We start from the raw sequence: 56,943 nt of genomic DNA, 5'->3' as shown, positions 1-56,943 counted from the left end.
GGCGGCATAGGCGCTTGGGCCGGGACACTCCGGCCTTCTCGACGAATGAGACTGGTTGCGTCTGTTTTCCCTCTTCCCGACATATCGGCAAGGTGGCGAAAAAGCCCCGTGGCATGAAGCCTGCGGGCACGACAGCGCAGCCGTGTGGACGATGACGTCCGCCCGCCTTGTCGTTTCATGACAATTTTCGACGGCAGGTTGCGCCCTGCCGCCATGGATGTTTGCGGCCAGAAGCCGCATGAAAGAAGAATATTTTGACCAATGAAAACACTTTGACCGGTGAGAACACTGGGGAACTGACCGGTTTCGCCGCACTTGGAATTAGCGGTACACTGCTCAAGGCCACCCATGGCGCCGGCTTTACCGATCCCAAGCCGATTCAGGCGCAGGCTATCCCGCCGCAGCTCGAAGGCCGCGACATTTTCGGCATCGCCCAGACCGGCTCGGGCAAGACCGCGGCGTTCGCGCTGCCGATCCTGTCGAAGATCATCGCGCTTGGCACCAAGCGTCGGCCGAAGACGGCTCGTGCGCTGATCCTGGCGCCGACGCGCGAGCTCGCCGTCCAGATCGAGGACACCATCAAGATTCTCGCCAAGGGCGCGCATGTCTCGACCGCGCTGGTGCTTGGCGGCGTCTCGCGCTTCAGCCAGGTCAAGAAGGTTGCACCCGGCGTCGATATCCTGATCGCCACGCCTGGCCGGCTGACCGATCTGGTGCGTGAGGGCGACCTCGTACTTGCCGACACCAAATGGCTGGTGCTCGACGAAGGCGACCGCATGCTCGACATGGGCTTCATCAACGACGTCAAGCGCATCGCCAGGGCAACAGCGCCGGACCGTCAGACGGTGCTGTTCTCGGCGACCATGCCGGCCGAAATCGCCGAGCTGGCGAAAGGCTTGCTGAAGAACCCGATCCGCGTCGAGGTCGCCCCCCACAGCACTGCGGCCGCGGAGATCGTGCAGGGCGTCGTCTTTGCCCGCACCAAGCAGAAACGTCAGGTGTTGTCGGCGATGCTCGCCGACGAGGCGATGAAGTCCGTTATCATCTTTTCGCGCACCAAGCATGGTGCCGACAGGGTGACCAAGGACCTCGAGCGAGACGGCTTCAAGGCCGCCGTTATCCACGGCAACAAGTCGCAGAATGCCCGCCAGAAGGCGCTCAACGATTTCCGCGAAGGCTCGGTGCGAATTCTCGTGGCGACCGACATTGCAGCACGCGGCATCGATGTGCCCGGCATTAGCCATGTGGTGAATTTCGATCTGCCGGACGAGGCGGAGAGCTATGTCCACCGCATCGGCCGCACCGGCCGTAACGGCATGGATGGCATCGCCATCACGCTTTGCGACCCTTCGGAAAACGCCAAGCTGCGCCAGGTCGAGCGTATCATCCGCACCAAGCTGCCGATCGTTGCCGATCATCTCGGCAGCCCCGATCCGCAGCGCAATCCGGCCGAGAAGAACGAGCGCAGCTTCGAGCCGGCCAGCGATCGCAACGACCACAACGGCCGTCGCGACGGCAGGCGTCCCGGCGGCGCCAACAACGGCTTCGCCAAGAAGCGTTTCGGCGGCGACAAGCCGGCCTTTGCGGGCGACCGCAAGCCGGAAGGCGCCAAGCCCTTCAAGGGCAACAACAAGCGCCGCTTCGGCGGCAAGCGGCCGGCTGCACGGGCGGCATAACCTGACCGTTTTGCGTCCGGCCAAGCCTGGCTTGGTTACTCACGATTGAAAAGGGCGACCGGAGTGATGCTTCGGTCGCCCTTTGCTTGAGGCCTTTGGTTTACTTCACCACCGCCTCGACCCACACGACAATCCGCTGCGCGAGGGAAGCCGTGGTCGATGGCGCGAGCGCGTCGCCGGCAATGACGTGGCGCCCCAGCGACCCGCAAACACGATCCGTCGCCGCGTCACCGATCCTATTCGACCGGTGGCTTGCGGTCGAAATTCAGCGGCCGCGCATTCCAGCGGGTGACCGTGATGATCACCCATCGGCAGAACGGCCTCGGCAGCATCCTGAGCAGCTTCAGCGTCCAGCTCAGGCGGCGTGGGAATGTGACTTCGAAGCCGCCGCATTCGATGCCTTGCGCGATACGGCGCGAGGCCAGGTTGACCGGCATCAAGCCCGGCATCGGCAGGAAGTTCTTCTCAGTCAGCCGCGTGTCGACAAAGCCCGGATTAATCACCTGGATGCGGACGTTCATCTTGTCGAAATCGTATTTCAGCGACTCGGCCAGGATATTGACTGCCGCCTTGGTGCCGCCGTAAGCGGCGGTAGTGGGCCAGCCGAAATAGGCGGTGACCGAACCGATCAGCACGACATGGCCGCGCGAGCGTACGCGCATGCGTTCGATGACCGGCACCAGGCCATTGATGATGCCGAAATAATTGACTTCGAAAGACCGACGGAAATTGCGCGCGACAAGATCCTCGCCCGGCGTTGCGATATAGCTTCCCGCGTTGAACACTGCCAACACGATCGGACCGAGATTTTTCTCGATCGCTGCAACCGTCTCTGCCATGCGTTTTTCGTCGGTCACGTCGCAAGGAAAGGCTGCGACACGCCCCGACATCTGCGCCGTTTCGACGATGAGCGTATCGATCGGATGGTCATCGGGCGCAGTCACCGCGATGACATAGCCCTGAGCGGCAAGATCCTTGGCCAGCGAACGGCCGATACCGCTGCTGCCGCCCGTAATCCAGGCGACGCCATGCTTCGGATTGGCCCGATAGAGTGTCATGCTGCGCCCCGCCGGCTCTACTTAACCTGCGCTCTACCGGTGAAGAAATCGAATGAAAAGAGTGCTTTTCGGTACATCGTTGAAATGAATACCGGCTGGACGCCCCTGGGTGCAGGAATTGCAGTGTGCGAATGCGACTGGACAAGGCAAATTCTTGCCTTGAAACCGAAGCTTCGGGTTTCTAGGGTTTCGCCGCACCCACAAAGGAATCTCCATGCCCCGTTCTGTGATCGACGTGATCGGCAACACGCCCCTGATCCGCCTCAACAAGGCCTCGGAAGCAACCGGCTGCGAGATCCTGGGCAAGGCCGAATTCATGAATCCCGGGCAGTCGGTCAAGGACCGCGCCGGACTGTTTATCATCCGCGATGCGGAGCAGCGCGGGTTGCTGCGGCCCGGCGGCGTCATCGTCGAGGGGACGGCCGGAAATACCGGCATCGGCTTGACACTGGTTGCCAAGGCGCTCGGCTACCGCACGGTGATCGTCATTCCCGACACCCAGAGCCAGGAGAAGAAGGATACAATCAAACTGCTCGGCGCCGAGCTGATCGAAGTGCCCGCCGTGCCTTACAAGAACCCGAACAACTACGTGAAGCTGTCGGGCCGGCTGGCCGAGCAGATGGCGAAGACCGAGCCGAACGGCGCGATCTGGGCCAACCAGTTCGACAATGTCGCCAACCGTGACGGCCATATCCGCACTACGGCCGAAGAAATCTGGAACCAGACCGACGGCAAGGTGGATGGTTTCGTGTCGGCGGTCGGTTCCGGCGGCACTCTGGCAGGCGTCGGTTTCGGGCTGAAGGCCAAGAACAGCCAAGTCAAGATAGCGCTGGCCGATCCGCTGGGGGCTGCGCTCTATTCCTTCTACACCAGCGGCGAGCTGAAATCCGAGGGCAGTTCGATCACCGAAGGCATCGGGCAGGGGCGGATCACCGCCAATCTCCAAGGCTTTACACCCGATTTTGCCTTCCAGATCCCCGACGAGGACGCACTGCCGATCATATTCGACCTGATCCAGGAGGAGGGGCTTTGCGTTGGCGGTTCGACCGGCATCAACATTGCCGGCGCCGTTCGCCTGGCGCGCGAGCTAGGCCCCGGCCACACCATCGTGACCATGCTTTGCGACTACGGCACGCGCTACCAGTCGAAGCTGTTCAATCCTGAATTCCTGCGCGAGAAGAAGCTGCCGGTGCCGGGGTGGATGGAGCAACAGAGCACGATTTCGGTACCGTTCGAAAGGGTTGCGTGATGGTGCACAAGACCGAAGCGCTGTTTCGTGACGACGCCTATTTGGGGACGACCGACGCCACCGTCGTCGCAGTCAACGATCGCGGCGGCATCATTCTGGACCGGACGGTGTTTTACGCCACATCGGGCGGGCAGCCGGGCGACACCGGCAGCCTCGAACGTGCCGACGGCACCGGCATTGCGATTATCGCTACGATCACCGGCGAAACCAAGGACGAGATCATCCATGTGCCGGCGCTGGAGCAGGCAGTTCCAAAGGTGGGCGAGCGCATGCGGCTCGCCATCGACTGGCCGCGGCGGCAGTTGCTGATGCGCATGCATTCTGCCTGCCACCTGCTTACCGTCGTCTGCCCGTTCCCGATCACCGGCGCCGCGGTTTCCGAGGACGACAGCCGTATCGATTTCGATATCCCGGACGCCGGCTTTACTAAGGAAGACGTGACGGCCAGACTGATGGAGTTGGTGCGGGCCGACCACCCGATCTTCACCCGGCTCATTTCCGACGAGGAACTGGCATCCAATCCGGGCCTGGTGAAATCCAAGAATGTGCGGCCTCCGGCTGGCACGGGAAAGATCCGATTGGTCTGCATCGGCGAGAACGCCTCGATCGACAGCCAGCCTTGCGGCGGCACCCATGTAAAGAGCACCGGCGAAATCGGCGAGATCCATATCGGCAAGATCGAGAAGAAGGGCCGCGAGAACCGGCGCTTCCGCATTCGCTTTGGTCCTATGCCGCCAGCCTGATATAGGACTGCGACAGGCGGGACAGGAGAGAAAAGATGGCCGACGACAGTCCTTTCACCATCGATGCCGATTGGTTGCAGAAGCGGCTCGGCAAGCCCGGCCTGACGATTGTCGACGCATCTTGGTATCTGCCGGCACAAAAGCGCGACGCGCGCGCCGAGTATGACGCAGCGCATATTCCAGGCGCCCGCTTCCTTGACCAGGATGCGGTTTCGGACCCCGACGCGGCTCTGCCGCACACGCTGCCGTCGCCGCAGCATTTCGCGCAATATGTCGGCGCGATGGGTATTTCGGCCGATGACACGATTGTTGTCTATGACGGGCCAGGGTTCTTTTCTGCACCGCGCGTCTGGTGGTTGTTTCGCGTCATGGGCGTATTCCAGGTCTATATTCTCGACGGCGGCTTCGACCGTTGGAAAGCCGCCGGACGGCCGGTGACGGCGGAGCCGACGAAGATCGCGCCTTGCGTGTTTTATGCCAACTTTGATGCCGCCCGCGTCGCCAGCCTTGCCGACATGCGCCGGATCGTCGAGACGGGGGAGAGCCAGATCGCCGACGCGCGCTCGCCTGGCCGTTTTGCCGGCACCGAGCCGGAGCCGCGCCCCGGCATCCGGTCCGGTCATATGCCGGGCGCGCACAACGTGCCGTTTTCGACGCTTTCGGAAAACGGCGAATTGTTGCCAAAGGACAGGCTACGCAACGTGATCGAAGGAGCGGGCATCGACCTGTCGAAGCCGGTCGTCACCTCCTGCGGCTCGGGCGTCACCGCGGCAGCCATCACGCTGGCTTTGGAGACGCTTGGCCATACCGACAACAGGCTTTATGACGGTTCGTGGACCGAATGGGGCGGGCTTTCCGACACGCCCGTCGTGACGGGCAAGGACTGACGGGAATGGAAGACGGATCGCTGGAAGACATCGACGTCACCGTGACGTTTCTCGAAATGCATGTGCCGCCTGCCTATTCGCCCCCTCTGCCGTACAACCGCCAGATCGCGCTGCTCAAGACCAAAGACATTCCGCTGCATTTCTACCGCTATTTGATGGATCGGGTCGGCCGCAAATGGCACTGGGTCAATGTGCTGAGGCTGAGCGACGAGGAGCTTGCGGCGGGCATTCACCGCGAGGACCGCGACATCAGGGTGCTTTATCTGGATGGTGCGCCGGCCGGCTTCTTCGACCTCAAACCGCATTTGCCGGAGGAAGTGGAACTCGCTTATTTCGGAATGATGGAGCACGCGACCGGGCAGGGCATCGGCCGCTGGTTCCTCGGTGCGGCAATCGCCGCGGCGTGGTCGCACGGGCCAAGGCGGATAACCGTGCAAACCTGTACCCTCGATCACCCGGCAGCACTGCCGCTTTATCAAAAACTCGGCTTTACGCCAGTCGCGCAAAAAAAAGAGGTCGTACATCCGATGTCTTTCGCCGAGCGCGCGGCCAGCGTCATGCGGCCCTGATTTCAGGCCCGTTCATCCAGGCTTCAGCTTGTCGTTGCCACGCCCAGGGTCTGGATCAACACTCAAAGGTGTGCCCGACTTGTATGAGCCTGGCACTTTCCATATCGCTGTCGTCTAAAAACCGATGGTGATGGAGGATCGCACGATGACAATACGGGTGGTAATGGCCGGCGCGACGGGCTGGGTCGGCAAGGCGCTGGTTCCGGCGATCGGGGCGCAAGGCGACATGGCGCTGGCCGGGGCCGTGTCACGTAGCGGCGCTGGGCAGGATTCCGGTCTGCTGGTTGGCATGCCGGCTAATGGTATTGTCGTTTCGGCTTCGCTGGCCGAGGCGCTGGAGGCGCCGTCGGACGTACTGGTCGACTTCACCAAGCCGCATGTCGTGAAAGACCATGTGCTGCTCGCCATCGACAAGGGACGGCACGCTGTGATCGGCACATCGGGACTGGGTGCTGCCGACTATGCCGACATCGATGCCGCGGCGCGCGCCAACGGCGTCGGCGTCGTTGCCGCCGGCAACTTTTCCATCACCGCCACGCTGATGAAGCGGTTTGCACTTATGGCGGCAAAATACGTGCCGGATGTCGAGGTCATCGATTATGCCAGTGCAAAGAAGCCCGACGCGCCCTCCGGTACCGCACGGGAGCTTGCTGAGGCGCTGGCCGACATCCGCAAGGCCTCAACGGCAAAGCCGGTTTCCGAGGTCTCTGGCGTGCCGGCTACACGCGGGGGTGCGGTCGGCGCAGGCGAGGGGGTGCAAGTGCACGCGCTTCGCCTGCCGTCCTACATCCTGTCCTGCGAGGCGCTGTTCGGCCTGCCAGACGAGCGGCTGACCATCCGCCATGACGCCGGCTCGTCCGCGGCACCCTATGTGGCGGGCACGCTGCTCGCCATCAGACGGGTACAGCAGATCAAGGGTCTGGTTCGCGGTCTCGACGCGCTGATGGACTGATCCATTTCGGCAGGAATCGGGTGGGAAGCTCTGTCTTGCGAGCATAATTTCCGGTCAACGACACCGGAGATTTTGCCATGACGATAAGATTCAAGGCCTTGCCAACCGACGCGGTCCGGGCACTTCAGCGCGGCGGGGCGGATGCTTATGGCCTGAAGCCAGAGCGGCAGATTTCGGACGGCGACGGCGTGCCTTGCCGTCATTGCTTGAAGAATGTTGCTGCGGGGGAACCCTATCTTGTTCTGGCCTATCGGCCTTTTTCGGAGCTGCAGCCTTATGCCGAAACCGGGCCGATCTTTCTGCATGCGGAAGAATGCGAACGCGCTGCCGAGGTTGAGTTGCTTCCCGAAATGCTCGAAAGCAGCGATTACATCGTGCGCGGTTATGGCAACGACGACCGTATTGTTTACGGTAGCGGCGGCGTCATTCCGACCGACGCCATTGCCGCACGGGCAGAGACGTTGTTCAAACGCGACGACATTGCCTACGTCCACATCCGCTCGGCCCGCAACAATTGCTATCAGTGCCGGATCGACCGCGCGTAACCGAACAGGCTGCACCGGCTTGGGCCTGTCGCACTCCCGTCGCATACAAGCGGTAGAAAGAGACTGTCGATCGATTTGCCGACCGCGGATGAACCGGCGGAAATCTCGATAACCGAGGAAGCGGGGCTTTGGCTCCGCTTTTTTGTGCCTGCATTGTTCGCAAAACAAAAAACCCGCCGGGATTAGCCGGCGGGCTTGAACGATTTGCCTGGAGGGCCTTAGTTGAACTTATACTTCGCACCGATACGGACGGTGTGGAAAGAAGGAGTGGTGGTGAGGACATCGCTCGGCCCTCCAAACTCCTCCAGAATATCCTTCTCGGCAAACTGCGAATAACGATATTCGAGACCGACAGTTACGTTGTTGGTCACGGCCGCTTCCAAACCACCACCGACCGAGAAGCCGCTCGAGCCCCAATCGATGATGTCGCCGATGGGTGAAGATGCGTTCAGATCGAAATGTTGCCAGCTGTAACCGCCAAGCACATAGGCGAGGGTTGATTCGTTGACCTTCAAACCGACCCGGCCCAGCACATCGAAACCATAGTCGGTGTCCAGATTAATGGACCCGCCGGGCACTTCCAGCTCCGAGGTCATGCCGGAGTAGCGAGCATCAACCATAACGCCGGCAACCCAGCTGCCGAAGTCATGATCGTAGCCGGCGTTCAATTCGCCAAACACGCCTTCGCCGCCGATACCGTTGAACTCCAGGTCGCCAAGCGGCGGAACATTGATCTGATGCACCGACGCACCCGCGCCGCCCGCACCGCCGATATAGAAGCCGGTCCAGTTGTAGGTAGGTGCCTCAAAGGAAGAGACACCGCCATTCTGGGCGCCAAAACGATAATTGGCTGCTACCTGGAACGTGTGACGCGATGTATCGAGGTTGATTGCACCATCCGGTACACCGAACTCGGAAAGGACATCATCGTTGGTGCTGAATTGCGTAAAACGATATTCGGTTTTGATGGTCCAGTTGCTGTTGATGGCCGTCTCGACGCCGGCTCCGACGAAGTAGCCGCTCTGGTCCCAGTCGAAGTCAAAACCTGCGCTCGTGTCAAATTTGTATTTCTGCCAGGAATAGCCACCAAGGACGTAGCCCAAGGTGTTTGGCGTGAAGAGGTAGCCTGCCCGCAAGCCAGCGTCGAAACCATAGGTCTCTTTGACCGATGCGTCGAATCCAGCAACGTCGAGGGAGGTTTCGATGTTGCCGGCATGAGCGTCCAGAAGTCCGCCGATCAGGAACCGCGGCGCCACCATATAGTCGTACCCAACGGTGAGTTCACCGTATAGGCCTTCGCCACCAATGCCGTTGAACGACACCCCAGGAATGAAATCGCTGCTCAACTCGTGGACGTTCGCCCCGGCGCCAATGCCAAAGCCGACGTAGATGCCACTCCAGTTGAAGCCCGCCGTCTCCACGACCGGTTCGACCACGTCGGCGGCATGAGAGACCGACCCAAGCGCCAGAACAGAAACTGCGCCGAGAAGAAGAGATTTCGTGAATTTTCTGCTGATCATTACCCTGCCCCTGGTGAACCCTGCATCTACGTAGCATCGGCTCATTGTGGCGGCTGTAACAAAAAAGCCACAGAAAGAGCACATTGCATCAAACGGGCACCAGATGCAGGCAAAACCGGCTGTAGACCGAGAAAATTGCCTGTGAACAAGCAGCAGCCGACAGCATCGGCGACTCATCAGGAACAAACGGTTGGAAATCAGGCCGCGAGAACGGCCTTTGGCTCGACCAGTTCGTAACCGAGCGCCTCGGCCACCGCGCGATTCGTTATCTTGCCCTTGTGGACGTTAAGCCCGTTGCGCAGATGGTGGTCGTCTACCAGCGCCTTGAGGCCCTTGTCGGCGAGCTGCAGGCCATAGTGCAGCGTCGCATTGTTGAGCGCGTGGGCCGAGGTGACCGGCACCGCACCCGGCATGTTGGCGACGCAATAATGGATGATGCCGTCGACTTCATAGGTCGGCTCGGCATGGGTGGTGGCGTGCGATGTCTCGAAACAGCCGCCCTGGTCGATGGCGACGTCGACCAGCACGGCGCCTTTCTTCATGCCCGACAGCATTTCGCGCGTCACCAGCTTGGGCGCTGCTGCCCCCGGGATCAGCACGGCGCCGACGACTATGTCAGCCGAAAAACATTCTTCCTCCAGCGCCTCGACGGTCGAGTAGCGGGTGTGAACGCGGCCGCCAAAGATGTCGTCGAGCTGACGCAGGCGCGGGATCGAGCGGTCGATGATAGTGACGTCGGCGCCGAGGCCGGCCGCCATCCGTGCGGCATGCAGGCCGACAACGCCGCCGCCGAGCACGGTGACCTTGCCGGGGAGCACGCCGGGCACGCCGCCAAGTAGCACGCCGCGGCCGCCATTGGCCTTTTGCAGCGCCGTGGCGCCCGCCTGGATCGACAGGCGGCCGGCAACTTCCGACATCGGCGCCAAGAGCGGCAGGCCGCCGCGCTCGTCGGTGACCGTCTCGTAAGCGATCGCGGTCACACCGGAGGCCAACAGACCCTTGGTTTGCTCCGGATCCGGGGCAAGATGTAGATAGGTATAGAGGATCTGGCCGTCGCGGAGCTGAACCCACTCGTTGGGCTGCGGCTCCTTGACCTTCACGATCATGTCGGACTTGGCAAACACGTCGGCTGCCGTCTTGGCGATCGTGGCGCCGGCAGCGCGATACGCGTTGTCATCGGCGCCGATGCCTGCACCGGCGCCGGTCTCGACCAGCACCTCATGGCCATGCGCGACATACTCGCGGACCGAGCCCGGTGTCAGGCCGACGCGGTATTCGTGATTCTTGATTTCCCGGGGGCAGCCGACGCGCATCTTTTTTCTCCTGATCCGGCCCTTGGGGCTCGTTCCCTGTCTAGAGATAGTGAACCACGAATCGCTCGATAAGTGTTTGCGAATGCGCTTGCCTGAGAGGCGACTCTTCGATAATCGTTGCGCAAAACATTGCAATTGTCGCAGGAACTCGCAAAAATGCCGCTCGACAGGATTGATATCGCCATTCTTGAGACGTTGCAGAAGGATGGGCGGATACCCAATGCAGCGCTCGCCGAGAAGGTCGGCCTATCGCAGTCGGCCTGTTCGCGGCGGCTGGACAATCTGGAGAAATCCGGAACCATCCGCGGCTATCACGCCCGGCTGTCCAACGCTGCACTTGGGCACCAGATGACGGCGATCGTGCATATATCGCTGTCCGGGCAATTCGAGAAGACGTTGTCGGATTTCGAGGCAGCGATAAAGCGCTGCCCGAACGTCCTATCCTGCCATTTGATGTCGGGCGAGTATGACTACATCCTGCGCATAGCGGCAAAGGATCTCGTCGACTACGAACGTATCCACAAGGAGTGGCTGTCGGCAATGCCGCATGTGACGAAGATCAATTCGTCCTTTGCCTTGCGCGAAATCGTCGATCGCACGGCCGTGGGAATGAAACCTGAACTCGCCTAGTTGTTGACTGCCTCGGTCACCACACAGTCCATCGGAATGTCGTGCGGCTGCGGGTAGATGGTGACGATGCGCTGCAGTTCGTAGCCGACGCCGATGACCAGCGGTTTGAAGGGCATCGCGGCAAGCGTACGATCGAAGAAGCCGCCGCCATAGCCCAGGCGAAACTGCTCAGGGTCGATGCCGACAATCGGCGAAATGACGATGTCGGGTAACACCGGATCGCCGTCAGCCGGTATCGGGATATTCCAGACGCCCTTCTCCAGCCGGTCTCCGTGGGTATAGGCGCGAAAGACAAGCGGCCGGTCTTTCTCGACGACGACGGGCAACGCCGTGCGCCCGCCCCGCGCGTTGACGGTTTCCATCCACGGGCGCAGGTCCGGCTCGCCACGAAACGGCCAATAGAGGCTGACCACGCGGCCGGCGACGTCACCGATCACCGCGTCGAGCCCTTCGGCAATGCGCTGCGACATGGCTGCGCGCGTGTCGGCTGAAACGGCAAGGCGGGATGCGATCAATCGCTGGCGCTCGGCCTTGCGCCAGCGCCTTACGTCGGTCCAGTCGGATAGCGGCGCTTGGAACTCCGGGTCGAGCTCGTGCATAAAACAAGGCGGCGAGGCGTACTGCGCTGAGCCTTCATCTTCATCCCTAGCCATGCTTCACCTGCAATATACAGTTCCAACCAAGTCGTATCCTGGACGCAGGCTATATCTGGGAACGAGTCTGCAGCATGCGTATTCACGACATCAAGGGACGACTCCCAGTTAGTTACAGCGCAGGCATTGCTGCACTGCACAACGACACCTACATCAGCCTTGGCGAGAGGGATGAGTGAGATGAACACAGCCAACCATCGCGTCGTCGTCGTGGGCGCCGGATTCGGCGGTCTCGAATTCACCCGCGCACTTGCCGGCGCGCCGGTGCGCATCACCATGATCGACAGGCGTAATCATCACCTCTTTCAGCCACTGCTCTACCAGGTGGCGACGACGGCGCTGGCCACCTCCGAAGTGGCCTGGCCGATCCGCCATCTCCTGCGCAAGCGCGATGATGTGACGACGCTGCTCGCCACCGTTACCGGCATCGACCGCACCGGCAAGCGCGTGCTGCTGCAGGACGGCGGCACGGTCGCTTACGACACGCTTGTGCTGGCCACCGGCGCGCGGCACGCCTATTTCGGCCATGACGAATGGGAACCGTTCGCCCCGGGCCTGAAGACGCTGGAGGACGCCACCACCATTCGACGGCGTATTCTTTTGGCTTTCGAGCGGGCCGAACGGGAAACCGATCCCGCCAAGCGTCAGGCATTGCTGACGTTGGCGATCGTCGGCGGCGGGCCGACCGGCGTGGAACTGGCCGGCACCATTGCTGAGCTGGCGCACGACACGCTGCGCGGCGAGTTCCGCAACATCGACCCGCGGCAGACGCGTGTGGTGCTGATTGAGGCCGGCGACCGCATTCTCTCCAATTTCGCTCCCGAACTCTCCGGTTATGCAACGAAGGCGCTCGAACGGCTCGGCGTGACCGTCGAACTCGGCCGGGCGGTTACGCGCTGCGATGCCGAGGGTGTCGTCTTCGGCGACACACACTTGCCGGCCAGGACAATCCTGTGGGCGGCGGGCGTCGCCGCTTCGCCGGCCGCCGAATGGCTCGGCGCGGCAGCGGACCGCGCGGGCAGGGTGCTTGTCGAGCCCGACCTGAGTGTGCCGGGAAACCCGGAGATTTTCGTCATCGGTGACGCAGCGCACGTCCTGCGGCCGGATGGCCGGCTGGTGCCGGGCGTCGCGCCCGCCGCCAAGCAGCAGGGACGGCACGTCGCCGCGACGATCAAGGCAAGGCTTGCCGGTGACGCGACACCGCGTCCTTTCAGCTACAGGCATGACGGCGATCTGGCGACGATCGGCAAGCGCGCCGCGGCCATCGATTTCGGCTGGATCAAGCTCACCGGCCGGCTTGCCTGGTGGCTGTGGGGCCTGGCGCATATCTACTTCCTGATCGGCTTTCGTAACCGGCTTGCGGTTTCCCTGAGCTGGCTATGGATCTACTTCACCGGTCAGCGCAGCGCGCGGTTGATCACCCAGGGCGACGACGATAAGGGCTGATTGTTCGCTGCCGGGCATTCATCGGCGCGTCACCTCCTCTTGATGGAATCGGCTTCTGGACTCGGCTGGATTTCGGCGCGAAGCTTTGCTTCGGGCAGGACTTGTCACGTCGTGGAAGAAAGAGAAAAACGAATGTCCCAACTGCGCCACCTCGTCTCACGCCGCGATTTCCTCGCCGGCGTTGCCGCCAGCGGAGCGCTGATCATGCTGCACCCGTTCTCCGCCCGGGCACAAGCCAATCAGGCGCATCTGAGGATTATGGAGACGACCGACATCCACGTGAATGTGCTGCCTTACGATTACTACGCCGACAAAGCCAACGACACGATGGGGCTGTCGCGAACGGCATCGTTGATTGAAGCCGTGCGCAAGGAAGCAACCAACGCGATGCTGGTCGATAATGGCGACCTTCTACAAGGCAACCCGATGGGCGACTACATCGCCTACGAGAGAGGGATGAAGGATGGCGATCTGCATCCGGTCATGAAGGGCATGAACCTGCTCGGCTACGAATGCTCGACGCTCGGCAACCACGAGTTCAACTATGGCCTGTCGTTCATGGACAAGGTGCTGGCCGGTGCCAATTTCCCGTTCGTCTGCGCGAACCTGATCCGCGGCACCGAACTCGCCGCGAACCCGCGCGACGACAAGCTCTATCTCAAGCCGTATGTCATCCTCGACAGGAAGATCAAAGACGGATCGGGCGCCGAGCAACCGATCAGGATCGGCATCATTGGCTTCGTGCCGCCGCAGATCATGGTCTGGGACCTGAAAAATCTCGAAGGCAGTGTCAAGATGCGCGACATCGTCGAGGCGGCCAAGGCGTGGGTGCCGCAAATGAAGGAAGAAGGCGCCGACATCGTTATTGCGCTCTCCCATTCCGGCATCGACGTGAAGCAAAGCGACATGATGGAGAATGCCTCCGTCTTCGTGGCAGGTGTCGAAGGCATCGATGCGGTGTTCACCGGCCACCAGCACCTCGTCTTCCCTGGCAAGAAGGACTTTCAGTTGCTGGAAGCCGTCGATCCGGCGAAAGGCACGCTGCAAGGCAAGCCCGCCGTTATGGCCGGCTTCTGGGGCTCGCATATGGGGCTGATCGATCTGTTGCTGGAGCGCGACGGATCGACATGGAAAATCGTCTCGGCGACCTCTGAGGCCAGGCCGATCTTTGAGCGGGTCGACAAGACGAACAAGCCGACCGTCGCGGACGACCAGCGCATCGTCGACGCGCTCAAACAGGATCACGAGGCGACGCTCGCCTATGTGCGCCGGCCTGTCGGCAAACCTCGGCGCCGCTCTATTCCTATTTTGCGCTGGTCGCCGACGATCCATCGGTCCAGATCGTCAGTCAGGCGCAGACCTGGTACTTGAAGGACATCCTGAAGAACACCGAGTGGAAGGATATGCCGCTGCTGTCGGCGGCGGCACCGTTCAAGGCGGGTGGGCGCAACGGCGCCGACTATTACACCGACGTGCCGGTGGGCGATATCGCCATCAAGAGCGTCGCCGACCTCTACCTCTATCCAAACACGGTGCGCGCCGTCGAAATCACCGGAGCGGAGGTGAAGGAATGGCTGGAAATGTCGGCCGGCATCTTCAACCGGATCGAACCGGGCAAAGCCGACCAGGCGCTCATCAACACTGACTTCCCATCCTATAATTTCGACGTGATCGACGGCGTCACCTACAAAATCGATCTGTCGCAGCCACCGAAATATGATTCGAAGGGCGGGCTGGTGAATGCTGGCTCGAACCGCATTATTGACTTGATGTTCAACGGCAAACCAATTGATCCCAAGCGGAAATTCGTCGTCGCCACCAACAACTACCGAGCCGGCGGCGGAGGCAATTTCCCGCAGATCAATGCCTCGAAGATCATCTACGAAGCGCCCGACACCAACCGCGATGTGATCGTGCGTTATATCGTCAGCAAAGGCACCATCAATCCGTCGGCGGACGCCAACTGGTCGTTTGCGCCACTACCGGGAACCAGCGTCGTATTCCAGACCGGCGCCAGGGCAAAGGATTTCATTGCGCAAGTGACGTCGCTGAAGATCGAGCCGGCGGGCGAGGGCGAAGCAGGGTTTGCCAAGTACCGCATCACTCTCTAGGTGAGGATTTGAGCGTCGACTCGAAACTGTCTCAGCGCTAAGATACTGTCCGGTATGGCAAACCTTTTTCCAGCAGATGGCCTTGTCACCCACGTGGTGCGAAACGCCGCTTGACGGCAGGCATGACCAGATCCAGTGCGTCCGTCGAAATCCCACCGGAATAATCGTCCGGCAGTTGGTCGATCGAGGCTGGGTCGTCGAGGCCTTGTGAAAAGCCGCCGCCGGAATAGGGACCGAGCAGGTAGACATGGCTGCCGACACCGTCCATACGGTCGAGAAAACGGTCCGGCCAGCCCCACATCCACTTTGCGATATTGACGGGGATGAGCAAAGTGCCCTGGCGGCAGGCATCAGGAACGTAGCCGCTCCAGCCGAGCGCAGTGTAGCGAAGAATGCAGCGCGTCAGGGATGCGCGGCTCAGCGTGTGCGTATCCGGCAATGCTGCCTTGACCGCGTCCATAGGCCTGTCGCCGCCATAGACCGTCAGATTGGCGCGCTCGGCCGGCGTCAATGTGGCGAGCCAGGCAGCCAGCATCTCGCCTTCCTTGGGATCGTTGCTTTTGACGTTGATGTTGAAGCGCCGGTTCGGGAAGCGCTGCAAGACTTCATCCAGCGACGGCATCATGCCGACACCCTTGCCGCGAAACGGAAAGGTCTTGCCGCCATCGGCAGTGTAGCCATAACCAATATCGAGCGTCTTCAATTCGGACATTGCATGGCTGCGCGTTTCACCCTTGCCGTCGGTGCGACAATCCAGCGTCCAATCGTGGAAGACGGCGAACTTGCCGTCCGTGGTAGGATGGACATCAAGTTCGAGCGCGTCCGCACCGAGCGCGAAGGCGGCTTCCATCGACGGTATCGTGTTCTCGAGGAAGGAATGGCGCGGCGTCAGCATGCGAGCGGCCGTGCATGTTTCCGATCCGAGGTTCGTACGGTCGAAATCCTGAGCCAGGCCGCGATGCGCAAGCACCGAAGGGGTGCCGGCCGGCCGGCTCGAAAGCAGCGAGGTGTTGTTGAGCCAGATGCCGCCCGCAGCGACAAGAATTGCAACGAGGGAGATCGTCCGTCTGCGCATGATATGATTCCCATTGGCCGTTATGGCCGCATCCTGCGTCACGATCGGACTTTTGACGGCCGGGCAGATCAAACGGCCGCTAAAGATTCCCGGGGAGGGTCCCCAGCAGCGTTGGAATCGTTATGGTTGCAGCCGTCCATATGCGCTAGTTTTAGTCATGCGTTATGTCATCGTCATCACGACCGTCACCTTTTTCCTGATCTGGGACGGCATTTACAACCAAGGCCGCTACCTCGACAGGACGGTCAGGGAGGTGACCCGCATCGTGCACTATGTAACCAGCATGGTGTAGTTTCTCTTCGCTGCTACGGTTCGCAGACGCGACAAACCTGCCGATTGACGGCACGCTGCCGCTGACACAAAAGAACGCCGGTCCAACGGTCGAGGAGGCTGGGTTGATCCGGCATATCGTTTTCTTCAGCGCACGGCATAAAGCGGATGTCGAGGCAGTGCGCACGGGCCTCCTGGCGCTTGGCAAGATACCTCATTCGCGTCATTTCGAGGTAACGCTCAACACCAAGGTCGACCCGCTCTCGGATGAGATCGATGTGGTCGTCTACGCCGAGTTCGAGGACGAAGCGGCGCTCGCCGCCTACAAGGCGCATCCGCTCTATGCAGAGACGACCAGCCGGGTCAAACCGCTACGCGAATTGCGTTATTCGGCCGACATCGTTGCAAGTTGACGAGCCGCCGTCCCCTAGGCGCTGATAATGGTCTTGCCGCTGAGGCGTCGGCCAAGCCCTTGAACCATTTTCAGGAATGAGGCACACCGCGCGGGACATGACCGAGAACACCTCCGCAAGGCCTCATCCGCTCGATCACCTGGTGCTGCCGACCGCGAGCCTCGATATTGCGCGGGCGCGCTTGACCCTGCTTGGCTTTACTGTTGCGCCGACAGGTATCCACCCTTTCGGAACGAAAAACTGCTGTGTCTTCCACACCGACGGCACCTATCTCGAGCCGCTCGTGGTCGCCGACAGACAGGCCGTGGCAAAGGCGATCGCGAACCGCAATGTCTTTGTCGCGCGTGATCGCACCTATCGCGAAGAAAACGGCGATGAAGGATTTTCTGCCGTGGCGCTGGGCACCGAAAGCGCCGCCGCGGACCACGCGCGTTACATGGAAGCCGGTCTGTCGGCGGGGGACGCGCTAAGCTTTTCGCGCGCCTTCACCGATGCGACGGGAAAGAGCGACACCGCATCGTTCAAACTGGCCTTCGCGGCTACAGGCAAGGCAACGGACGCTTTTCTCTTCGCCTGCGAGCGGATCAATGCGCCGAACGTCGACCGCACTGCGTTGCAGGGCCACGCTAATGGCGCAACCGGCATTGTCGAAGTCGTAGCAGTCACTGGCGAACCTTTCGAACAAGGCCGCTTGATTTCGATCGCAGCCGGAATCGAGGCGCAGGGCGGCACTGTCTATGAGCTGCCGAATGCCGTAGTGACCATTCTGGATCCTGCAGCCTATTCGGCACGCTTCGGCATTCCCGCCGGCGCGCCATCTGAACTCCGCTTTGCCGGGATCGTCTTTTCGATTGGGCACGCCGACGCCGTCGCCAAGCTGCTTGCAGCCAATTCCGTCGAACATCACACGCGCGGCAGTGATATCATCGTGCCGCCCGCGCCAGGGCAGGGCGCCGCCTTTATTTTCCGGGAGATCGCATGAACAAGCTCAATCCACTGATGCCGAACTCTTCCGTTGCGGTCGGCAAAGTCATTTTCGGCAACAGCGCGCCCTTATCGCTGATCGCCGGTCCATGTCAGCTGGAAGCGCGGCAGCACGCTTTCGACATGGCCGGTGCGCTAAAGGAATTGACTGAAAGGCTCGGCATTGGGCTCGTCTACAAGACCAGCTACGACAAGGCCAACCGCACCTCGCTTGGCGGCACGCGCGGCGCGGGACTTGAAGCGGCAATGCCGATCTTCGACGACTTGCGCAAGAATTTTGCGCTGCCGATCCTGACCGACGTCCACACTGAGGAACAATGCGCGATCGTCGCTCCGCATGCCGATATCCTGCAGATTCCTGCCTTCCTCAGCCGACAGACCGATTTGCTGATTGCTGCGGCAAGAACCGGCAAGGTGGTCAATGTGAAGAAGGGCCAATTCCTCGCGCCGTGGGACATGAAGAACGTCGTCGCCAAGATCATCGGCTCCGGCAACGCCAATGTCTTGGTGACCGAGCGCGGCGCATCCTTTGGTTACAACACCCTGGTGTCCGACATGCGGGCGCTGCCGATCATGGCCGAGATCGGCGCGCCGGTGATTTTCGATGCCACCCATTCCGTGCAGCAGCCGGGTGGGCAGGGCGGTTCGTCTGGAGGCGACCGGCGCTTTGTCGAGACGCTGGCGCGCGCGGCCGTCGCGGTTGGCGTCGCCGGCGTCTTCATCGAGACGCACCAGGACCCCGACAACGCGCCTTCCGACGGTCCCAACATGGTGCCGCTAAAGGATCTTCCCGCATTGCTTGAACGGCTGATGGCCTTCGATCGCATCGCCAAGAGCGTGGGTTGAACCAGCAGTTGCGCCACAGCAGCGTCGTCAAGAAAACTTTGAAGAATTTCGAACCCGCCTGGAACCTTAGCCCGCGGCCCTCATTGTCAAAATCTAATGTCAACGACGACGAGGAGAACACCATGACGACCCAGACGGGACACACCGAAGCCATCGCCGCTTCGCGGGTTATCGGCACATCGGTCTACAACACGGAAGGCACTCATATCGGCGACATCGAGGACGTTATGCTCGACAAATTGTCGAACGGAATCATGTTTGCCGTGATCGGTTTTGGCGGATTTCTCGGCATTGGCGAGAAATACCACGCCATTCCGTGGGCGAGCCTTGATTATGACGAGAACAAGGGTGGCTATGTCGTGCCGTTCACCAAAGACCAGCTGATGGCCGCTCCTTCTTACTCGATCAACGAGCTGACCGGCGCCGACGGCGAGGCCGCACGTGACGCCTCATACAACTACTACAACGTCGAGCCTTACTGGCATTGACCTTACTGGCACTGACTAAGTCTCCTGGAATCAAAAAGGCCCCCGGGAAATCGGGGGCCTTTCGATGTGGCGGGTTGCTACTGCGCAATCTGCAGGGCCGGCAAAGGCGACGATCCCTGCGGGGGTTGCTGATTGTCGCACGACGTCAGGAACGCAGCCGCGATCAGGAACAAACTCACAATACCGCTCAACTGGGACATGGCGAAACTCCTCCTGTTTCGCCCCGCGCGACAACAGCCATAAACCAGAAACCGGCATGCGGCCTATGACAAATGATGACAGTGTTTTGTGCTTCGTGAGTCCCAAGAGCGGCAATGGGCGCAGGGCAATATTTGCAACTGCCCCGATTGCGTTTTGCGGCGCTTTGGCTAAGAGGTGCGCGACGCTTCAATCGATCAATCGGGGACATCGCAATGACGGCCATCATCGACATTGTCGGGCGTGAAATCCTGGACAGCCGCGGAAATCCGACCGTCGAGGTCGACGTCGTGCTCGAAGACGGTTCGATGGGTCGCGCCGCGGTGCCGTCCGGTGCCTCTACCGGCGCGCATGAGGCGGTCGAACTGCGCGATGGCGGCCCCCGCTATCTCGGCAAAGGCGTGCTCACGGCGGTCGAGGCGGTGAACGGCGAGTTGTTCGAGGCGATCGGCGGCATGGAGGCAGAGAATCAGATCCATATCGACCAGACCATGATCGAGCTCGATGGTACGGCCAACAAGAGCCGGCTCGGCGCCAACGCCGTCCTCGGCGTGTCGCTGGCGGTGGCCAAGGCCGCGGCCGAAGCGGCCGACCTGCCGCTCTACCGTTATGTCGGCGGTACCAAGGCCCATGTGCTGCCGGTGCCTATGATGAATATCATCAATGGCGGCGCGCATGCCGACAACCCGATCGATTTCCAGGAATTCATGATCCTGCCGATCGGCGCGCCGACGCTGCGCGACGGCGTGCGCTGGGGCTCGGAGATCTTTCATACGCTGCGAAAGAAGCTGAAGGACGCCGGCCATAACACCAATGTCGGTGACGAGGGCGGCTTTGCTCCCAACCTGAAGAGCGCGCCGGCCGCGCTCGACTTCATCATGGAATCGATCGAGCAGGCTGGCTTCAAGCCTGGCGAGGAGGTTGCGCTAGGCCTCGACTGCGCGGCGACCGAATTTTTCAAGGATGGTAACTACGTCTATGAAGGCGAGAGGAAAACCCGCGACCCGAAGGCACAGGCCAGATATCTGGCCAAACTTGCTGCCGACTACCCGATCATCACCATTGAGGACGGCCTGGCGGAGGATGACTGGGACGGTTGGAAAATGCTGACCGATCTCATCGGCAAGCAAACGCAGCTGGTTGGCGACGATCTGTTCGTCACCAACACGGCGCGGCTGCGCGACGGCATCCGCATGGGTGTCGCCAATTCGATCCTGGTCAAGGTCAACCAGATCGGCTCGCTTACCGAAACGCTCGACGCCGTAGAGACCGCGCACAAGGCCGGCTATACCGCAGTGATGTCGCACCGCTCGGGCGAGACCGAGGATGCGACCATCGCCGACCTCGCCGTTGCCACCAATTGCGGGCAGATCAAGACGGGCTCGCTGTCGCGCTCGGATCGCATGGCCAAGTACAACCAGCTCATCCGCATTGAGGAGGAGCTCGGCAAGCAGGCGCAATATGCCGGCAAGTCGATCGTGAAAAGCTGATTTCGAGAGAAAATCCGTGGCGGCGAGGGCGGGGACATTCCCGCCCTTTTTTGCTTCCTGGCTCTGAATCCAACAGGCTGTAACCGTCCATTAAGCACAATCGGGCGACAAAGGCGGCGTAGAGGATTCGGACCATGTGGACACGCCAGCACAAGCAAAGAAACACCGGCCGGCTGATCATCCCCTCGCTCTGCGTGGTGTTCCTGACTTATTTCGGCTTCCATGCCTATCATGGCGAGTTCGGGATATATTCCAAGTATCAGCTCGAAGCCGAGACTGCCGAATTGCAGGGCAGGCTCAATGCCGTCAGGACGCGCCGGATCGATCTCGAGCGCCGCGTTCAGCTGATGCATGAGGGCACGCTGGAGAAGGACATGCTGGACGAGCAGGCGCGCAAGGCGCTTAATCTGTCCCACGCCGACGAGATCACCATTATGTTGCCGGTCGCAAGATAATCTGATTTCAGTTAATCGGCGATATTTGCAATGATTTTAATTGCTTAGATGCATGACAGCCATGCGTTTTCGGCATGGCGAAAGCCTTCCCTGCATGTTAGCCTGCCTCAAATCGGTGGGAGAACTGATCTCCCTCGCTGTCCGCCAAGAGACGCCAACAGGGAGTGATGCATGGCCACCGCCACCAGAAAAGCGCCTGCCAAATCCAAATCAGACGGCAAGATGCCGGGCCTTTCCACCCCGAAGCCTGTTGAATTCACCAAAAACCAGGAGCTTGCCGCCTACCGGCACATGCTGCTCATCCGCCGCTTCGAGGAAAAGGCCGGCCAGCTTTACGGCATGGGCTTCATCGGCGGTTTCTGCCACCTCTACATCGGCCAGGAAGCGGTCGTTACCGGCATGAAGATGGCGCTGATCGATGGCGACCAGATGATCACCGCCTATCGCGACCATGGTCATATGCTGGCCATGGAGTTGTCACCGCGCGGCGTCATGGCCGAACTGACCGGGCGCCGTAGCGGCCTGTCGAGAGGCAAGGGCGGCTCCATGCACATGTTCTCCAAGGAGAAGCATTTTTACGGCGGCCACGGCATCGTCGGCGCGCAAGTGTCGCTCGGCACCGGCATTGCCTTCGCCAACCGCTATCGCGGCAACAACAATGTGACGCTGACCTATTTCGGCGATGGCGCAGCGAACCAGGGCCAGGTCTACGAAAGCTTCAACATGGCCTCGCTGTGGAAGCTTCCGGTGATCTACATCATCGAGAACAACCGCTACGCCATGGGCACCTCGGTCTCGCGCTCTTCGGCCGAGACGGATTTCTCGCACCGCGGCGCCTCCTTCAAGATTCCAGGCATCCAGGTCGACGGCATGGATGTGCGCGCCGTTAAGGCCGCCGGCGACCTCGCCGCCGAATGGTGCCGCGCAGGCAACGGGCCGCTCATTCTTGAAATGCAGACCTATCGTTACCGCGGCCATTCGATGTCGGATCCGGCAAAATACCGCTCCAAGGAAGAAGTGCAGAAAATGCGCTCCGAACGTGACCCGATCGAGCAGGTCAAGGCGCGGCTGCTCGACAAGAAATGGGCAAGCGAGGACGAACTCAAGGCCATCGACAAGGAAGTCCGCGACGTCGTCGCCGACGCCGCAGAATTTGCCCAGAACGACGCGGAGCCGGATCCGTCCGAGCTCTGGACCGACATCGTACTTTAACGAGAGGGCAAGGACATGCCGATCGAAATTCTCATGCCCGCCCTCTCGCCGACCATGGAAGAGGGTAATGTTTCCAAGTGGTTGAAGAAAGAGGGCGACAAGGTCGTAGCCGGTGACGCCATTGCCGAGATTGAGACCGACAAGGCAACGATGGAAGTCGAAGCCGTGGACGACGGCACGCTTGCCAAGATCGTGGTTCCTGCCGGCACCGAGGGTGTCAAAGTCAACACACTGATCGCTGTGCTGGCCGTCGATGGCGAAGACGTCGACGAGGCAGGCGAAGGTATCGGCGAGGAGGCCATTGAGTCGCAAGCGGAAGCGCCCGCGGCTGCTCCGCCCCCCGCGGCTGCTCCGGCCAAGAGCGAAGCTGCAGCACCTGTTGCCGCCGCACCCAAGCTGGAAATTGCCGCCGATCCCGACGTCCCGGCCGGCACCGAAATGGTCTCGACCACGGTACGTGAAGCCTTGCGCGATGCAATGGCGGAGGAAATGCGCCGCGACGGCGATGTCTTTGTCATGGGCGAGGAGGTTGCCGAGTACCAGGGCGCCTACAAGATCACGCAAGGCCTGTTGCAGGAATTCGGTCCGCGGCGCGTGGTCGACACGCCGATCACCGAGCACGGCTTTGCCGGCGTTGGTGTTGGCGCGGCGATGGCCGGCTTGAAGCCGATCGTCGAATTCATGACCTTCAACTTCGCCATGCAGGCGATCGACCAGATCATCAATTCTGCCGCCAAGACGCTCTACATGTCTGGCGGCCAGATGGGTGCCCCGATCGTCTTTCGCGGCCCGAACGGCGCGGCTGCCCGCGTCGCCGCGCAGCATTCGCAATGCTATGCCGCCTGGTACAGCCATATTCCCGGCCTGAAGGTGGTGATGCCTTATACCGCCGCCGACGCCAAGGGTCTGCTTAAGGCGGCGATCCGCGACCCGAACCCGGTTATCTTCCTCGAGAACGAAATCCTTTACGGCCACTCCTTCGACGTGCCGAAGATGGACGATTTCGTGCTGCCGATCGGCAAGGCGCGCATTCACAAATCCGGCAAGGACGTGACCATCGTCTCGTTCGGCATCGGCATGACCTACGCGATTAAGGCCGAGGCGGAGTTGCGTGGCATGGGCATCGATGCCGAGATAATCGACTTGCGCACCATCCGCCCGCTCGACTTCGACACGATCATCGCTTCGGTCAAAAAGACCAATCGCCTGGTGGTGGTCGAGGAAGGCTTTCCGCAGAACTCGGTCGGCGACCATATCGCCAATCAGGTCTCGCAGCGCGCCTTCGATTTCCTCGACGCACCGGTCATCACCATTGCCGGCAAGGACGTGCCGATGCCCTATGCGGCGAACCTCGAAAAGCTGGCGCTGCCCAATGTCGGCGAGGTCGTCGAGGCGGTCAAAGCCGTGACGTATCGCTGAGCAGGGCGGAGGACAAAATGCCTATCAACATCACCATGCCGGCGCTGTCGCCCACAATGGAGGAGGGCAACCTTTCCAAGTGGCTGGTCAAGGAGGGCGACAAGGTTTCGCCCGGCGACGTGATCGCCGAGATCGAAACGGACAAAGCAACGATGGAAGTCGAAGCCGTCGACGAAGGCACGGTTGCCAAGCTGGTGGTTCCGGCCGGCACTGAAGGCGTCAAGGTCAATGCGCTGATCGCGGTGCTGGCGGCTGAGGGGGAGGATGCGGCGGCCGCCGCGAAAAGCGGTGACGGCGCTGCGCCGGCAAAGGCTGAGGCTCCGAAAGCGGACGCCTCCAAAGCTGAAACACCAAAGCCCGAAGCGCTGAAGCAGGAGCCTGCCGCACCTGCAGCTAAGGCGGAAGCAGCGCCGGCCGCCAACGGCCATGCAAACGGTGAGCGCATCTTCGCGTCGCCGCTGGCCCGGCGCATTGCCAGCGAAGCCGGTATAGATGTCGCGGCGCTGACCGGCTCCGGCCCTCACGGCCGCGTGGTAAAGGCCGACGTCGATGCCGCGATTTCCAGTGGCGGCGCCAAGGCGGCACCAGCAAAAGCGGCCCCCGCTGGTGCTGCGGCGCCTGCCGCCGCAGCACCCAAGGCGATGCCGGACGAGCAGGTGCTCAAACTGTTTGCCGAAGGCTCCTACGAGCTGATCCCGCACGACAATATGCGCAAGACCATTGCGCGGCGGCTGGTCGAGGCCAAGACCACCATTCCGCATTTCTATCTGACGCTCGACTGCGAACTCGATGCACTTCTGGCCCTGCGCACACAGATCAATGCGGCCGCCCCGATGAAGAAGACCGAGAAGGGCGAAACGCCGGCCTACAAGCTGTCGGTCAACGACATGGTCATCAAGGCTCTGGCCATGGCGCTGATGGCGGTTCCGGACGCCAATGCGTCGTGGACAGAAAACGCCATGATCAAGCACAAGCACGCCGATGTCGGCGTTGCCGTGTCGATCCCCGGCGGCCTGATCACCCCCATCATCCGGCGTGCTGACGAAAAGACGATGTCCGTCATCTCCAACGAGATGAAGGATCTTGCCGGCCGCGCCCGCAGCCGCAAGCTGAAGCCGGAAGAATATCAGGGCGGTACCACGGCGTTGTCCAATCTCGGCATGTTCGGCGTCAAGGATTTTTCTGCCGTCATCAACCCGCCGCATGCGACGATCCTGGCGGTCGGCGCCGGCGAGCAACGCGCGGTGGTGAAGAACGGCGAGATCAAGATCGCAACAATCATGTCGGTGACGCTGTCGACCGATCACCGCGCAGTCGACGGTGCGCTCGGCGCCGAGTTGCTCGTCGCCTTCAAACGCATGATCGAAAATCCGATGGGCATGCTGGTCTAAGCAGGGAACAGGGCGGTGCGGAAATTCTACACCAGCCTTTTCGCCTCCATCCAATCCGGCTCGTAAACGATTATCGTACATTGGCTGTTCGGGCGGTAGCGATTGCGGATAGGTCTTTGTTGGAGCGGGGAAAACGCATGAAAACGGTCCTCTGCTATGGCGATTCGCTGACCTGGGGCTATGACGCGGCAGGCCTTGGCCGGCACCCGCTGGAAGATCGCTGGCCGAGCGTGCTGCAGGCAGCATTGGGCAGCGGCGTCGAGGTCATCGCCGAAGGCCTGAATGGCCGAACCACAGCCTTCGACGATCACTTGGCCGGGGCGGACCGCAATGGCGCAAGGCTGTTGCCAACAATCCTGACGACGCACGCACCGATCGACTTGATCATTATTATGCTCGGCGCCAACGATATGAAGCCGTGGATTCACGGCAATCCGGTCGCGGCCAAGCAAGGCATGCAACGCCTGATCGATATCGTGCGCGGTCACGATTACCCGTTCAATTGGCCGGCGCCGCAGATCCTGATCGTCGCGCCGCCCGTAGTCAGCCGCACGGAAAACGCCGAGTTCAAGGAAATGTTCGCCGGCGGCGATGACGCGTCAAAGCGGCTGGCGCCGCAATATTCCGCCCTTGCCGACGAGGCCGGCTGTGGCTTCTTCGATGCCGGCACGGTGGCCAAAACCACGCCGCTCGACGGCGTCCATCTCGATGCCGAAAACACGCGGAACGTCGGGCAAGCGCTGGCGCCGCTCGTGCGCCTCATGTTGGAATTGTGAAGGAGAAAGCCGTGGCTGAGAACTACGACGTCATCATCATCGGCTCCGGCCCCGGCGGCTATGTCACTGCAGTGCGTTCGGCGCAGCTTGGCTTCAAGACGGCGATCGTCGAGCGCGAGCACTTGGGTGGCATCTGCCTGAACTGGGGTTGCATTCCGACCAAGGCGCTGCTGCGCTCCGCCGAGATCATGCACTATTCGGATCATCTGAAGGACTACGGCCTGAAGATCGACGGCAAGGTCAGCGTCGACACAGCCGCCGTCGTCGATCGGTCACGAAAGGTCTCGCTGCGGCTCAACGGCGGCGTCGGCTTCCTGATGAAGAAGAACAAGGTCGACGTCATCTGGGGCGAAGCCAAGCTGACCAAACCTGGCGAGATCGTTGTGTCGAAATCGTCGAAGAAGCCGATGGAGCCGCAGCCGCCGGCGCCCAAGGGCGTCAAGGGCGAGGGCACCTATAGCGCCAAACACATCATTCTGGCGACCGGCGCCAGGCCGCGCGCGCTGCCCGGCATCGAGCCTGACGGCAAGTTGATCTGGACCTATTTCGAGGCGATGGTGCCGAAAGAGATGCCAAAATCGCTGCTGGTGATGGGCTCGGGCGCCATCGGCATCGAGTTCGCCTCATTCTACCGCACCATGGGCGCAGAGGTGACGGTGGTCGAACTGCTGCCGGCTGTGATGCCGGTCGAGGACGCCGAGGTCTCGAAATTCGCGCAGAAGCAGTTCGAGAAGCAGGGCATGAAGATCATCCTCGAAGCCAAGGTGACAAAAGTCGAGAAGGGCACTAACTCGGTCACGGCGCATGTCGAGATGAAGGACGGCAAGGTCGAGAAGATCACCGCCGACCGTATGATCTCGGCCGTCGGCGTACAGGGCAATATCGAGAATCTCGGGCTCGAGGCGCTCGGCGTGAAGACCGAACGCGGTTGCGTCGTCGTCGATGGCTACGGCAAGACCAACGTGCCCGGCATCTATGCCATCGGTGACGTCGCCGGACCGCCGATGCTCGCCCACAAGGCCGAGCACGAGGGCGTGGTCTGTGTGGAAAAGATCGCCAATTTCCCCGGCGTGCATGCCACCGACAAGCTGAAGATCCCAGGCTGCACCTATTGCAATCCGCAAGTCGCCTCGGTCGGACTGACAGAAGCCAAAGCGAAAGCCGACGGAAAGGACATCCGTGTCGGCCGCTTTCAGTTCGCGGCAAACGGCAAAGCGATTGCGCTCGGCGAGGACCAAGGCTTCGTCAAGACCATTTTCGACAAGAAGACCGGCCAGTTGCTGGGTGCCCACATGGTCGGCGCAGAAGTAACCGAACTGATCCAAGGCTTCGTCGTGGCGATGAATCTGGAGACCACCGAGGAAGAGCTGATGCACACGATCTTCCCGCACCCGACGCTGTCAGAGATGATGAAGGAGAGTGTACTCGACGCCTATGGTCGCGCACTGAATGCATGATAAATTGGTTGGGCGAGTCTCACAGGGAAGACACAAAGGAACTCGACGGCAGAGCAATTCGTTTCGCAGGCATCATCCATCATACAAGGAGAGGGCATATGGAAATGAACGGCGTGGGCTGGGTTGCAGCCATCATCATCGGTGGCCTGGCGGGATGGCTCGCCGAGATGGTCATGAAGAGCAATACCGGCATCCTCATGAACATCGTTCTCGGCATTGTCGGCGCAATCGTGTTGAACGCCATCTTGCAGGCCCTGAACATCGGCATCTTCGGCGTCGGCTGGATCGCCTATCTGATCACCGGCTTCATCGGCGCGTGCATTCTGATTGCGGTCGGACGACTGGTGCGCCGCTAACCTCTGTCGGCACTTGCTATGCGAAAAAGGCCACCGCGGCATGCGTGATCGCGGCCTTTTTCTTTTCGCCGAAAAGTCCTAGATGACGTGGGTAGAGCGAGCGCTGGACAGGCGCTTGCCAATGAGCCGGGTTTCACATGGTCACCGTCCTTGACACGATTGCCAATGCGCCGCGCCTGCGGCATCCCGAAAAGGCGCACAAGCCGGATCAGGACGTACTGCGCAAGCCTGACTGGATCCGCGTCAAGGCGCCGATGTCGAAAGGCTATGCTGAGACGCGCGAAATCGTGAAGTCTCACAAGCTGGTGACGGTTTGCGAAGAGGCGGGCTGCCCCAATATCGGCGAGTGCTGGGAGAAGAAGCACGCCACCTTCATGATCATGGGCGAGATCTGCACGCGGGCCTGCGCCTTTTGCAATGTCGCCACCGGCATCCCGACCGCACTCGATCCCGACGAGCCGGCGCGTGTCGCGCATGCGGTCAAGCAGATGGGCTTGAGCCATGTCGTCATCACCTCCGTCGATCGCGACGATCTCGCCGATGGCGGGGCCCAGCATTTTGCCGATGTCATCCGTGCGATCAGGGCAGCAACCCCGTTGACGACGATCGAAATCCTGACGCCCGATTTCCTGCGCAAGGACGGTGCGCTGGAGATCGTCGTGGCGGCCAAGCCGGATGTTTTCAACCATAATCTCGAGACCGTGCCGTCTAACTATCTGACGGTTCGGCCGGGCGCGCGCTATTTCCACTCGATCAGGCTCTTGCAGCGGGTCAAGGAGCTTGACCCCTCGATCTTCACCAAGTCCGGCATCATGGTTGGCCTTGGCGAGGAGCGGAACGAAATCCTGCAACTAATGGACGATCTGCGTTCGGCCAATGTCGATTTCATGACCATCGGCCAATATCTGCAGCCGTCGAAGAAACACCATCCGGTGATCCGCTTCGTCACGCCTGAGGAATTCAAGTCCTTCGAGACGATCGGCAAGACCAAGGGCTTCCTGCTGATGGCATCAAGCCCGCTGACGCGCTCGTCGCACCATGCCGGCGACGATTTCGCCAGACTACGCGCGGCGCGTGAAGCGTTTCTCAGGAAGTCCGCCTAGCAAACTGGTTTCATGCCACAATTCGAAGCCCATCGCCGCGTCGCGCATACGCCGGAGCAGATGTTCGCTCTGGTCGCCGATGTCGAATCCTATCCGCAATTCGTGCCGCTTTGCGAGGCACTGACGGTTCGCTCACGCAAGGAACGCGACGGACGCACCTTGCTCATCGCCGACATGAGCATCGGCTACAAGGCGATCCGCGAGACCTTTACCACGCAAGTGCTGCTGAAGCCGGACGAGAACGCCATCGATGTCAAATACATTGACGGCCCTTTCAAATATCTGAGCAATGTCTGGCGCTTCGACCCGGCCGACGGCAGCGGTTGCAACGTCTGCTTCTTTATCGACTACGAGTTCAAGAGCCGCATTTTGGGTGCCTTGATGGGAACCATGTTCGACCGCGCCTTCCGCATGTTCTCCGAGGCGTTCGAGAAAAGGGCCGAAATCATCTACGGCGCGCCATCGGCAGCCTGATCCGCAGCGAGCGCGCGCAGACCCAGCTCAAGCGCATGCCGGACCGTCTCCCGGCGGATGAAATCTCGGCCCTTGTCGGCGAACAGCTGGCATTCGCTGACTACCGGCCGGCCAGCCACGGCAACGCCGAACCAGACCAGGCCGACAGGTTTTTCCGCCGAGCCGCCGGCCGGACCGGCGATGCCAGTTACCGCCAGTGCAAGCCCGGCCGGCGAATGGGCCAAGGCTCCGGCCGCCATCTCCACCGCGGTCTCGCGCGAGACCGCGCCGTGCGCCGCGAGCGTAGCGGCCGAGACGCCGAGCATCTCAGTCTTGGCCTGGTTGGAATAGGTGATGAAGCCGCGATCGACCACCGCGGAAGAGCCGGCGATGTCGGTCAGGGAGGCGATGATCATGCCGCCGGTGCAGCTCTCGGCCGTCGTCAGCGTGATGCCGCGCTGCTGGCAGGCCTGAAGCAGGGCATCTGCGAGATCGCTATTGCTCACTCGGGGACATCCCCTGGAAACACGACGCTGGCGGTCGCGATGGCCGCTATGCCTTCCTCACGGCCGACGAAGCCGAGCTTTTCATTGGTTGTCGCCTTGATCGAAATGCGATCCAGCGAAATTCGCAGGATTGCGGAAAGCGTTTCGGTCATGGCCTCGCGATGCGGGCCGACGCGCGGCGCCTCGCAGATCAGGGTGATATCGGCGTTGGCGATGCGCCCGCCGCGCGCGCGCACCAGCTTGGCCGCGTGTTCGACGAAGATGCGTGAGGCGGCCCCTTTCCACTGCGGGTCGGAGGGCGGGAAATGCGTACCGATGTCACCGGCGCCGCAGGTGGCGAGCAGGGCGTCGGTCAAGGCGTGGAGACCGACATCGGCATCCGAATGGCCGGACAATTTCCTGTCGTGTGGAATGGCGACGCCGCACAGGGTGACATGGTCGCCGGGCTCGAACGCATGGACGTCATAGCCATTGCCCGTTCGGATGTCGGGAAAACGTGAGGCGCTAGAAAGCCGCTGATCCGCCATTGCAATATCCCGTGCCCAGGTCAGTTTGACGTTCTCCGGCGAGCCAGGAACGATCTTCACCGGAATATGCGCCCATTCGGCGATTGCCGCATCGTCGGTGAAATCCGCTTTGCCCAGATGATGAGCCTTTTCGTGCGCAGCCAGAATCGGCCAGAACGGAAAGCCTTGCGGTGTCTGTGCGGCATAAAGCCCGGCCCTGGACACGGTTTCGCCGATCATGCCTTCGGCCGTTTCGCGCTTGAGCGTATCGGCAACCGGCAAAGCAGGCAGTGCCCCCTGGCGCTCGCCAATGGCGGCGATCGTGCGGTCTATCAGTTCCGCATCGACAAACGGCCGGGCCGCATCATGGATCAGGACCCGGCCCGGCGCATTGCTTCTCAACGCCAGCAGTCCAAGGCGGACGGACTCCTGCCGTGACGTACCGCCGGTCACAGCGACGACACGGTCGGCGTTCGCACCGGCCGCACGGCGGAAAAGCGCGCCGTCGTCGGCATGAATAGCAACGACGACAGGTCCAATCTTCGGATGCGTCAGAAAGGCACCGAGCGTGCGTGCAATAACGGCGCCGCCGCCAATTTGCTGGTACTGCTTCGGCCCATTGGCCTGTCCGGCGCGCGCGCCGCGGCCGGCAGCAACGATGACCACGGCGACCTTGTCGTCCGCAGCTTGCTTTTCGCTCACATCTCTCATGCCGAGACGCTTAACGCATGATCCCGAAAAGTGGTATCGCTTTTGAAAGACGCAGGATTGATGCGGTGCGGCGATCCGTTTTTTTCCCAAATGCGCCTTAATGTCACGACATTGCGCGTTGCACATCTCCGTCGTTCTGGCTAGAGAATGTGCAGCAACCGAAGGTGCTTGGTTTTTGTGCATGCCTGATGTGACCAAATTGGCTTCGCCGCTAGATGTGGGTGGCGTGAGAATCCGCAATCGCGTGTTTCTCGCGCCGATGTCGGGCATTACCGACGAACCGTTCCGGCAACGCGCGCATGCGCATGGCGCCGGGCTGGTCGTATCGGAAATGGTGGCGAGCGGTGAGCTTGCAAAGGGCAGGGCTGGTTCCGGCCTGCGCATCCGTCATTCCGGGCTGCCTGTCCACATGGTCCAGCTTGCCGGCCACGAGGCAATGCACATGGCCGAAGGCGCGCGAATCGCGGTCGGCGAAGGCGCCGACATCATCGACATCAACATGGGCTGTCCGGCCAAAAAGGTGACGGGCGGCTATGCCGGTTCGGCACTGATGCGAGACCTCGACCACGCGTTGTCGCTGATCGAAGCGGTAGTCGGCGCGATCGCGGTGCCAGTCACGGTCAAGATGCGGCTCGGGTGGGACGAAGGCGCGCTCAACGCGCCGATGCTGGCGCGACGCGCCGAGCAGGCCGGGGTGAAGATGGTGACGGTGCACGGCCGCACGCGTTGCCAGTTCTATCAGGGCAAGGCCGACTGGCGTGCCATCGCACGCGTCAAGCAGGCGGTCTCGATCCCGGTCGTTGCCAATGGCGATGTCGGCTCGCCGGCAGAGGCCGCGTCGATCCTCGAGCAGTCTGGCGCCGACGCGGTGATGGTCGGCCGCGCGCACTATGGCGCGCCGTGGACGGCCGGCAGCATTGTAGCGGCCGCGCTGGCCGAGCCGGTATCCAGCATGCCGGAAAGCCCGCAAGCGCTGGCCGACTACGTCATTGCCCATTACGAAGACATGCTGGCGCTCTATGGCGTGGAAAGCGGAGTGCGCCAGGCGCGCAAGCATCTCGGCTGGTATCTCGACCGCCACGCCGGCGGCACAAGCGACGACCGGCGCAAGACCATACTCACGTCTTTCGAGCCTGGGCGTGTCATTGCGTTGCTGCGCGACATGTTTTCAACCGCTCCCGAAGCGGCGAACCTGCGGAGTGCGGCATGAACGCCACCGTCACACAGAGCACGGATATGGCGGACGCCGCGCATATTGTGCTCAACACCATTCGCCGGCCGGTAATCATGGTCGATCCGCAAGGTTTCATCACCTTCGCCAATGCCGATGCCGAGGATTTTTTCCGGTCGAGCGCCACGATGCTCGCCCGCAACACGCTGCACAAGCTCATTCCTTTCGGCAGCCCGCTGCTGACGCTTGTCGACCAGGTGCGCGAGCGCCGGGCGCCGGTCAACGAATACCGGGTCGACGTGTCGTCGCCACGTCTCGGCATCGAGAAGGTGGTCGACCTCTACGTCGCACCGGTGACGGAATTTCCAGGCTCGGTCGTGGTGATGTTCCAGGAACGCTCAATGGCCGACAAGATCGACCGGCAGATGACGCATCGCGGTGCGGCACGCTCGGTCACCGGCCTCGCCGCGATGCTTGCCCATGAGATCAAGAACCCGCTGTCCGGCATTCGTGGTGCTGCGCAGTTGCTAGAGCTGTCGGCGTCCGACGAGGATCGCGCACTGACCAGGCTGATCACCGACGAGACCGACCGCATTGTCTCGCTGGTCGACCGCATGGAGGTGTTTTCCGACGAGCGCCCGATCGACCGCTATCCCGTCAACATTCATGTCGTGCTCGACCATGTCAAGGCAATCGCCAAGAACGGTTTTGCCAAGCGAATCAAGATATTGGAGGACTATGATCCATCATTGCCTCCGGTTTTTGCCAATCGCGACCAGCTCATCCAGGTGTTTCTCAATCTGGTAAAAAATGCCGCCGAGGCGATCGGCAGTGATCCGCAGGGCGAGATCATGCTATCGACCGCCTTCCGTCCGGGCATCCGTGTTTCCGTACCCGGGACCCAGGACCGCGTATCGCTGCCATTGGAATTCTGCGTGCGTGACAACGGTTCGGGTGTTTCCGAAGACATCCTGCCGATCCTCTTCGATCCTTTCATCACCACCAAGCCGAACGGCTCCGGTCTCGGTCTGGCGCTGGTCGCAAAGATCGTCGGCGAGCATGGCGGCATCATTGAATGCGAATCGACCCCGCGCGGCACCACTTTCCGCATCCTGATGCCGGCGTGGAAAGAAACCCAGTTTGGCACCGACGACGACGGTGAAGGAGACCGCAAATGACCGTTCGCGGCAATATTCTCGTCGCCGACGACGATGCGGCCATCCGCACTGTCCTCAACCAGGCGCTTTCGCGCGTCGGCCACGACGTGCGTGTCACCTCCAACGCTTCGACGCTGTGGCGCTGGGTTGCGGCGGGCGAGGGCGATCTGGTTATCACCGACGTTGTCATGCCTGACGAGAACGCCTTCGACATGCTGCCGCGCATCAAGAAGGCGCGACCGGAACTGCCGGTCATCGTCATGAGCGCGCAGAACACGTTCATGACAGCAATTCGTGCTTCCGAAACCGGGGCCTACGAGTATCTGCCGAAACCGTTCGATCTGACCGAGCTGCTCAACATCGTCAACCGCGCTCTTTCCGAGCCGCGGCGGCCGAAGATCGATACGCGGGCCGACGAGCCGCCGGAAACGATGCCGCTGGTCGGCCGCTCGGCGGCCATGCAGGACATCTACCGCATGCTGGCGCGCATGATGCAGACCGACCTGACGGTCATGATCAGCGGAGAGTCGGGTACCGGCAAGGAACTGGTGGCGCGCGCGCTGCATGAATACGGCCGCCGCCGAGGCGGTCCCTTCGTCGCCATCAACATGGCGGCGATCCCGCGCGACCTGATCGAATCGGAGTTGTTCGGGCACGAGAAGGGCGCCTTTACCGGCGCGCAGAACCGCTCCACCGGCCGTTTCGAGCAGGCCGAAGGCGGCACGCTCTTCCTCGACGAGATCGGTGATATGCCGATGGAAGCGCAGACGCGGCTGCTGCGTGTGTTGCAGCAGGGCGAATACACCACGGTCGGCGGTCGCACGCCAATCAAGACCGACGTGCGCATCGTCGCTGCCACCAACAAGGACCTGCGCACACTGATCAATCAGGGGCTTTTCCGCGAGGACCTGTTCTACCGCTTGAACGTTGTGCCGCTCAGGCTGCCGGCGCTGCGCGAGCGGTCGGAGGACATTCCGGACCTCGTCCGCCACTTCTTCAAGCTCGGCGTCAGTGAAGGCCTGCAGACAAAGCGCATTTCCACCGGCGGCATCGAGCTGATGAAACGCTACCCATGGCCCGGTAATGTGCGCGAACTCGAAAACCTCATTCGCAGGCTGGCCGCACTGTATTCGCAGGACGAGATTTCCGCCGAGATCATCGAGGCGGAGTTGAAGACCGGCGAAAGGCCTGTCGTTCCAGGTGGCGGCAACCTCATTCCCGACGACCTTTCCATCGGCCAGGCGGTGGAGCATTTCCTGCAACGCTATTTTGCCTCGTTTGCCGGCGACCTGCCCCCGGCCGGGCTCTATCAGCGAATCCTCTCCGAGGTCGAATATCCGCTGGTCCTCGCCTCGATGACCGCAACGCGCGGTAACCAGATCAAGGCTGCCGAATTGCTGGGGCTCAACCGCAACACGCTGCGCAAGAAGATTCGCGAACTCGGCGTCAACGTCTACAAATCGTCCAGGCAGGTCTAGACGAATCCCTTTACGAGCGCTTTCCAGGGGATCGATTGCCGAAAGATTTCCGTCTCGGCCACACTTGTTGCATAATCGCCACAATGCGTTGCATACATCCGACGCAATCACTGGCTCTAGACGGCGACATGGCCCTGCACGCACCGACACTGAGCAAATCGCCTTTCAGCAATACGGGCGCGCGAGACGGTCGCCGGCTGCTTGCGCTGCCGGGCGTGATCGCCATTGCCGGTGCGCTGGTGACGGCGGCGATCTCCTTCGCCATTCTGGTCGGCGCGACGCCGATCACGCCCGACGCGAGGACGACGCTGGCGCTGATTGCGCTTAATGCGGCGTTCGTCCTGTTTCTGATTTTGCTGGTCGGCCGCGAGGTGCATCGCATCCTGATGGCACGACGGCATGGCAAGGCTGCGTCGCGCCTGCATGTGCGCATAGTGGCGATGTTTGCGCTGGTCGCCGCCATCCCCGCCATCATGGTGGCGATCATCGCGTCGATCACGCTCGACATCGGCCTCGACCGCTGGTTCGAGATCCGCACCAAGACGATCGTCAATTCGTCGTTGTCGATCGCTGACGCCTATGTGCAGGAAAACGCGCGAAATCTTCAGGGCACGACGTTGTCGATGGCTTACGACCTCGACGCTTCGCGCACGCTTTATGGCCTCGATCGTACCGGTTTCCTCGACCTCATGAACAAGGAGGCGGTGGGTCGCTCGCTGGCGCACGCAGCACTCATCAAGCCCGATGGTTCCTTCGTCATGAGCGCCAAGACCGACGCGGACTTTGCCATGCCAGAGCCGCCTGAGGGCGCCGTGGCAAGCGCTGCAGACGGCAAGCCGGTGCTGATAGAACCGCGCACCCGCAACATCATGGGTGCCATCGTCAAGCTGCGCGAGATCGACGGCCTCTATCTCTACACCATCCGCCTCGTCGATCCCGAGGTGATCAAGGCGCGGCAGATCGTCAAATCCAACACCGCCGAATATCGCGGTCTCGAAGACAACCGCCGCACCTCGCAAGTGGCTTTCGCGCTTCCCTATCTGTCGCTGACGCTGATCATCATCCTGTCCGCCATCTGGACCGGCATTGCGGTGGCCGACCGCCTGGTGCGGCCGATTCGTCAGCTCATCGGCGCGGCCGACGAGGTCGCTACCGGCAATCTCGACGTAGCCGTGCCTGTCCGCCCCTCCGACGGTGACGTCGCCTCGCTCGGCGACACCTTCAACAAGATGCTGATGGAGCTGAAATCGCAGCGCAACGAGATCCTGTCGGCCAAGGATTTGATCGACGAGCGGCGGCGCTTTTCGGAGGCGGTGCTTGCCGGCGTCACCGCCGGGGTCATCGGCGTCGATCCATATGGCATCGTCACCATCGTCAACCGTTCGGCCGAAACGATGCTGGCCATATCCGCTCCGGCAGCGCTTGGGCAGAACCTTTCCGCGGTGCTGCCGCATGTCGGCCGCGTCTTCGAGATCGGCCGCAAATCGGGCAAGCCGGTCTATCGCGAACAGGTCACCTTCTATCGTGCCGGCACCGAACGGACCTTCAACGTGCAGATCACGATTGAAGCCGGCGACGATGGTTCGGAGGATAAGTCCTACGTCGTGACAGTCGACGACATTACCGATCTGGTCCAGGCACAGCGTTCCTCTGCATGGGCTGACGTGGCGCGGCGCATCGCCCACGAGATCAAGAACCCGCTGACGCCGATCCAGCTTTCGGCCGAGCGCATCAAGCGCCGTTACGGCAAGGTCATCACCGAGGACCGTGAGGTTTTCGATCAATGCACCGACACCATCATCCGGCAAGTGGAGGACATCGGCCGCATGGTCGACGAGTTCTCGGCGTTCGCCCGCATGCCGAAACCGGAAATGAAGGCAATCGATCTGCGCGATTCGTTGCGCGAGGCCTCGTTCCTGGTCGAAGTAAGCCGCGCCGACATCACCTTCGAGCGCGTCTTCGGCAATGAGCCGCTCAAAGGCACGTTCGACAGCCGCCTGATGGCGCAGGCGTTCGGCAACGTCATCAAGAATGCCGCCGAAGCCATCGACGGACTTGATGCAGAGGATCGTCCGCACGGCATAATCCGGATTCAAGCCGGGCGTCAGAATGGCGCGATTCGAATCGACGTCATCGACAACGGCAGGGGCTTGCCGCGCGAAAACCGGCAGCGCTTGCTCGAGCCTTACATGACGACACGCGAGAAAGGCACCGGGCTTGGCCTCGCTATCGTCAAGAAGATCGTGGAGGACCATGGCGGGCGACTCGAATTGCACGATGCACCAGCGGACTTCCACGATGGGCGGGGTGCAATGATCAGCATCATCCTGCCGGTTGCCGCCACAGTTCCGATACGCGGCGAGGGCAAGACAGAACACGAAAAAGAAACTGAAAAGGTCGGTAATGGCGTCTGATATTCTCATCGTCGATGACGAGGAAGACATCCGCGAACTCGTCGCCGGTATCCTGAGCGACGAAGGTCACGAAACACGCACGGCGTTTGACGCCGACAGCGCGCTGGCGGCGGTCGCCGACCGGGCACCCCGGCTGATCTTCCTCGACATCTGGCTGCAGGGTTCGCGGCTCGATGGCCTCGCTTTGCTGGACGAGATCAAGACGATGCACCCGAACCTGCCGGTGGTGATGATCTCGGGCCACGGCAATATCGAAACGGCGGTCTCGGCCATCCGCCGCGGCGCCTATGATTTTATTGAAAAGCCGTTCAAGGCCGACAGGCTGATCCTTATTGCCGAACGGGCGCTTGAAACGTCCAAATTGAGACGCGAGGTTTCGGATCTCAAATTGCGCAGCGGCGAGACTTTCGACCTCATCGGCATGTCGTCGGCAATGAGCCAATTGCGCCAGACCATCGAGCGCGTCGCGCCGACCAACAGCCGCGTCATGATTATCGGCCCCTCCGGCTCGGGCAAGGAACTGGCGGCGCGCGCCATCCACGCATTGTCGGCGCGCAAGAGTGCACCTTTTGTGACGCTGAGCGCCGCCAACATCACGCCTGAGCGTATGGAGATCGAGCTGTTCGGCACCGAATCGAACGGCGTCGAACGCAAGGTCGGCGCGCTGGAGGAAGCCCATCGCGGCATTCTCTACATCGATGAAGTGGCCGACATGCCGCGCGAGACGCAAAACAAGATCCTGCGCGTGCTGGTCGAACAGCAGTTCGAGCGGGTAGGGGGCACCAAGCGGGTCAAGGTCGACGTGCGCATCATCTCGTCGACCTCGCAGAACCTCGAAGCCATGATCGCCGACGGCCGTTTCCGTGAGGACCTTTATCATCGCCTGGCCGTGGTTCCGGTCATGGTGCCGGGACTGGCCGAGCGTCGCGAGGACATTCCTTATCTGGTCGACAATTTCATGAAGCAGATCGCTCGCCAGGCCGGCATCAAGCCGCGTCGCATCGGCGACGACGCGCTGGCGGTGCTGCAGGCGCACAACTGGCCGGGCAACGTTCGGCAGTTGCGAAACAATGTCGAGCGTCTGATGATCCTGGCGCGTGGCGATGATGTCGATGCGCCGATCACCGCCGACCTCTTGCCTGCCGAGATCGGCGACGTCATGCCGCGCACTCCAAACAAGTCCGATCAGCACATAATGGCGCTGCCGCTGCGTGAAGCACGCGAACAATTCGAAAAGGATTATCTGATCGCCCAGATCAACCGTTTTGGCGGCAACATCTCGAAGACGGCAGAGTTTATCGGCATGGAACGCTCTGCATTGCACCGCAAGCTGAAGTCGCTGGGCGTCTGACAGCAGTCGTGGCCCACGCAATTATCGGTTACTGCGGTCCTTGGAATCGCATAAGAAAGCTGGGACTTCTTCCAGGGATTTGCCATGCCGCGCATTGCCTATGTTAACGGGCGCTATGTCGCTCACGCCGAAGCTTCCGTGCATATCGAAGACCGTGGCTATCAATTCGCCGATGGCGTCTACGAGGTCTGCGAGGTGGCACGAGGCTTCATCGTCGACATGCCGCGCCATCTCGCTCGATTGAACCGCTCACTTACCGAACTCTCGATCGATTGGCCGATCACGCGCGGCGTGCTACCGCTCGTCATGCGCGAGGTGGTGCGCCGCAACCATGTCGTCGACGGTCTGATCTACGTCCAGGTGACACGCGGCGTCGCCAGCCGCGAGTTTTTCTTCCCGCCGGCAGGTACGAAGCCGTCACTGGTGGTGACCGCCAAAAAAGCCGATCCTGCAGTTGCCGCGAAGCGGGCCGAGAGCGGGATCCGGGTCATCACGGTGCCGGAGAACCGATGGGATCGGGTCGATATCAAGTCGGTCGGCCTGCTGCCGAACGTGCTGGCCAAGCAGAAAGCCAAGGAAGCCGGCGCTCAGGAGGCCTGGTTCGTTGATGTTGACGGTACCGTCAAGGAAGGCGGATCGTCGAACGCGTGGATCATCACCAGGGACGGCGTGCTGGTGACACGGCCCGCCGAGCACGGCATCCTGCGCGGCATCACCCGCACGACGCTGTTCGATGTCGCCGCCAAGCTCGGCCTGAAGATTGAGGAGCGCGGCTTTTCGGTTGCCGAAGCCAAGGCCGCGCGCGAGGTTTTCATCAGCTCTGCAACCACGATTGCCATGCCGGTGGTGGCGATCGATGGCGCTCCCGTCGCCAACGGCCACCCGGGCTCGATAACAGTTTCATTACGGCAGGCCTTTTTTGACGTTGCGGAAAAAAGTCCAGCCTGATAACCGCACAGATGGAATGAACATCAATATATCTCGTTCTGCTTGTCGTTACTGACGGCAAGATGGTGTTTGCGTGCTTGACATGTGCCGGCTAATTTGGCGCATTGGCCTGCAAACCGAAGGGGATCGGCGAAAGACAAGAACAATGGCGGAACGATCGCAAAATCTTCAGGACCTGTTCCTGAATTCAGTTCGCAAGAGCAAAAACCCACTCACCATCTTTCTCATCAACGGCGTGAAGCTGACCGGCGTGGTCACTTCGTTCGATAATTTCTGCGTTCTGCTGCGTCGCGACGGCCATTCCCAGCTTGTCTACAAGCACGCTATTTCCACGATCATGCCGAGCCAGCCGGTTCAGATGTTCGATGGTGAGGAAAGCCAGGGCGCCTGATTGGCACGTGAAAAAGACGCGGACCGCAGCGTTCGCGGAAAACCAGCACATCAGACCGGGACAGAGGCCAACGGTCGGACCCGGGCGGTGGTCATCGTGCCGGTGCTTACCCGGCAGCCGCGTGGCGACGACGATACCAATCGTCCGCGCCTGACCCGTTCCGCCGAGGCCCGTCGCGACGAGGCGGTCGGCCTCGCCAGCGCCATCGACCTTGACTTGGTCCACACGGCGGTGGTGACCGTCAACGATCCACGTCCGGCGACCCTGCTCGGCAGCGGCAAGGTCGCGGAGTTCGCCGAGATCGTCAAAGAGGGCCACGCGGAAGTGGTCATTGTCGATCATCCGCTGACCCCGGTACAGCAGCGCAACCTCGAAAAAGAGTTGAACGCCAAGGTGCTCGACCGCACCGGGCTGATCCTGGAGATTTTCGGCGAGCGCGCCCGCACCAAGGAAGGCACGCTGCAGGTCGACCTTGCCCATCTCAACTACCAGAAGGGCCGCCTTGTCCGAAGCTGGACCCACCTCGAGCGCCAGCGCGGCGGCGCCGGCTTTCTCGGCGGTCCTGGCGAGACCCAGATCGAGTCGGATCGGCGTGTGCTGCAGGACAAGATCACCAAGCTGAAGCACGAGCTCGAAACCGTGCGCCGAACCCGCGACCTGCACCGCGCCAAGCGCAAGAAGGTGCCATTTCCGGTGGTGGCGATCGTCGGCTACACCAATGCCGGCAAGTCGACGCTGTTCAACAGGCTGACCGGAGCAGGGGTGCTGGCCGAAGACATGCTGTTTGCCACGCTCGACCCGACGCTGCGCCGCGTGCGCCTGCCGCACGGTACGCCGATCATCTTTTCCGATACGGTCGGCTTCATTTCCGACCTGCCAACGCATCTGGTCGCGGCCTTCAGGGCGACGCTGGAGGAAGTGGTCGAGGCAGACCTCGTCATTCATCTGCGCGACATCTCCGATCCCGATACGGCCGCGCAAGCCGAAGATGTCGAGCGCATCCTTGCCGATCTCGGCGTCGATGCCCGCGATAGCAAGCGCGTCATCGAAGTATGGAACAAGATCGACCGGCTCGACGAGGGCAACCGGGCGCGGCTGCTTGCTGATGGTGCTGACGGCAAGAAGGCACCGCCAATCGCCATATCGGCGGTGACCGGCGAGGGCATCGATGCGCTGAAGGCGATCATCGAGACGATGATGTCGGGCGAACTGGAGACGTTCACCGTCACGCTCAAGCCCGACCAACTCGCCGTCGTCGACTGGCTTTACCGCAACGGCGACATCGCCTCGCGTGATGACAATGAGGATGGCAGCGTGACCATCGCGCTCAAGGCCACGCACAGCGCCCGGCAGGAGATCGAAAGCCGATTGCGCCGTCAAAACAACGGGTAGGGGCCTACTTCGCGCTTTTCGCTTGCTGCCAGAGCGCTTCCATCTCGTCCAGCGTCGCTTCTTCGAGGCTGTTTCCCGACGCTTGCAGCGTCCGCTCGACATAGTGGAAGCGCGATCGGAATTTTTCGTTGGTGCCGCTGAGTGCCGCTTCGGAATCAATTTTGAGGTGCCGGCCGAGATTGACGACCGCAAACAGCATGTCGCCGAACTCATCCTTGATCGGCGCGCTGTCGCCTTTGGCCAGCGCTTCGCGCAATTCGCCGATCTCCTCCTCTATCTTTTCGAGGATCGGTGCCGCCTCGCTCCAGTCGAAGCCGACGCGGGCGGCCTTTTCCTGCAGCTTGAGCGCCCGGGTCAGCGCGGGCAGCGCGACCGGCACGCTGTCGAGAAAGCCCTTGCCATGGTCTTCCGGGTCGAGCCCACGGGTGAGGCGCGCACTGCGCTTCTCCGCCTTTTCCTCTGCCTTGATCTTTTCCCACATGCCCTTGGCCATGCCGGCGCTGCGCGCCTTGTCGTCGCCGAAGACATGGGGATGGCGGCGGATCATTTTTGTGGTGATGGCCTGGACCACATCGCCGAATGAAAATTCGCCGGCCTCCTCGGCCATTTGCGCGTGGTAGATCACTTGCAGAAGGAGATCGCCGAGTTCTTCCCGCAGATCGTCGAGGTCGCCGCGCGCAATGGCGTCCGCCACTTCGTAGGCTTCCTCGATCGTGTATGGCGCGATTGTCGAAAAGTCCTGCTCGATATCCCACGGGCAACCGGTTTCCGGCGCCCGCAGCGCTGCCATGATCTCGATCAGCCGGGAAATGTCTTTCGAGGGTTTCATCTGGGAAACGCTATCCTGTACACGGCTGTGCGGCCAACGGCTTCAGCCGGTGAGGGCGCCTTGTCCACAGATGGGCCGCTAGACAATAATACGAAAGTGGAAGCCGGTTTCCGGAAGATCCTAGTTAGCAAAAGCATCAGTCGACCACGGAGACGATCGCCTTGGCGAGCGCATCCATGCCGTCCTCGGGCAGGCCAGCAACGTTGATGCGGCTGTCGCCGACCATGTAGATGCCATGCTCGGCGCGCAGCCGCTCGACTTGCGCTTCCGACAGGCCAAGCCGGGAAAACATGCCGCGGTGGCTGGCGACGAAATCGAAACGGTCGGAGTTGGACTGCCGCCGCAGCGCCTCGGCGAACTGGACGCGCAGCCGCAGCATGCGCAGCCGCATCTCTTCAAGCTCTGCCTCCCAATCGGAACGCAATGCGGAGTCTTCGAGCACGATGCGCACCACCGCCGCGCCGTGGTCCGGCGGCATCGAATACATGGCACGTGCCGCCGACAGCATCTGGCCCATCGCCAAATCCGCCTGCGCGCCGTCTTTCGCCAGGATCAGCGCTGCACCGACTCGGTCGCGATAGACGGCAAAGTTCTTCGAGCAGCTCGAGGCAACGACCATTTCCGGAACTTTTGCCGCCAGAAGGCGCAAGCCGGCGGCATCCGCATCAAGCCCGTCGCCAAAGCCCTGATAGGCGATGTCGACAAAGGGCAGCAGGCCGCGCTCAACGACAAGATCGGCAATGGCAGCCCATTGCGGGATGTCTAGATTGGCGCCCGTCGGGTTATGGCAACAGCCATGCAACAATACGACGTCGCCAGGATTCGCGGTTCTCAATGCATTCAGCATGTCGTCGAAGCGAACCGCACCAGAAGCAGCGTCGAAATAGGGATATTCGCGTGTCTGCAGGCCAGCGGCGCGCATCACCGGCGTGTGGTTCGGCCATGTCGGATCCGACAGCCAGACCATCGCGTCGGTGCGGGTCCTTTTCAGCAGCTCTGCCACCAGCCGCAGCGCGCCGGAGCCGCCGGGCGCCTGCGCCGCACGAATGCGTGTCATGTCGGCAGCTGGGCCGAACACCAACCTGGCCATCGCCGCGTTGAAGGCGGTATCCCCGGCAAGGCCGAGATAGGTCTTGGTATCCTGGCCCTGCAGCAACCGCTTTTCGGCTTCGCGCACCGCGCGCATCACCGGCGTCTTGCCGTCGCGATCCTTATAGACGCCGACCCCGAGATCGACCTTGTCGGGACGCGGGTCGGCGCGATAGAGGCCGATCAAGGCCAGGATCTTGTCGGCAGGCGCGGGCTGGAGATTTTCGAACATCGATAAGTTTCCATTGGCGGCGGAGTGATACGCAAACCGGCCGTGCTTTGCCAGCAGTTTCATATGCGCCAACTCGGCGTCGGTTTGTCTCGAGGGCGGCCGATACTATCTGCCGGGCGAGGGCAGGCGCGATATCTCCCAGAGAGAGCGCGGCGAGCCGAAAAATTCGGGGAGAGCGGGATTAAAATTCCGACCTGCTCCGTAAACAGGACATGAAACGGCCGATGCCACGCTTCGACATTCTGGGACAGCTCGGTTCACTGCGCCGTTACGCACGCTCGCTGACACGCGACAGCGCCGATGCAGAGGATCTGGTGCATGATGCGCTGGTGCGTGCCTATGAGCGACGCGGCAGCTTCCGCTCCGGCGGAAACCTTCGCGTATGGCTGCTGTCGATCGTCCACAACGCGTTCATCGACGGCTTGCGATCCCGCAAATCCGAAGCAATGCGCATCGAACAGGCCGGCTATCTCGCCGAGGCCAGCGTCCAGGCTGCGCAGGAACATTCGGTCCGTCTGGCACAGGTGCGCGACGCTTTTTTCACATTGCCGGAAGAGCAACGTTGCGCGCTGCATCTCGTCGCCATCGAGGGGCTCAGCTACAGCGAGGCGGCCGAGATTAGCGGCGTGCCGCTTGGCACGCTGATGTCGCGCATCGGCAGGGCACGTGCGGCACTCCGCGAGATGGAGGACGCGGCACCGGCACGGGCGAAAGGCCATCTGAAGATCGTCGGAGGTCGATGATGAACCAACTGCGCGATCCAGTGACCGACACCGATCTCGACGCCTATGTCGACGATCAGCTGGACGTGGCGCGTCGCATCGAGGTCGAGGCGTTCCTTTCGGCCCGGCCGGAGGCGGCCGCGCGGGTGATGTCCGACCTGCGGATGCGTGACGAATTGCGCGTAGCGCTTGCCGGATCGAAAGGCATGGCGCGGCCCGCGACGGCCGATGCTGCACGGCGGCTGGAGCGGGGATTGGCGCGCGGCCGCGTCCTTGGTGCCTTGCAGCGGGCGGCGGCAGTCGCTGTCTTCGTCGCCGCCGGCTGGCTTGCGAACGGGCTAATTGGACCGATATCGGTGACGGAAGTCGTCGCTTCGACCCATCCGCCCGCCTATGTGGAGGACGCGATCCGGGCGCACCGCACGACGCTCGTGCGCGAGGCGATGTCGTCGCAACCCGAAGCGCCCGGCTACAATGCCGACGAAATTCGCGCCGCGGCGGCGATCATTATGCCATCGCTGCCTGCGGACTGGACGGTCCGCGACGTGCAGATCTACCCATCGCAGTTCGGCCCGAGCGTCGAGATGGCTGTCGAGACGAAAGAGATGGGGCTGGTCTCGTTGTTCGCGATCAGGCCTGGGACATTCGACGTCGTCAAGCCGACTGTCGTTCCCTCGGGCGACGTTTCCTCGGCTTATTTCCAGATCGGCGAGGTCGCCTACGCGGTCGTCGCACGTAGCGACATCCAAGGCATAGATCTCACGGCCGAAGCGCTCGCCAAAACGCTTTACTGATCGACCTGCAAGAAGGAGAACCACATGAACAATCTCGGATATATCGGGGCCGGAGCCCGAGCCGGAGCCGTCTACGACGAAGGCCTGCGCCGGCACATGCTGCGCGTCTACAACTACATGGGCCTTGGCCTCGTCGTTACGGGCGTGATCGCGTTCGTGGTGGCTTCCACGCCCGCGCTTTACGTGCCGATCTTCTCCACACCGCTGAAATGGGTGGTTATGCTGGCACCACTGGCCTTTGTGCTCTTGTTCTCGTTCCGGATGCAGACGATGTCGGCGGCCAGCGCCCAGGCGATGTTCTGGGCATTCTGCGCGGTCATGGGGCTGTCGCTGGCTTCCGTGTTCCTGGTCTTTACCGGCACCAGCATCGCACGCACCTTCTTCATCGCCGCCACCATGTTCGGCGCGACCAGCCTTTACGGGTACACGACCAAACGCGACCTGACGCAGTTCTCGTCGTTCCTGATCATGGGCCTGATCGGCGTGGTGATCGCCAGCATCGTCAATATCTTCCTGGGCTCGACCGCGCTCCAGTTCGCGATCTCGGTGATCGGCATCGCCGTCTTCATCGGCCTCACCGCCTGGGATACCCAGACTATCAAGGAGCAGTATGCGGAAAACTTCGGTGCGGAATCACAGCAGAAGCTCGCTGTTTTCGGTGCATTCTCGCTGTACCTGAACTTCATCAACATCTTCCAACTGCTGTTGAACTTCACCGGCGAGCGCGAATAGCCGGCGTCGGACCACGACCGGAGGCGGATATCATGGACAGAAACGATCAACAGGCGATCGGGCACCTCTTCGAGAAGTTGGCAAATGTCGAGCGCCAGGCGCCGCCGCGCGATGTGGAAGCAGAGCGCTTTATCCAGGATCAGATCGGCCGGCAGCCTGGCGCGCCATATTACATGGCCCAGACGATCGTGGTGCAGGAGCAGGCCTTGAACGCAGCTCAGGCGCGCATCGAAGAACTGGAAGAGCAGGCGCAGCAGCCCGCCGGCGGTGGACCGCTCAGCAGCTTCTTCGGCCGCAGCGGCGGCAGGCGCTCGGGCTCGGTTCCGCGGGTAGGGCGCGCCGCCTCCGTTGCAACTGAAGGGCCGCAGGACACGCCACAGCGGGCAGGCGGCGGTTTTCTTGCTGGCGCTGCGCAGACCGCGATGGGCGTGGCCGGCGGAGTGCTGCTCGGCAGCGCGATCGCCGGCATGTTTGGCGGCAGCGAAGCGAAGGCAGCTGAACAGCCGACGCCGCAGCCGGACGAAGCCGATCAGGCAGGCGATGCCAGCTCCGACAATGGCGGTGACTTCGGTGATATGGAGTTCTGACGAGCGACCCAGACTGTGCCTGTGCCGGCGCTGGTGACGATTGCGGGTCAGCATAGGCGAGATGGCGAGCGCAGCATCCGGGAAGCGAGCCCTCGCCGGCGGCTAATAACCCAGGCGCTTCAGTTCAGTCTTGACCGCTGCGATCGTCTTGAAGCGGAAGTGCTTCGTTGTGCCGTCGCGCCAATGGCAGTCGCATGTGGCGTCGAACTTCCGGCTCGCTTTCAATTGAGTCAGCGCCTTCTGGCCGGGCTTGGGGCCATCGAAGATGCGAACTTCGTAGAGCGTCCCTTCGACATCGTAGTGCATCTGAGCCCAGGAAAGTATCACGATCAGTTCCTTTGCCGGGTCGTGGTCGGCGTTGGCGAGGCCGAGCGCTATGTCCGGCGTGTCGCCCTCTTGTTCACCTGTCGTGACCTGGATTGCGCGATATCTGTTGTCAGCTAGCCGTTGCAGCGCGACGAGCGGGCGTTCCGGATAGTCCTCAGCGGTCTGGTAATCGACGAAGAGTGTCTGGAGGCCGCTCCAGCTCACGGCTGTGGTGTGCGGATCAGCATTGTCGGCGAACCCGACAACACGTTTGGCGAAAGCCAGGTCGTTCTCGCCTGGCGCACGATCAAAGTCCTGCGCTCGCGCGCCAGTGAGCACGCAGGCGAGGGTGAGGACGAAACTTGTGAAGAGCCCAAGTCGCTTCATGATTCGCAACCGTAGCATGCCGGTTGCGAATCTTCGCGCCTGGCCGTCGGCAGCGGGATGGAAACCTTGTCCAACTCCCGCGCGCCCCAGTCGCATAAGATAGGTTATGGAACTGAAATGGGGGATAAGGATGTGGCGTGGAAGTGGCACCAGCAAGCCGCTGGGCCGGTTTTAGAGCGAGAATTGGTTTCATGCACCTTGCGAGATCCCACTCAGAAACCCAGCCGTAGAAACTTGGTCCTTCACCCTGATTCGTAAGGGATTTCGATCGTCATGCCGTCATAAGCAGGCTCGACGTTGGCCGGCGTCTCGGCCATTACCGTGGCGTAGTCGAGCGGCACATGCATATGCGTCAGTACCGCGTTCTTCGGTGCCAGTCTTTCGATCCAGCCAAGCGCCTGACCAAGCGACAGATGGCTCGGATGGACGGTGTATTGCAGCGCGTCGATGACCAGCACGTCCAACCCGCGCAAACGCTCGGCGGTCGCGTCCGGAAAGTCGCTGGCATCAGGGCAATAAGCCAGCCCGCCGATGCGGAAACCCAGCGAGGTGATGTCGCCATGAAGCTGCAGCAGCGGTTCGAGGGTGAGGGCGCCGCCCTCGCCCTCGATCACCACCGGCCGGTCGTGGTCGATGATATGGGCGTTGACGATCGGCGGATACGAACTGCCTTTCGGTGTTTCGAAACAGTAGCGGAACGCCTCGCGTAAGCGCAGCATGGTGGCCTGATCGGCATGGATGTCGATCCGGTGGCGCTGCTCCAGTACGAAGCCGCGCAAATCGTCGATGCCGTGGATATGGTCGGCATGCGGATGTGTGTAGACCACCGCATCGATGCGCCTGACCGATGCCAGCAGCATCTGCTCGCGGAAATCCGGGCCGGTGTCGATGACGACGGTGGTCCGGACGCCATTCGCCGCGATCCGCTCGACGAGCGCTGCGGTGCGCGTGCGCCGGTTCCGGGGGTTCGCGGGATCGCAATTGCCCCAATCGCCGGTGATGCGTGGCGTACCCGGCGATGAGCCGCAGCCGAGGACGGTAAGACGTAACCGGTCGCTCATGCGTCAGGCGCCCGGCGCGCTCGGGCGCGGCATTTTCCTGAACAGCCGGAAGAAATTATCCGTGGTGATATCAGCGATCTCGGCCTCGCTGAAGCCGATCGTCTCGGCCAGCACCTTGGCTGTATGCGCGACATAGGCGGGCTCATTGCGCTTGCCGCGAAAGGGGATCGGCGCAAGGTATGGCGCGTCGGTTTCGACCAGCAGACGGTCGCGCGGCACATCGGCGGCGACGGCGCGCAGCTCGGCGGAGTTCTTGAAGGTCAGGATACCGGAAAACGAAACGTAGCCGCCGAGCGCAACACCGATCTCGGCTAGCCTGCGCCCAGACGAAAAACAGTGCAGGATGAAGGGGAAGGCGCCCTTCCCTGTTTCTTCTTCGAGGATGTCGGCCATGTCGTCGTCGGCGTCGCGCGAATGGATGACCAGCGGCAGACCGGTCACGCGCGCCGCGGCGATGTGGGTGCGAAAGCCCCGCGCCTGTGCGTCGCGCGGCGCATGATCGTAGAAATAGTCGAGCCCGGCCTCGCCGATCGCTACCACTTTGCGATGAGCAGAGAGCCGCACCAGATCATCGACAGTGACGTCAAGCTCTTCCGCCGCATTGTGCGGATGGGTGCCCACCGAGCAATAGACTTCATCGAAAGTCTCTGCAATCTCAAGCACTTGGCTAAATCGCTTCACCCTCGTCGAGATCGTCACCATACGGCCGACGCCGGCCGCGACGGCGCGGGCGACGACAGTCGCCCGCCCTTCGGCGAAATCCGGAAAGTCGAGATGGCAGTGACTGTCGACCAGCATCAGGCGCCTGTATCCGTTGGCTCGACATAGCGTGGAAATACTGCTTCCGGCGCCGGCAGTGCCGTACCGGACACCAGCGCATGACGTTCGGCGACATGCGCGAAGTCGCGGCTGTCCGCCGGCACCGCCAAAAGATCGAGCAGCTTTGCCGCCGAGCCTGGAATGAAGGGCTGGCACAGCAATCCGACACGCCGGATCACCTCAGCCGTCGTCCACAGCACTGTTTCCATGCGTGCCGGATCGGTCTTCTTCAGCGCCCATGGCTCCTGCCCAGCGAAATAGCGGTTGGCTTCGGCCACCACGCCAAAGATCGCCGCCAGCGCCAAATGGATGCCCTGGTCGGCCATCGTCCTGCGCGCCGTGACAAGGGCGGCATCTGCCTGATCGAGGATCGCCTGGTCGGCGTCGCTCAATTCGCCACGCTTCGGCACCACGCCGCAACAGTTCTTGGCGATCATCGACAGCGAGCGCTGCGCCAGATTGCCAAGATCGTTGGCAAGGTCGGCATTGGTGCGGTTGACGATCGCATCATGGCTGTAGCTACCGTCCTGACCGAACGGCACTTCGCGCAGGAAGAAATAGCGCACTTGGTCGAGACCGTAGTGCTCGATCATGGCGAACGGGTCGATGACGTTGCCGACCGACTTCGACATTTTCTCGCCGCGGTTGAACAAAAAACCATGCGCGAACACGCGCTTCGGCAATTCGATGCCAGCCGACATCAGGAAAGCCGGCCAGTAGACCGCGTGAAAGCGCACGATATCCTTGCCGATGACATGGACGTTTGCAGGCCAGAAAGACCATCTCTCGCTGGCCGGATCCGGATAACCGGCAGCGGTGATGTAGTTGGTCAGTGCATCGACCCAGACATACATCACATGCTTGTCGTCGCCCGGGACCGGCACGCCCCAGTTAAACGTGGTGCGCGAGATGGACAGATCCCTGAGGCCGGATTTGACGAAGCTGACGATTTCATTGCGCCGCTCCGCCGGCCCGACGAATTCGGGGCTGTTCTCGTATAGTGCGAGCAGCCTGTCCTGATAGGCGGAAAGCCGAAAGAAGTAGCTTTCTTCTTCGGTCCATTCGACGGGCGAGCCGAGCGGTTCGCGGCGCACGCCGTCGTCGCCGACCTTGGTTTCGGCCTCGTCGAAATAGGCTTCCTGCCGAACCGAATACCAGCCGCTGTAGCGGTCGAGGTAAATGTCGCCATTCTCAGCCATGAGTGTCCAGATCGCCTGGCAAGCCTTGTAGTGCCGCTCCTCGGTCGTTCGGATAAAAACGTCGTTCGAGCAGCCGGTCGCTTCGAGCATCGAACGGAAGATCGCCGAATTGCGATCGGCAAGCGCCTTCGGCGTCAGGGCTTCGGCGTCCGCCGTCTGCTGCATCTTCAAGCCGTGCTCGTCGGTCCCCGAGACGAAGAAGACGTCCTTGCCGTCGAGCCGCTGGAAGCGGGCAAGCGTGTCGCTGGCGATCACATTGTAGGCATGGCCGATATGCGGCTTTCCGTTCGGATAGAAGATCGGCGTCGTGACGTAGTATTTTTCGCGTGACATGGATGAGCCGTCATGAATGTCTGAATGAAAGATGTCGCGGTGAGATATCGCATCGAAACGGCAATTGCCATCCGACGCCAATGTGGTGGCTTCGAAGTTCCTGCGATTGATTGGGATCAATGCTCAGGGGCTTCAAAGCCACGCCAGCGGCCGTCACATTCGCATTGCAGAATTCAGGCGGTCGATCATGGTCAGGGCGTGCTGCTTTTTGTCGAGATTGTAGGTCTCGGTTTCAGATATAGCGTTCAAAGCCTCGTGCCAAGTATCCGACAGCGTTTTGGCCCGCGCGAGATCGCCGGCGAGCGCGGCCTGGCTGGCGCCGGCCGACAGCAGGTCGAGCGCGCGGCGATTGAATATCTCGAACGGGATTGCCTGGTCGCGGCCGGCGACCGCCTCGGCAAGACGGTAGGCGCCTGCGACATCCATCTTTTTGGACATCACCAGGGCGTCGAGGGTGGCGGCGATTTCAAGCCCGCCATACTGCGTCAACAGGATCGCGTTGCGCGCGCTGCCCCCTGCCCGCTCCGCCAGCGCCGCGCGCGCCGCAGGATCCTCCGGTGGCGGCGGCTCGATGCCCTCCAGAACCGCCATCAAGCTCTTGGCATCGAGCGGGGCCAATCGCACCATCTGGCAGCGCGACCGGATCGTCGGCAGCAAACTGCCCGGCGCATGGACGATGAGGATGAACAAGGTGCGCGCGGGTGGCTCTTCAAGATTCTTCAGCAAGGCATTGGCAGCATTGGTGTTCATGTCGTCGGCGGGATCGACGATAACCACCCGGTAGCTGCCGTCGTGCGAGGTCAGCGACAGAAAACGGCTGACCTTGCGGATTTCGTCGACCGTGACCACTGTCTTGAAGCTCTTGGTCTTGTCATTCGCGGGGCGTGTAAGATGCAGAACCGAAGGATGTGCCCCGGTGGCGATCTGGCGAAACAGCGACGAAGCCGGATCTGGAACGGCAAGGCTTTCCGGCGCCTGCTCGAAGGCCGGGTGCTTCAACAGATGATGCGCCAGATGAAAGGCCAGCGTCGCCTTGCCTATGCCCACCGGTCCGGCAAAGATCAGTGCGTGCGGCAGCTTTCCCGAGCGGTAAGCGGTGGCGAGCATGTTGGCTGCCTGCGGGTGACCGACAAGACGCGGCGTCTCGGATGGCTCGGGCACCCCGTCCAGCGTATCGTGCTGTTCCGGCGCGATGCGTTCGAAAATCATACCGGCGCCGCCTGCCTTCTTTGCGCCGGCATCATCCTCTCGAGAGCCGCGAAGACGATGGCGGTAACAATATCCTCCACGGTGTCGGGGTCGGCTGACGCATCGACGACGACGCAGCGTTCGGGTTCAGCTGCGGCGATCGCGAGAAACGCCTCGCGCCGGCGTTGGTGGATAGCCAATGTTTCCTTCTCGAAGCGGTCGGGTCCGTCACTGCTCCCCCGCCGGGCGGTAGCGCGCCTCAGGCCCTCGGCGGGGTCGATATCGAAGATCAGCGTCATGTCCGGCACCATGCCGTTGATGGCGACCTTCTCCAATGCGTCCATGAATGCCGGGTCCAGGCCGCCGGTGACGCCCTGGTAGACGCGCGAAGAATCCATGAAACGATCGCAAAGCACGACCGAACCGCGCTCGACCGCCGGCCGGATGACCTGTTCGACATGGTCGGATCGCGCAGCGGCGAAAAGCAACGCTTCCATCTTGGGGCCGAACGGCTCGGCTGCGCCTGAAAGCAGGACATGCCTGACCGCCTCCGCACCCGGCGAGCCACCCGGCTCACGCGTCACCAGCACATCGTATTTCTTGGCGCGCATCTTCCTTGCCAGCCGCTCGATCTGTGTCGACTTGCCTGCTCCTTCGCCGCCTTCAAAAGTGATGAAAAATCCGCGCGCCAAAGCCTTTGTCCATACTTCGGGGACCGTATAGTCCCGGCGGGAAAAAAGGTCCACCGCGACGGTGCTAACGCAGCCAGCCGACGGCCAGTTCCTTGGCGGCGTCAAGCGCGCGCTGCGGCAGCGAACCGACACCGATCGACTCGGCGGCAAACAGCGGCGTCTCCTGGCTCAGAGTATCGCCGATCCAGACGCGCAGCGTACCGACCGGCTGCCCCTCCTCCACCGGCGCGGCAACCGGTCCGTCATAGACGATCCTGGCGGTGAGCTTGTCGCGGTTGGTGATCGGCAGGAAGATCTGCACCGGTCCTTTTGCCTTTAGTGCGACTCCGGACTTGGCGCCGCCAAAGACCTGGGCTTCGCCAACCACTTCGTCCTTGGCGAATATTTCAGTCTTCTCGAAGGTGCGAGCACCCCAGTCGAGCAGCTTTCGCGCTTCCTCGGCACGCTCGCGGTCGTTTGCAAGGCCGCTCATCGCCGCGATTACCCTTGTGCCGTTGTGGCTGGCCGAGCCGACAATGCCGAACCCGGATTGCTCGCTGGCGCCGACCGCGAGCCCGTCGGCGCCTATATCCATGGCCAGCAGCGGATTGCGGTTCCTCTGGGAAATCTTGTTCCAGGTAAAATCCTTCTGGCCGTAATAGCGGTAGAGATCCGGGTAGTTGCGCCAGATATGCAGCGCCAGAAGCGCGAGTTCGCGAACGCTCGTTTGCTGCCCATCTGCCGGCAGACCGGTGGAGTTGACGAAGGTCGATTTCTGCAAGCCGATCTGGCGGGCACGCTCGGTCATCTGCGCCGCGAAGTTTGCCTCGGACCCCGCGATTCCTTCAGCGATGACGATACAGCCGTCATTGGCCGCCTGCACGGTCACGCCCTGGATCAGGTCTTCAAGCCGGATCGTCGACTTGAGTTTCGCGAACATAGTCGATGTCCCCGAAGGAGCGCCGCCCTTGCGCCAGGCGTTTTCGCTCACCACGAAGGGATCGTCGAGCGTCATGCGCCCCGATTTGATGGCGTTGAAGACCACTTCCATCGTCATCAGCTTGGCCAACGAGGCCGGCGGGATCAACCTGTCGGCGTCCTTGGAAAACAGCACGGTTCCGGTTTCGGCATCGATCATGAAGGCCTGCGCGGCCTTGGTCTCGAAAAGCTGTGCTGAGGCCGGCGCAAGCGAGAGCAGCAGCAGGCCGAGCGCTATAAGCCCAGTGAAAGGGCGAAAAAATTTCATCAGATTCGACCAGTGAGCCGGCGCTCTTGCACGTTGGCAGAAGCTATCAGGCTTTTGCCTGGCGGATCAATCGCGCACGAAAAAACCAGGCAACCCCGAGCTCAGTCGCGTACAGCAAGCGCATCCGGCGCACCATGCGACCACGCTGCCTGCAGTATCTCGTCCAGGCTGCCACGGCCGTCGGCATAGAGGTTGACCGAGTACCAGTCCTTGCCTTCAAGTTCCGAGCGCTGGATTTCGGTCTTGCCGAAGCTGGAAAGCTGGGCAGCCACACGCTCGGCTTCGGCGGCATCCTCGAACGAACCCGCCGCGACATAGTCCGTGGGCGACCCGGTTGGAGGAGCTTGCCGCTTCCACGATTGAAGAAGCTCGGCGGGCGACATGCCGGTGTCGTCCAGCTCGGCAAACGCGCTGGAGGCGCGCTGCACGCGCTCGTCGGCGTAAGACAGCGACGCCATGGTGAATGGAGATTGCGCCGGCAGGGTGATCTCCGGACGCTCCGGCACGATGGGGCCGAAATCGGGCAGTACAATGTCTCCCGAAGCAGACGCCTGCACCGCTATGACAGGCCCTGCATCGGATCCCTGCCCGGTATTCGTCAGCTGACCGGGGAACGGCACGGCTGCGGCGCTCACCGCCAGGCTTGGCGACGGCCCATTCATGGCGACCATGACACCGCTGGGCAGACCGTCCGACGGATCCGGCGCCCTGTTGCCTGGACGATACGAAGCCATAAGATACTGCCCGTCATTGCCTTCGAGCGGCGCACGGCCGACATATTCGACCTTCACCTCGGCCGTACCGATATTGGCATAATCGAGCATTTCAGCAGCGCGCTTCGACACATCGATGATGCGTCCATCATGATAGGGTCCGCGATCGTTGACGCGCACGATCACCGAGCTGCCGGTCTTCATGTTGGTGACCCGCGCATAGCTCGGGAGCGGCATAGTCGGATGCGCCGCCGTCAGATCGGCCATGTCGTAGACTTCGCCATTGGCGGTCAACCGGCCGTGGAACGCCTCACCGTACCAGGACGCTAGGCCAACCTTGGCGTAACGTTTGTCTTCCTTCGGATAATACCACTTGCCGCGCACCTGATAGGGCTTGCCGAGCTGGTCGCGCCCCCGAGACGTCTTGAACATCACGCGCGGGCTGGCTTTCACGCCATATTCGGCTTCGGAAAAATATTCCTTGGAGCGAGGTTTCTTGTTGACCATCGCCTTTTGCTGCGGCGCGGCACATGCCGCAAGAAACGCTGCCGACAAGGCAAACAGCGCGAAAGCGGAAGCGCGACGAAGACGCGGGCGCGCCGTGGTCTGCATATTTTGATTGTCCCCTATAGCATCGACGAAGGCACCGCAGCATAAACGTCAGCGATGCCGAAGCACCCACTCCAGAAACGCCGGCAACGCCCTACCCCAATGCTTTTTGTGCGCAGGAATTGTTTATCACCGTATTAACCGATTGTGGTCGGAACCGGGCGAGATTGTGGCGCGGACCGTCTCGCCGGTCGGGATGAAGTCGTCGCTTATCGATCAGCAAAACGCCCTTCGTGGCGCGCTTTGAACCTTGCCTGGCGTGTCTGCGAGCGCAGAGTCAGGGACCGAAGATCACGAGCTCGGTGAACGTCAGATCTCCAGGTGCGGGTGGTCTGGGACCCTTGAAGTATTTCAGCCCCTTGTTGGGGCGGTACCATCCCACCAAACCTGGAATCGGCTCCTTGGCGTCGACAAAGCAAACCAGGATTCCGCTTCGCAAGAGAAAGCGCCCCATGGCACCGGCGCAGCGGCTCAAATCCGCGAGCGAGCGGCAATAGATGACCTGATGGCACCGGATAAGACCGTGCAACATTCGGCGCGGCATCAACACCAGGGGGAACGCTGCTCCGTCGCAGATGCAGATCAACGACAGGCACCCCAGCGCGGCGTGTTCCGAGAGTATGTATCTCTCACTTTCGGACAGCATCGCCAGTTCCGGAAGATCGGGACGCACCTCGACCACGCGACACGACGGCGGCGCCGAACTTAAAGCCGGCAAGAAGGTAAATTGTCCGCTGGAGAAGAGCCGAAAGCCGAGCGCCCGGTTGGCTTTCAATGTCGCTTGCGCCGGCGAAATGTTCGTGTAGGTCACGTCCTTCCGCTTGAGAACCGCCGCAACCAACATGGCGCCATAGGAACGGAATTCTGCGTCGACTGACCAGCTCGAAAGATTGCAGCGGATTTCCTCGCTCTCCGGCCCCTGGTAGCGCGCATAAAGGGTGAGCACAACGCCGACGATCCGATCGGCATGCTCCAAAGCAAAGCCATATTGTGGGAGCTCGGCAACCGCAGGCCGCTTCGACAGACGGGTCAGAGCCCGGATCCAGTAACTTCGGTTACGCGCCGGAAAGCCCCTGCACAGACAATCGACCACTCCCTCCCAGTCGGTTTCGCGAATTGGTCTACAGCGAAGACCGGGCGGGAGAGCGCCAAGTACGGCCAAAATTCAACTCCAGAATACGATTTACTTACATGTGCCTAATGCGCCCAACATATCAGCGCGCAACGATTAATAGTCCGTGCGGGTTTTAAAAACGATTTTCCACACTCAGCACAAACAGCTCGCCATGACGCTGCTCACCGTCCTGGATCACGCCGAAAGGTGCGGCCGCCACGGTTGACTTGGCGTTGAATGCGGCTTTACAGGAATGGAGCGCGAACCGATCGGGGAACGTCCTGGTGCCAATCCGGTACCGACAGCTCGAACCCGCTCCTCTCGCGATATCCTAAGTGATTGAAAAATCACCCTGGAGGGATGGCCGAGCGGTTTAAGGCACCGGTCTTGAAAACCGGCGTGGGTGCAAGCCCACCGTGGGTTCGAATCCCACTCCCTCCGCCAGTGACGCTCTGGTACGACCCGGAGACATGGGTAACAGAATGTACCTAAGACATGGGTGACAACCTCGTGCCGAACGGGTTGTCGATGGTCTGCAAGGTTCTCTGT

55 protein-coding genes, 1 tRNA gene and 1 pseudogene are annotated in these 56,943 nt (G+C 61.6%); 38 read left to right on the top strand and 19 right to left on the bottom strand.

Annotated elements, in window-relative coordinates; translation table 11 throughout:
• Positions 1-254 precede the first annotated feature (254 nt).
• Complete coding sequence (locus NKH98_RS14675; protein ID WP_352899402.1) at positions 255-1,676, top strand: DEAD/DEAH box helicase; 1,422 nt, start codon at positions 255-257, stop codon at positions 1,674-1,676.
• Positions 1,677-1,912: 236 nt separating this feature from the next.
• Here the strand turns inward: NKH98_RS14675 and NKH98_RS14670 are convergent, their stop codons facing one another.
• Positions 1,913-2,734 (bottom strand): SDR family oxidoreductase, encoded by an 822-nt coding sequence (locus NKH98_RS14670; RefSeq protein ID WP_352899399.1) that lies wholly within the window; start codon positions 2,732-2,734, stop codon positions 1,913-1,915.
• 214 nt (positions 2,735-2,948) lie between these two features.
• Between NKH98_RS14670 and NKH98_RS14665 the strand changes: the two genes are divergently transcribed.
• The 6 genes from NKH98_RS14665 to NKH98_RS14640 all read left to right on the top strand — a co-directional run bounded on the left by NKH98_RS14665 (position 2,949) and on the right by NKH98_RS14640 (position 7,679).
• A complete protein-coding gene (locus NKH98_RS14665; RefSeq protein WP_352899396.1) occupies positions 2,949-3,983 on the top strand; it encodes a cysteine synthase A in 1,035 nt (344 codons plus the stop codon).
• Positions 3,983-4,726 (top strand): alanyl-tRNA editing protein, encoded by a 744-nt coding sequence (locus NKH98_RS14660; protein ID WP_352899394.1) that lies wholly within the window; start codon positions 3,983-3,985, stop codon positions 4,724-4,726. Before NKH98_RS14665 ends, NKH98_RS14660 begins: the two co-directional genes overlap by 1 nt.
• A gap of 35 nt (positions 4,727-4,761) precedes the next feature.
• Entirely contained in the window at positions 4,762-5,613 is an 852-nt protein-coding gene (gene sseA, locus NKH98_RS14655; RefSeq protein WP_352899391.1) for a 3-mercaptopyruvate sulfurtransferase, read from the top strand.
• A 5-nt stretch (positions 5,614-5,618) separates the two neighbouring features.
• Complete coding sequence (locus NKH98_RS14650; protein WP_023675103.1) at positions 5,619-6,182, top strand: GNAT family N-acetyltransferase; 564 nt, start codon at positions 5,619-5,621, stop codon at positions 6,180-6,182.
• 145 nt (positions 6,183-6,327) lie between these two features.
• Positions 6,328-7,134: a 4-hydroxy-tetrahydrodipicolinate reductase gene (gene dapB, locus NKH98_RS14645; protein ID WP_254817178.1), complete on the top strand. Its 807-nt coding sequence runs from the start codon at positions 6,328-6,330 to the stop codon at positions 7,132-7,134.
• Between the two features lie 77 nt (positions 7,135-7,211).
• Positions 7,212-7,679, top strand: a complete 468-nt coding sequence (locus NKH98_RS14640) for a DUF1203 domain-containing protein (protein ID WP_352645810.1) — start codon at positions 7,212-7,214, stop codon at positions 7,677-7,679.
• Positions 7,680-7,897: 218 nt separating this feature from the next.
• Here NKH98_RS14640 and NKH98_RS14635 read toward each other — a convergent pair whose 3' ends face one another.
• Complete coding sequence (locus tag NKH98_RS14635; protein ID WP_352899388.1) at positions 7,898-9,199, bottom strand: outer membrane protein; 1,302 nt, start codon at positions 9,197-9,199, stop codon at positions 7,898-7,900.
• Between the two features lie 197 nt (positions 9,200-9,396).
• Complete coding sequence (gene ald, locus NKH98_RS14630) at positions 9,397-10,512, bottom strand: alanine dehydrogenase (protein WP_352645808.1); 1,116 nt, start codon at positions 10,510-10,512, stop codon at positions 9,397-9,399.
• Positions 10,513-10,668: 156 nt separating this feature from the next.
• Here ald and NKH98_RS14625 point away from each other — a divergent pair, with 156 nt between their 5' ends.
• Positions 10,669-11,142, top strand: coding sequence for an Lrp/AsnC family transcriptional regulator (locus tag NKH98_RS14625; RefSeq protein ID WP_023675099.1), 474 nt, complete (start codon positions 10,669-10,671; stop codon positions 11,140-11,142).
• On the opposite strand, the gene NKH98_RS14620 is transcribed toward NKH98_RS14625, so the two are convergent.
• Positions 11,139-11,795: a 5-formyltetrahydrofolate cyclo-ligase gene (locus tag NKH98_RS14620; RefSeq protein ID WP_352899386.1), complete on the bottom strand. Its 657-nt coding sequence runs from the start codon at positions 11,793-11,795 to the stop codon at positions 11,139-11,141. The two genes, NKH98_RS14625 and NKH98_RS14620, sit on opposite strands and share 4 nt — an antisense overlap.
• 180 nt (positions 11,796-11,975) lie before the next feature.
• On the opposite strand from NKH98_RS14620, the gene NKH98_RS14615 reads away from it, so the two are divergent.
• Both NKH98_RS14615 and NKH98_RS14610 read left to right on the top strand, forming a co-directional pair.
• Positions 11,976-13,241: an NAD(P)/FAD-dependent oxidoreductase gene (locus NKH98_RS14615; protein WP_352899383.1), complete on the top strand. Its 1,266-nt coding sequence runs from the start codon at positions 11,976-11,978 to the stop codon at positions 13,239-13,241.
• 132 nt (positions 13,242-13,373) lie between these two features.
• Positions 13,374-15,352, top strand: a pseudogene (locus NKH98_RS14610) (bifunctional 2',3'-cyclic-nucleotide 2'-phosphodiesterase/3'-nucleotidase).
• A gap of 85 nt (positions 15,353-15,437) precedes the next feature.
• On the opposite strand, the gene NKH98_RS14605 reads toward NKH98_RS14610, so the two are convergent.
• The gene (locus NKH98_RS14605; protein WP_352899380.1) at positions 15,438-16,427 is read right to left on the bottom strand and encodes a glycerophosphodiester phosphodiesterase family protein; all 990 of its coding nucleotides are present in this window, start codon (positions 16,425-16,427) and stop codon (positions 15,438-15,440) included.
• Between the two features lie 157 nt (positions 16,428-16,584).
• Here NKH98_RS14605 and NKH98_RS14600 point away from each other — a divergent pair, with 157 nt between their 5' ends.
• From NKH98_RS14600 to NKH98_RS14580, 5 genes are all read left to right on the top strand, one after another.
• On the top strand, positions 16,585-16,719 hold the full coding sequence (locus NKH98_RS14600; RefSeq protein WP_292655342.1) for a hypothetical protein: 135 nt from the start codon (positions 16,585-16,587) through the stop codon (positions 16,717-16,719).
• Positions 16,720-16,822: 103 nt separating this feature from the next.
• Entirely contained in the window at positions 16,823-17,110 is a 288-nt protein-coding gene (locus tag NKH98_RS14595; protein ID WP_254817185.1) for a Dabb family protein, read from the top strand.
• A 97-nt stretch (positions 17,111-17,207) separates the two neighbouring features.
• A complete protein-coding gene (locus NKH98_RS14590) occupies positions 17,208-18,092 on the top strand; it encodes a VOC family protein (protein ID WP_352645799.1) in 885 nt (294 codons plus the stop codon).
• Positions 18,089-18,940 (top strand): 3-deoxy-8-phosphooctulonate synthase, encoded by an 852-nt coding sequence (kdsA, locus tag NKH98_RS14585; RefSeq protein ID WP_352899377.1) that lies wholly within the window; start codon positions 18,089-18,091, stop codon positions 18,938-18,940. The genes NKH98_RS14590 and kdsA overlap by 4 nt, the downstream gene beginning before the upstream one ends.
• Positions 18,941-19,062: 122 nt before the next feature.
• Complete coding sequence (locus NKH98_RS14580; protein WP_352899565.1) at positions 19,063-19,428, top strand: PRC-barrel domain-containing protein; 366 nt, start codon at positions 19,063-19,065, stop codon at positions 19,426-19,428.
• Between the two features lie 77 nt (positions 19,429-19,505).
• Here NKH98_RS14580 and NKH98_RS14575 read toward each other — a convergent pair whose 3' ends face one another.
• Positions 19,506-19,628: a hypothetical protein gene (locus NKH98_RS14575; protein ID WP_084642452.1), complete on the bottom strand. Its 123-nt coding sequence runs from the start codon at positions 19,626-19,628 to the stop codon at positions 19,506-19,508.
• A 213-nt stretch (positions 19,629-19,841) separates the two neighbouring features.
• Here NKH98_RS14575 and eno point away from each other — a divergent pair, with 213 nt between their 5' ends.
• The 10 genes from eno (at position 19,842) to NKH98_RS14525 (ending at position 29,759) form a co-directional block, all read left to right on the top strand.
• Positions 19,842-21,116: a phosphopyruvate hydratase gene (gene eno / locus NKH98_RS14570; RefSeq protein ID WP_352898817.1), complete on the top strand. Its 1,275-nt coding sequence runs from the start codon at positions 19,842-19,844 to the stop codon at positions 21,114-21,116.
• Positions 21,117-21,250: 134 nt separating this feature from the next.
• Complete coding sequence (locus NKH98_RS14565) at positions 21,251-21,571, top strand: FtsB family cell division protein (protein ID WP_352704002.1); 321 nt, start codon at positions 21,251-21,253, stop codon at positions 21,569-21,571.
• Between the two features lie 222 nt (positions 21,572-21,793).
• Positions 21,794-22,783 carry a pyruvate dehydrogenase (acetyl-transferring) E1 component subunit alpha gene (gene pdhA / locus NKH98_RS14560; protein ID WP_352898914.1) on the top strand — a complete coding sequence of 330 codons (990 nt, stop codon included), beginning with the start codon at positions 21,794-21,796 and terminating at the stop codon, positions 22,781-22,783.
• Positions 22,784-22,798: 15 nt separating this feature from the next.
• Entirely contained in the window at positions 22,799-24,202 is a 1,404-nt protein-coding gene (locus tag NKH98_RS14555) for a pyruvate dehydrogenase complex E1 component subunit beta (protein ID WP_352898819.1), read from the top strand.
• Positions 24,203-24,219: 17 nt separating this feature from the next.
• Positions 24,220-25,593, top strand: coding sequence for a pyruvate dehydrogenase complex dihydrolipoamide acetyltransferase (locus NKH98_RS14550; RefSeq protein ID WP_352899374.1), 1,374 nt, complete (start codon positions 24,220-24,222; stop codon positions 25,591-25,593).
• Between the two features lie 137 nt (positions 25,594-25,730).
• Positions 25,731-26,369, top strand: a complete 639-nt coding sequence (locus tag NKH98_RS14545; RefSeq protein ID WP_352899371.1) for an SGNH/GDSL hydrolase family protein — start codon at positions 25,731-25,733, stop codon at positions 26,367-26,369.
• Positions 26,370-26,380: 11 nt separating this feature from the next.
• Complete coding sequence (gene lpdA, locus NKH98_RS14540) at positions 26,381-27,826, top strand: dihydrolipoyl dehydrogenase (protein ID WP_352899369.1); 1,446 nt, start codon at positions 26,381-26,383, stop codon at positions 27,824-27,826.
• Between the two features lie 98 nt (positions 27,827-27,924).
• Positions 27,925-28,182, top strand: a complete 258-nt coding sequence (locus tag NKH98_RS14535; protein WP_023675081.1) for a GlsB/YeaQ/YmgE family stress response membrane protein — start codon at positions 27,925-27,927, stop codon at positions 28,180-28,182.
• 137 nt (positions 28,183-28,319) lie between these two features.
• Entirely contained in the window at positions 28,320-29,285 is a 966-nt protein-coding gene (gene lipA / locus NKH98_RS14530) for a lipoyl synthase (protein WP_352899366.1), read from the top strand.
• Between the two features lie 12 nt (positions 29,286-29,297).
• On the top strand, positions 29,298-29,759 hold the full coding sequence (locus tag NKH98_RS14525) for a type II toxin-antitoxin system RatA family toxin (protein ID WP_352801522.1): 462 nt from the start codon (positions 29,298-29,300) through the stop codon (positions 29,757-29,759).
• Here NKH98_RS14525 and NKH98_RS14520 read toward each other — a convergent pair.
• Both NKH98_RS14520 and NKH98_RS14515 read right to left on the bottom strand, forming a co-directional pair.
• Positions 29,735-30,244, bottom strand: coding sequence for a CinA family protein (locus NKH98_RS14520; RefSeq protein WP_352899362.1), 510 nt, complete (start codon positions 30,242-30,244; stop codon positions 29,735-29,737). The two genes, NKH98_RS14525 and NKH98_RS14520, sit on opposite strands and share 25 nt — an antisense overlap.
• The gene (locus NKH98_RS14515) at positions 30,241-31,461 is read right to left on the bottom strand and encodes a bifunctional 2-C-methyl-D-erythritol 4-phosphate cytidylyltransferase/2-C-methyl-D-erythritol 2,4-cyclodiphosphate synthase (RefSeq protein ID WP_352899359.1); all 1,221 of its coding nucleotides are present in this window, start codon (positions 31,459-31,461) and stop codon (positions 30,241-30,243) included. The genes NKH98_RS14520 and NKH98_RS14515 overlap by 4 nt, the downstream gene beginning before the upstream one ends.
• Positions 31,462-31,642: 181 nt before the next feature.
• On the opposite strand from NKH98_RS14515, the gene dusB reads away from it, so the two are divergent.
• The 8 genes from dusB (at position 31,643) to hflX (ending at position 41,763) form a co-directional block, all read left to right on the top strand.
• Complete coding sequence (gene dusB, locus NKH98_RS14510; RefSeq protein WP_352899356.1) at positions 31,643-32,671, top strand: tRNA dihydrouridine synthase DusB; 1,029 nt, start codon at positions 31,643-31,645, stop codon at positions 32,669-32,671.
• Entirely contained in the window at positions 32,668-33,810 is a 1,143-nt protein-coding gene (locus tag NKH98_RS14505) for a two-component system sensor histidine kinase NtrB (RefSeq protein WP_023675075.1), read from the top strand. The genes dusB and NKH98_RS14505 overlap by 4 nt, the downstream gene beginning before the upstream one ends.
• Complete coding sequence (gene ntrC, locus NKH98_RS14500) at positions 33,807-35,267, top strand: nitrogen regulation protein NR(I) (RefSeq protein WP_254817199.1); 1,461 nt, start codon at positions 33,807-33,809, stop codon at positions 35,265-35,267. The genes NKH98_RS14505 and ntrC overlap by 4 nt, the downstream gene beginning before the upstream one ends.
• Positions 35,268-35,350: 83 nt before the next feature.
• Positions 35,351-37,681, top strand: coding sequence for a sensor histidine kinase NtrY-like (locus tag NKH98_RS14495; protein WP_502894259.1), 2,331 nt, complete (start codon positions 35,351-35,353; stop codon positions 37,679-37,681).
• Positions 37,671-39,032 (top strand): nitrogen assimilation response regulator NtrX, encoded by a 1,362-nt coding sequence (gene ntrX, locus NKH98_RS14490; protein WP_254817201.1) that lies wholly within the window; start codon positions 37,671-37,673, stop codon positions 39,030-39,032. The genes NKH98_RS14495 and ntrX overlap by 11 nt, the downstream gene beginning before the upstream one ends.
• An 84-nt stretch (positions 39,033-39,116) precedes the next feature.
• Entirely contained in the window at positions 39,117-39,980 is an 864-nt protein-coding gene (locus NKH98_RS14485; protein ID WP_352899351.1) for a D-amino-acid transaminase, read from the top strand.
• Positions 39,981-40,125: 145 nt separating this feature from the next.
• Entirely contained in the window at positions 40,126-40,371 is a 246-nt protein-coding gene (hfq, locus tag NKH98_RS14480) for an RNA chaperone Hfq (RefSeq protein WP_006202172.1), read from the top strand.
• On the top strand, positions 40,372-41,763 hold the full coding sequence (gene hflX / locus NKH98_RS14475; RefSeq protein ID WP_352899348.1) for a GTPase HflX: 1,392 nt from the start codon (positions 40,372-40,374) through the stop codon (positions 41,761-41,763).
• Between the two features lie 4 nt (positions 41,764-41,767).
• On the opposite strand, the gene mazG is transcribed toward hflX, so the two are convergent.
• Positions 41,768-42,592 (bottom strand): nucleoside triphosphate pyrophosphohydrolase, encoded by an 825-nt coding sequence (gene mazG, locus NKH98_RS14470; RefSeq protein ID WP_352478835.1) that lies wholly within the window; start codon positions 42,590-42,592, stop codon positions 41,768-41,770.
• 136 nt (positions 42,593-42,728) lie between these two features.
• On the bottom strand, positions 42,729-43,913 hold the full coding sequence (locus NKH98_RS14465) for an amino acid aminotransferase (RefSeq protein WP_352899345.1): 1,185 nt from the start codon (positions 43,911-43,913) through the stop codon (positions 42,729-42,731).
• A gap of 212 nt (positions 43,914-44,125) precedes the next feature.
• On the opposite strand from NKH98_RS14465, the gene NKH98_RS14460 reads away from it, so the two are divergent.
• The 4 genes from NKH98_RS14460 to NKH98_RS14445 are packed head-to-tail and all read left to right on the top strand — an operon-like array spanning position 44,126 to position 46,748.
• Positions 44,126-44,656 carry a sigma-70 family RNA polymerase sigma factor gene (locus tag NKH98_RS14460; RefSeq protein ID WP_502894256.1) on the top strand — a complete coding sequence of 177 codons (531 nt, stop codon included), beginning with the start codon at positions 44,126-44,128 and terminating at the stop codon, positions 44,654-44,656.
• Positions 44,656-45,429: an anti-sigma factor family protein gene (locus NKH98_RS14455; RefSeq protein ID WP_352899562.1), complete on the top strand. Its 774-nt coding sequence runs from the start codon at positions 44,656-44,658 to the stop codon at positions 45,427-45,429. The genes NKH98_RS14460 and NKH98_RS14455 overlap by 1 nt, the downstream gene beginning before the upstream one ends.
• A 24-nt stretch (positions 45,430-45,453) precedes the next feature.
• Entirely contained in the window at positions 45,454-46,161 is a 708-nt protein-coding gene (locus NKH98_RS14450) for a Bax inhibitor-1/YccA family protein (protein WP_352899339.1), read from the top strand.
• A 32-nt stretch (positions 46,162-46,193) separates the two neighbouring features.
• A complete protein-coding gene (locus NKH98_RS14445) occupies positions 46,194-46,748 on the top strand; it encodes a DUF2076 domain-containing protein (RefSeq protein WP_254817209.1) in 555 nt (184 codons plus the stop codon).
• Positions 46,749-46,850: 102 nt separating this feature from the next.
• On the opposite strand, the gene NKH98_RS14440 is transcribed toward NKH98_RS14445, so the two are convergent.
• From NKH98_RS14440 to NKH98_RS14400, 9 genes are all read right to left on the bottom strand, one after another.
• Positions 46,851-47,441: a hypothetical protein gene (locus NKH98_RS14440; protein ID WP_352507403.1), complete on the bottom strand. Its 591-nt coding sequence runs from the start codon at positions 47,439-47,441 to the stop codon at positions 46,851-46,853.
• 242 nt (positions 47,442-47,683) lie between these two features.
• Positions 47,684-48,502 (bottom strand): MBL fold metallo-hydrolase, encoded by an 819-nt coding sequence (locus NKH98_RS14435; RefSeq protein ID WP_352899335.1) that lies wholly within the window; start codon positions 48,500-48,502, stop codon positions 47,684-47,686.
• A 3-nt stretch (positions 48,503-48,505) separates the two neighbouring features.
• A complete protein-coding gene (locus NKH98_RS14430) occupies positions 48,506-49,300 on the bottom strand; it encodes a TatD family hydrolase (protein WP_352899332.1) in 795 nt (264 codons plus the stop codon).
• The gene (metG, locus tag NKH98_RS14425; RefSeq protein ID WP_352899559.1) at positions 49,300-50,886 is read right to left on the bottom strand and encodes a methionine--tRNA ligase; all 1,587 of its coding nucleotides are present in this window, start codon (positions 50,884-50,886) and stop codon (positions 49,300-49,302) included. The genes NKH98_RS14430 and metG overlap by 1 nt, the downstream gene beginning before the upstream one ends.
• 120 nt (positions 50,887-51,006) lie before the next feature.
• On the bottom strand, positions 51,007-52,062 hold the full coding sequence (locus NKH98_RS14420; protein ID WP_352645758.1) for a DNA polymerase III subunit delta': 1,056 nt from the start codon (positions 52,060-52,062) through the stop codon (positions 51,007-51,009).
• The gene (gene tmk / locus NKH98_RS14415; protein ID WP_352899327.1) at positions 52,059-52,733 is read right to left on the bottom strand and encodes a dTMP kinase; all 675 of its coding nucleotides are present in this window, start codon (positions 52,731-52,733) and stop codon (positions 52,059-52,061) included. The genes NKH98_RS14420 and tmk overlap by 4 nt, the downstream gene beginning before the upstream one ends.
• A gap of 64 nt (positions 52,734-52,797) precedes the next feature.
• Positions 52,798-53,958, bottom strand: a complete 1,161-nt coding sequence (locus NKH98_RS14410) for a D-alanyl-D-alanine carboxypeptidase family protein (RefSeq protein ID WP_352899325.1) — start codon at positions 53,956-53,958, stop codon at positions 52,798-52,800.
• A 101-nt stretch (positions 53,959-54,059) separates the two neighbouring features.
• Complete coding sequence (locus NKH98_RS14405; RefSeq protein WP_352899322.1) at positions 54,060-55,283, bottom strand: septal ring lytic transglycosylase RlpA family protein; 1,224 nt, start codon at positions 55,281-55,283, stop codon at positions 54,060-54,062.
• A 274-nt stretch (positions 55,284-55,557) separates the two neighbouring features.
• Positions 55,558-56,373 (bottom strand): hypothetical protein, encoded by an 816-nt coding sequence (locus NKH98_RS14400; RefSeq protein WP_352899319.1) that lies wholly within the window; start codon positions 56,371-56,373, stop codon positions 55,558-55,560.
• 375 nt (positions 56,374-56,748) lie between these two features.
• Here NKH98_RS14400 and NKH98_RS14395 point away from each other — a divergent pair.
• Positions 56,749-56,838: transfer RNA gene (locus NKH98_RS14395), tRNA-Ser, on the top strand.
• Positions 56,839-56,943 lie beyond the last annotated feature (105 nt).

Source organism: Mesorhizobium sp. M0833 (assembly GCF_040319905.1).
GTDB lineage: Bacteria > Pseudomonadota > Alphaproteobacteria > Rhizobiales > Rhizobiaceae > Mesorhizobium.
Note: the sequence above shows the minus strand (reverse complement) of the source record. Positions and strands in the feature narration are given on the sequence as shown.

Coding starts and splice junctions, on each gene's coding strand:
- NKH98_RS14670 (WP_352899399.1), bottom strand. CDS start 2,734: ATGACACTCTATCGGGCCAATCCGAAGCATGGCGTCGCCTGGATTACG.
- NKH98_RS14665 (WP_352899396.1), top strand. CDS start 2,949: ATGCCCCGTTCTGTGATCGACGTGATCGGCAACACGCCCCTGATCCGC.
- NKH98_RS14660 (WP_352899394.1), top strand. CDS start 3,983: ATGGTGCACAAGACCGAAGCGCTGTTTCGTGACGACGCCTATTTGGGG.
- sseA (WP_352899391.1), top strand. CDS start 4,762: ATGGCCGACGACAGTCCTTTCACCATCGATGCCGATTGGTTGCAGAAG.
- NKH98_RS14650 (WP_023675103.1), top strand. CDS start 5,619: ATGGAAGACGGATCGCTGGAAGACATCGACGTCACCGTGACGTTTCTC.
- dapB (WP_254817178.1), top strand. CDS start 6,328: ATGACAATACGGGTGGTAATGGCCGGCGCGACGGGCTGGGTCGGCAAG.
- NKH98_RS14640 (WP_352645810.1), top strand. CDS start 7,212: ATGACGATAAGATTCAAGGCCTTGCCAACCGACGCGGTCCGGGCACTT.
- NKH98_RS14635 (WP_352899388.1), bottom strand. CDS start 9,199: ATGATCAGCAGAAAATTCACGAAATCTCTTCTTCTCGGCGCAGTTTCT.
- ald (WP_352645808.1), bottom strand. CDS start 10,512: ATGCGCGTCGGCTGCCCCCGGGAAATCAAGAATCACGAATACCGCGTC.
- NKH98_RS14625 (WP_023675099.1), top strand. CDS start 10,669: ATGCCGCTCGACAGGATTGATATCGCCATTCTTGAGACGTTGCAGAAG.
- NKH98_RS14620 (WP_352899386.1), bottom strand. CDS start 11,795: ATGGCTAGGGATGAAGATGAAGGCTCAGCGCAGTACGCCTCGCCGCCT.
- NKH98_RS14615 (WP_352899383.1), top strand. CDS start 11,976: ATGAACACAGCCAACCATCGCGTCGTCGTCGTGGGCGCCGGATTCGGC.
- NKH98_RS14605 (WP_352899380.1), bottom strand. CDS start 16,427: ATGCGCAGACGGACGATCTCCCTCGTTGCAATTCTTGTCGCTGCGGGC.
- NKH98_RS14600 (WP_292655342.1), top strand. CDS start 16,585: ATGCGTTATGTCATCGTCATCACGACCGTCACCTTTTTCCTGATCTGG.
- NKH98_RS14590 (WP_352645799.1), top strand. CDS start 17,208: ATGACCGAGAACACCTCCGCAAGGCCTCATCCGCTCGATCACCTGGTG.
- kdsA (WP_352899377.1), top strand. CDS start 18,089: ATGAACAAGCTCAATCCACTGATGCCGAACTCTTCCGTTGCGGTCGGC.
- NKH98_RS14580 (WP_352899565.1), top strand. CDS start 19,063: ATGACGACCCAGACGGGACACACCGAAGCCATCGCCGCTTCGCGGGTT.
- NKH98_RS14575 (WP_084642452.1), bottom strand. CDS start 19,628: ATGTCCCAGTTGAGCGGTATTGTGAGTTTGTTCCTGATCGCGGCTGCG.
- eno (WP_352898817.1), top strand. CDS start 19,842: ATGACGGCCATCATCGACATTGTCGGGCGTGAAATCCTGGACAGCCGC.
- NKH98_RS14565 (WP_352704002.1), top strand. CDS start 21,251: ATGTGGACACGCCAGCACAAGCAAAGAAACACCGGCCGGCTGATCATC.
- pdhA (WP_352898914.1), top strand. CDS start 21,794: ATGCCGGGCCTTTCCACCCCGAAGCCTGTTGAATTCACCAAAAACCAG.
- NKH98_RS14555 (WP_352898819.1), top strand. CDS start 22,799: ATGCCGATCGAAATTCTCATGCCCGCCCTCTCGCCGACCATGGAAGAG.
- NKH98_RS14550 (WP_352899374.1), top strand. CDS start 24,220: ATGCCTATCAACATCACCATGCCGGCGCTGTCGCCCACAATGGAGGAG.
- NKH98_RS14545 (WP_352899371.1), top strand. CDS start 25,731: ATGAAAACGGTCCTCTGCTATGGCGATTCGCTGACCTGGGGCTATGAC.
- NKH98_RS14535 (WP_023675081.1), top strand. CDS start 27,925: ATGGAAATGAACGGCGTGGGCTGGGTTGCAGCCATCATCATCGGTGGC.
- lipA (WP_352899366.1), top strand. CDS start 28,320: ATGGTCACCGTCCTTGACACGATTGCCAATGCGCCGCGCCTGCGGCAT.
- NKH98_RS14525 (WP_352801522.1), top strand. CDS start 29,298: ATGCCACAATTCGAAGCCCATCGCCGCGTCGCGCATACGCCGGAGCAG.
- NKH98_RS14515 (WP_352899359.1), bottom strand. CDS start 31,461: ATGAGAGATGTGAGCGAAAAGCAAGCTGCGGACGACAAGGTCGCCGTG.
- dusB (WP_352899356.1), top strand. CDS start 31,643: ATGCCTGATGTGACCAAATTGGCTTCGCCGCTAGATGTGGGTGGCGTG.
- NKH98_RS14505 (WP_023675075.1), top strand. CDS start 32,668: ATGAACGCCACCGTCACACAGAGCACGGATATGGCGGACGCCGCGCAT.
- ntrC (WP_254817199.1), top strand. CDS start 33,807: ATGACCGTTCGCGGCAATATTCTCGTCGCCGACGACGATGCGGCCATC.
- NKH98_RS14495 (WP_502894259.1), top strand. CDS start 35,351: ATGCGTTGCATACATCCGACGCAATCACTGGCTCTAGACGGCGACATG.
- ntrX (WP_254817201.1), top strand. CDS start 37,671: ATGGCGTCTGATATTCTCATCGTCGATGACGAGGAAGACATCCGCGAA.
- NKH98_RS14485 (WP_352899351.1), top strand. CDS start 39,117: ATGCCGCGCATTGCCTATGTTAACGGGCGCTATGTCGCTCACGCCGAA.
- hfq (WP_006202172.1), top strand. CDS start 40,126: ATGGCGGAACGATCGCAAAATCTTCAGGACCTGTTCCTGAATTCAGTT.
- mazG (WP_352478835.1), bottom strand. CDS start 42,592: ATGAAACCCTCGAAAGACATTTCCCGGCTGATCGAGATCATGGCAGCG.
- NKH98_RS14465 (WP_352899345.1), bottom strand. CDS start 43,913: ATGTTCGAAAATCTCCAGCCCGCGCCTGCCGACAAGATCCTGGCCTTG.
- NKH98_RS14460 (WP_502894256.1), top strand. CDS start 44,126: ATGAAACGGCCGATGCCACGCTTCGACATTCTGGGACAGCTCGGTTCA.
- NKH98_RS14455 (WP_352899562.1), top strand. CDS start 44,656: ATGAACCAACTGCGCGATCCAGTGACCGACACCGATCTCGACGCCTAT.
- NKH98_RS14450 (WP_352899339.1), top strand. CDS start 45,454: ATGAACAATCTCGGATATATCGGGGCCGGAGCCCGAGCCGGAGCCGTC.
- NKH98_RS14445 (WP_254817209.1), top strand. CDS start 46,194: ATGGACAGAAACGATCAACAGGCGATCGGGCACCTCTTCGAGAAGTTG.
- NKH98_RS14440 (WP_352507403.1), bottom strand. CDS start 47,441: ATGAAGCGACTTGGGCTCTTCACAAGTTTCGTCCTCACCCTCGCCTGC.
- NKH98_RS14435 (WP_352899335.1), bottom strand. CDS start 48,502: ATGAGCGACCGGTTACGTCTTACCGTCCTCGGCTGCGGCTCATCGCCG.
- NKH98_RS14430 (WP_352899332.1), bottom strand. CDS start 49,300: ATGCTGGTCGACAGTCACTGCCATCTCGACTTTCCGGATTTCGCCGAA.
- NKH98_RS14420 (WP_352645758.1), bottom strand. CDS start 52,062: ATGATTTTCGAACGCATCGCGCCGGAACAGCACGATACGCTGGACGGG.
- NKH98_RS14410 (WP_352899325.1), bottom strand. CDS start 53,958: ATGAAATTTTTTCGCCCTTTCACTGGGCTTATAGCGCTCGGCCTGCTG.
- NKH98_RS14405 (WP_352899322.1), bottom strand. CDS start 55,283: ATGCAGACCACGGCGCGCCCGCGTCTTCGTCGCGCTTCCGCTTTCGCG.